This is a genomic window from Cyclobacterium lianum, assembly GCF_900143075.1.
Taxonomy (GTDB): domain Bacteria; phylum Bacteroidota; class Bacteroidia; order Cytophagales; family Cyclobacteriaceae; genus Cyclobacterium; species Cyclobacterium lianum.
The window spans coordinates 469,514-527,184 of the sequence record NZ_FRCY01000001.1 but is presented as its reverse complement, the minus strand read 5'-3'; the positions used below and the strand labels follow the sequence as shown (position 1 = coordinate 527,184).

The 57,671-nt window shown below is 44.5% G+C and carries 36 protein-coding genes and 2 tRNA genes (1 of these 38 cut by a window edge); 20 read left to right on the top strand and 18 right to left on the bottom strand.

Annotation, left to right across the window (positions count from 1 at the left end):
* The 4 genes from uvrA to BUB19_RS02070 all read right to left on the bottom strand — a co-directional run.
* Positions 1-962: the 5' end (the start) of an excinuclease ABC subunit UvrA gene (uvrA, locus tag BUB19_RS02085; protein ID WP_073090997.1), read on the bottom strand. 1,888 nt of this gene lie to the left of the window's left edge; 962 of the gene's 2,850 nt are visible here — the first part of the coding sequence; it begins with the start codon at positions 960-962; its stop codon lies beyond the left edge, outside the window.
* Positions 963-1,082: 120 nt separating this feature from the next.
* Positions 1,083-2,732, bottom strand: coding sequence for a DUF748 domain-containing protein (locus BUB19_RS02080; protein WP_073090989.1), 1,650 nt, complete (start codon positions 2,730-2,732; stop codon positions 1,083-1,085).
* 68 nt (positions 2,733-2,800) lie between these two features.
* Entirely contained in the window at positions 2,801-3,742 is a 942-nt protein-coding gene (locus BUB19_RS02075) for a lytic transglycosylase domain-containing protein (RefSeq protein ID WP_073090984.1), read from the bottom strand.
* 4 nt (positions 3,743-3,746) lie between these two features.
* Complete coding sequence (locus BUB19_RS02070; protein ID WP_073090981.1) at positions 3,747-4,463, bottom strand: LOG family protein; 717 nt, start codon at positions 4,461-4,463, stop codon at positions 3,747-3,749.
* A gap of 190 nt (positions 4,464-4,653) precedes the next feature.
* On the opposite strand from BUB19_RS02070, the gene BUB19_RS02065 reads away from it, so the two are divergent.
* The 6 genes from BUB19_RS02065 to BUB19_RS02035 all read left to right on the top strand — a co-directional run bounded on the left by BUB19_RS02065 (position 4,654) and on the right by BUB19_RS02035 (position 12,008).
* The gene (locus tag BUB19_RS02065; RefSeq protein WP_073090978.1) at positions 4,654-6,015 is read left to right on the top strand and encodes a GntP family permease; all 1,362 of its coding nucleotides are present in this window, start codon (positions 4,654-4,656) and stop codon (positions 6,013-6,015) included.
* Positions 6,016-6,032: 17 nt separating this feature from the next.
* On the top strand, positions 6,033-6,998 hold the full coding sequence (gene denD / locus BUB19_RS02060; RefSeq protein ID WP_073090973.1) for a D-erythronate dehydrogenase: 966 nt from the start codon (positions 6,033-6,035) through the stop codon (positions 6,996-6,998).
* The gene (locus tag BUB19_RS02055) at positions 6,988-7,740 is read left to right on the top strand and encodes an SDR family oxidoreductase (RefSeq protein WP_073090970.1); all 753 of its coding nucleotides are present in this window, start codon (positions 6,988-6,990) and stop codon (positions 7,738-7,740) included. The genes denD and BUB19_RS02055 overlap by 11 nt, the downstream gene beginning before the upstream one ends.
* An 85-nt stretch (positions 7,741-7,825) precedes the next feature.
* On the top strand, positions 7,826-9,796 hold the full coding sequence (locus BUB19_RS02050; RefSeq protein WP_073090966.1) for an FG-GAP repeat domain-containing protein: 1,971 nt from the start codon (positions 7,826-7,828) through the stop codon (positions 9,794-9,796).
* A gap of 659 nt (positions 9,797-10,455) precedes the next feature.
* Positions 10,456-11,043: a hypothetical protein gene (locus BUB19_RS02040; protein ID WP_143155884.1), complete on the top strand. Its 588-nt coding sequence runs from the start codon at positions 10,456-10,458 to the stop codon at positions 11,041-11,043.
* A 254-nt stretch (positions 11,044-11,297) separates the two neighbouring features.
* Entirely contained in the window at positions 11,298-12,008 is a 711-nt protein-coding gene (locus BUB19_RS02035) for a LytR/AlgR family response regulator transcription factor (RefSeq protein WP_073090957.1), read from the top strand.
* 21 nt (positions 12,009-12,029) lie between these two features.
* Here BUB19_RS02035 and BUB19_RS02030 read toward each other — a convergent pair whose 3' ends face one another.
* From BUB19_RS02030 to BUB19_RS02025, 3 genes are all read right to left on the bottom strand, one after another.
* The gene (locus tag BUB19_RS02030) at positions 12,030-13,175 is read right to left on the bottom strand and encodes a DUF4221 family protein (protein ID WP_073090952.1); all 1,146 of its coding nucleotides are present in this window, start codon (positions 13,173-13,175) and stop codon (positions 12,030-12,032) included.
* Between the two features lie 91 nt (positions 13,176-13,266).
* Entirely contained in the window at positions 13,267-13,422 is a 156-nt protein-coding gene (locus BUB19_RS24075) for a hypothetical protein (RefSeq protein WP_178371421.1), read from the bottom strand.
* A gap of 246 nt (positions 13,423-13,668) precedes the next feature.
* Positions 13,669-14,304, bottom strand: coding sequence for a transposase (locus BUB19_RS02025; protein ID WP_245802756.1), 636 nt, complete (start codon positions 14,302-14,304; stop codon positions 13,669-13,671).
* A gap of 22 nt (positions 14,305-14,326) precedes the next feature.
* Between BUB19_RS02025 and BUB19_RS24710 the strand changes: the two genes are divergently transcribed.
* A complete protein-coding gene (locus tag BUB19_RS24710; protein ID WP_394333868.1) occupies positions 14,327-14,449 on the top strand; it encodes a hypothetical protein in 123 nt (40 codons plus the stop codon).
* Positions 14,450-14,606: 157 nt separating this feature from the next.
* Here BUB19_RS24710 and BUB19_RS02015 read toward each other — a convergent pair.
* A tRNA-Asn gene (locus BUB19_RS02015) sits at positions 14,607-14,680 on the bottom strand.
* 393 nt (positions 14,681-15,073) lie between these two features.
* Here BUB19_RS02015 and BUB19_RS02005 point away from each other — a divergent pair.
* The 8 genes from BUB19_RS02005 to BUB19_RS01965 all read left to right on the top strand — a co-directional run bounded on the left by BUB19_RS02005 (position 15,074) and on the right by BUB19_RS01965 (position 30,952).
* Positions 15,074-15,147: transfer RNA gene (locus tag BUB19_RS02005), tRNA-Pro, on the top strand.
* Positions 15,148-16,797: 1,650 nt separating this feature from the next.
* Positions 16,798-20,187, top strand: coding sequence for a SusC/RagA family TonB-linked outer membrane protein (locus tag BUB19_RS01995; protein ID WP_073090941.1), 3,390 nt, complete (start codon positions 16,798-16,800; stop codon positions 20,185-20,187).
* Positions 20,188-20,205: 18 nt separating this feature from the next.
* Positions 20,206-21,885 (top strand): SusD/RagB family nutrient-binding outer membrane lipoprotein, encoded by a 1,680-nt coding sequence (locus tag BUB19_RS01990; RefSeq protein ID WP_073090937.1) that lies wholly within the window; start codon positions 20,206-20,208, stop codon positions 21,883-21,885.
* 788 nt (positions 21,886-22,673) lie between these two features.
* Entirely contained in the window at positions 22,674-23,915 is a 1,242-nt protein-coding gene (locus BUB19_RS01985) for an APC family permease (RefSeq protein WP_073090934.1), read from the top strand.
* 4 nt (positions 23,916-23,919) lie between these two features.
* On the top strand, positions 23,920-24,948 hold the full coding sequence (locus tag BUB19_RS01980) for a sodium:calcium antiporter (RefSeq protein WP_073090931.1): 1,029 nt from the start codon (positions 23,920-23,922) through the stop codon (positions 24,946-24,948).
* Between the two features lie 159 nt (positions 24,949-25,107).
* A complete protein-coding gene (locus BUB19_RS01975; protein WP_073090928.1) occupies positions 25,108-25,314 on the top strand; it encodes a hypothetical protein in 207 nt (68 codons plus the stop codon).
* Between the two features lie 149 nt (positions 25,315-25,463).
* Positions 25,464-26,282 carry a hypothetical protein gene (locus BUB19_RS01970; RefSeq protein WP_245802755.1) on the top strand — a complete coding sequence of 273 codons (819 nt, stop codon included), beginning with the start codon at positions 25,464-25,466 and terminating at the stop codon, positions 26,280-26,282.
* Positions 26,283-26,716: 434 nt separating this feature from the next.
* A complete protein-coding gene (locus BUB19_RS01965; RefSeq protein ID WP_073090922.1) occupies positions 26,717-30,952 on the top strand; it encodes a malectin domain-containing carbohydrate-binding protein in 4,236 nt (1,411 codons plus the stop codon).
* Between the two features lie 579 nt (positions 30,953-31,531).
* Here BUB19_RS01965 and BUB19_RS01960 read toward each other — a convergent pair.
* Entirely contained in the window at positions 31,532-33,442 is a 1,911-nt protein-coding gene (locus BUB19_RS01960; protein WP_143155883.1) for an Ig-like domain-containing protein, read from the bottom strand.
* Positions 33,443-34,528: 1,086 nt separating this feature from the next.
* Here BUB19_RS01960 and BUB19_RS01955 point away from each other — a divergent pair.
* Together BUB19_RS01955 and BUB19_RS01950 are read left to right on the top strand one after the other, a co-directional pair.
* Positions 34,529-35,653, top strand: a complete 1,125-nt coding sequence (locus BUB19_RS01955; protein ID WP_073090917.1) for a glycosyltransferase — start codon at positions 34,529-34,531, stop codon at positions 35,651-35,653.
* Positions 35,654-35,696: 43 nt separating this feature from the next.
* Positions 35,697-36,542, top strand: a complete 846-nt coding sequence (locus BUB19_RS01950; protein ID WP_143155882.1) for a polysaccharide deacetylase family protein — start codon at positions 35,697-35,699, stop codon at positions 36,540-36,542.
* Between the two features lie 60 nt (positions 36,543-36,602).
* Here BUB19_RS01950 and BUB19_RS01945 read toward each other — a convergent pair whose 3' ends face one another.
* From BUB19_RS01945 to BUB19_RS01900, 9 genes are all read right to left on the bottom strand, one after another.
* Positions 36,603-37,784, bottom strand: a complete 1,182-nt coding sequence (locus BUB19_RS01945; RefSeq protein ID WP_073090911.1) for a glycosyltransferase family 4 protein — start codon at positions 37,782-37,784, stop codon at positions 36,603-36,605.
* 68 nt (positions 37,785-37,852) lie between these two features.
* Positions 37,853-39,274 (bottom strand): oligosaccharide flippase family protein, encoded by a 1,422-nt coding sequence (locus BUB19_RS01940; protein ID WP_073090908.1) that lies wholly within the window; start codon positions 39,272-39,274, stop codon positions 37,853-37,855.
* Positions 39,275-39,574: 300 nt separating this feature from the next.
* Complete coding sequence (locus BUB19_RS01935) at positions 39,575-40,414, bottom strand: glycosyltransferase family 2 protein (protein WP_073090905.1); 840 nt, start codon at positions 40,412-40,414, stop codon at positions 39,575-39,577.
* 993 nt (positions 40,415-41,407) lie between these two features.
* Positions 41,408-42,625 carry a glycoside hydrolase family 18 protein gene (locus BUB19_RS01925; RefSeq protein ID WP_084096893.1) on the bottom strand — a complete coding sequence of 406 codons (1,218 nt, stop codon included), beginning with the start codon at positions 42,623-42,625 and terminating at the stop codon, positions 41,408-41,410.
* A 260-nt stretch (positions 42,626-42,885) separates the two neighbouring features.
* Positions 42,886-43,383, bottom strand: coding sequence for a hypothetical protein (locus tag BUB19_RS01920; RefSeq protein WP_073090900.1), 498 nt, complete (start codon positions 43,381-43,383; stop codon positions 42,886-42,888).
* A 477-nt stretch (positions 43,384-43,860) separates the two neighbouring features.
* Positions 43,861-45,327, bottom strand: a complete 1,467-nt coding sequence (locus BUB19_RS01915) for a glycine--tRNA ligase (RefSeq protein WP_073090897.1) — start codon at positions 45,325-45,327, stop codon at positions 43,861-43,863.
* A gap of 40 nt (positions 45,328-45,367) precedes the next feature.
* Positions 45,368-48,202, bottom strand: a complete 2,835-nt coding sequence (locus BUB19_RS01910; protein ID WP_073090895.1) for a PVC-type heme-binding CxxCH protein — start codon at positions 48,200-48,202, stop codon at positions 45,368-45,370.
* A 1-nt stretch (position 48,203) separates the two neighbouring features.
* Positions 48,204-49,073, bottom strand: coding sequence for a sugar phosphate isomerase/epimerase family protein (locus BUB19_RS01905; protein ID WP_073090892.1), 870 nt, complete (start codon positions 49,071-49,073; stop codon positions 48,204-48,206).
* Complete coding sequence (locus BUB19_RS01900) at positions 49,070-50,785, bottom strand: PQQ-dependent sugar dehydrogenase (RefSeq protein WP_073090888.1); 1,716 nt, start codon at positions 50,783-50,785, stop codon at positions 49,070-49,072. The genes BUB19_RS01905 and BUB19_RS01900 overlap by 4 nt, the downstream gene beginning before the upstream one ends.
* Positions 50,786-51,084: 299 nt before the next feature.
* On the opposite strand from BUB19_RS01900, the gene BUB19_RS01895 reads away from it, so the two are divergent.
* The 3 genes from BUB19_RS01895 to BUB19_RS01875 all read left to right on the top strand — a co-directional run bounded on the left by BUB19_RS01895 (position 51,085) and on the right by BUB19_RS01875 (position 57,504).
* Positions 51,085-53,508 carry a TonB-dependent receptor gene (locus BUB19_RS01895; RefSeq protein ID WP_073090885.1) on the top strand — a complete coding sequence of 808 codons (2,424 nt, stop codon included), beginning with the start codon at positions 51,085-51,087 and terminating at the stop codon, positions 53,506-53,508.
* 1,659 nt (positions 53,509-55,167) lie between these two features.
* Positions 55,168-56,133 (top strand): BF3164 family lipoprotein, encoded by a 966-nt coding sequence (locus tag BUB19_RS01880; protein ID WP_178371420.1) that lies wholly within the window; start codon positions 55,168-55,170, stop codon positions 56,131-56,133.
* A 159-nt stretch (positions 56,134-56,292) separates the two neighbouring features.
* Positions 56,293-57,504 (top strand): 6-bladed beta-propeller, encoded by a 1,212-nt coding sequence (locus tag BUB19_RS01875; protein ID WP_073090869.1) that lies wholly within the window; start codon positions 56,293-56,295, stop codon positions 57,502-57,504.
* Positions 57,505-57,671: the final 167 nt, after the last annotated feature.

Below are 57,671 nucleotides of genomic sequence, written 5' to 3'. Positions count from 1 at the left end.
ATGTCCCGGTATTCGCCTAGTGGGGCTATGCCTCCCCGGCTGATACTCAGGGAGGGGTCGGGGATCACATTTTCCTTTGTGATTTCCTCAATCACGCCCAGTCCGTTGCAAGTAGAACAAGCCCCATAGGGACTGTTAAAGGAAAAAGCATTCGGTGCCGGCTCATCGTAGCTTAGCCCGGTCCTGGGATCCATAAGATACTTCGAGAAATAATCAATTTTACCATTTTCATCCAACAGCATCATGATCCCTCTGCCATGTTGCAGGGCAGTTTTGAGCGATTGGCTGATCCGGTAGCGGTCTTCCTCTTCAGCGACCACTCTGTCGATTACAATTTCAATGTCATGGATCTTATAGCGGTCTACCTGCATTTTGGGTTGGAGCTCCTGAAGTTCGCCATCTATGCGGACTTTGGAATAACCCATTTTCCGGACTTGCTCAAAAAGCTCCCGGTAATGACCTTTTCTTCCCTTTACGATGGGGGCAAGGATTGACAATTTTTTGCCGGAAAAGTGTTGAAAAATCTGCGCTATGATCTGATCCTCTGTCTGCCTCACCATCTTTTCGCCCGAGAGGTAGGAATACGCCTCGCCGGATCGGGCATATAGCAAGCGCATGAAGTCATAGATCTCCGTGACCGTACCTACTGTGGACCTGGGGTTTCTGGATGTGGTTTTTTGTTCAATGGAAATGACTGGTGACAAGCCATTGATCTTGTCTACCTCCGGCCGCTCCATTCCTCCCAGGAAAGATCGGGCGTAAGCCGAGAAGCTCTCCATGTAGCGGCGCTGGCCCTCCGCATAGATGGTATCGAATGCCAGAGAACTTTTTCCACTTCCGCTTAGTCCTGTGATGACCACCAGTTTGTTTCTGGGAATGGTCAGGTCCAGATTTTTAAGGTTATGCTCGCGGGCACCAAATATTTCTATATGGTCCTGAGAGGAATGGTTTTCTTCAGACATAGGTAACGTTTTGCGCAATAGTTGAATCGGTCGGACAAAATTAAGCATTCGATAGGTAAAGGCCCTAATACAAAACAAATAAACTAAAATCCGGCTGGAAGGTTCAGTTATTGATCTACCTTATTGATCACGCATTTCCTCCTCCGTTTGGCCTGTAATGGTCGATTTCAATCCGCTCAGGACCAGGTTCCACCAATAATGGAAAATAAACTTGTGCTTTGCCCGCTTGAAATAAACGTCTCCCTCACTTAGCGTTCCGGATTTGCTGGGGTTCTGGGAAGGGATCACCACTTTGTTGGCCAGAAAGGCCCCCAATTTGCGAAAAATATTCTGATCACGCTGGTAGTTTTTATCGAGTATTTCAATCTCCAGATCTTCGTACCTGACAATCACATCTCCTGTGCCTTCCAGGTCATTTGCAGAGATATTGAAAAACAACTCGTTGAGGCGCCCGCTTTTCAGTGCCACCCTGGTGGCCGGCATGATCAAATCGTTGAGCGGCGCCAGCACCATTCCTCCGATACTGCCTCTGATAAAAAACTGCCCACTTTCATCATTGGTGAGGTAGTCTGCCTGCATGTCTATCAATCCTTTGCCCATCAATCGGCCTTTGGCCGACACTTTGAGGGTGTCATTTCCCGATTTCATATTGGAAAAACCTGAAATATTTCCATTTACCTGATCAAAAAATATCTTCCCTGAGGTAGGAGCCTGGGTGTCGGGCCGCTCTTCATATGCTATGTAGGCATCCTCAATGGCTATGTGCCTGAGCTGCACTTGCCTGGGCAATTCGTTCAGGATCTCATGAATCATCTTGGGCCGGCGGGAAGTATCTTCCTGCTTTCGCTTGTCTCTGAAAACATGCAATTGTATCTGAGCTAACTGCATGCTGTCTACCATGATTTTGCCATTTCGGAAATATTCCTGAAAATCCATGCCATCCACCTGAAGCCTGCCATCGGACAATTCCATCCAATTGGTTTCTTTGTCAAATTGGTTAACATAGGCATATTTCTCCAACTTGTTGTTGAACGCCACTTGCTGGATCATCAGTTTCCGGTCTGTGGTGTTGAACGAAAAATCCTTGGCCCGGATGATGTTCCGGTAGTCGTTGATATGCAGCCTCGCTTCATCCATGTACCCTTCAATATTGTCTACTGAGAAGAGTGCATCCCTACTTTGGCGGTCTTCCTTACTGAGGTTGAAGCCATCGGCAAATACAAACAAATCCTTGATGGACAATCTCACCGAATCCGTAGCCGAATCTCTGTTTTCAAAGGATACCTGATTTACCCTCAGGTGATTTAGTCCGATATTCTGGTAATCTTTCCCTGAATCGCTACCGCCGCCGAGCTCCTCCGTATTTATTTCCTCCAGATCCGGAGTGACGGTTTCCAGCAACACTTGTTCGATGTAGGCTGAATCCAGCTTGATACTATTGAAAAACAAGAAGTCTACCCATTGAAATCCGGTAAGGCTGGCCTCATCAAAACTCAGATGAAACTTAATTTTTTCTTCATCGCTCAGTTGCTCTCCGGGCCTGATTTCTACAGATTCCATTTTCAGAAAAGTGCCCCGATAATCGTAATCGAGTTGAATATTTCCAAAATGCACTTCATGACCGGCGAAGTCATTGGTCCTGGTAATCATATTGCTGACAATCCTTTCGGCGTTGTTATTCAGGTAAAAATTGACCAGCAAGGGCAGGAATTGAAAAATGGCGAAAATTAATCCGAGGACAATGAGTATGATGATGGTGTACTTTTTCATGTAGGTAGGAATTGCTGTTTAAGATACTCATAATAATTCGATCCGGAGGTACACCAGCAATTATTTTATTAAACCGGTAGTTTGATAATATAGGTCTGCCCTTTCTTCACGTTCAGCTGTTTATTGATCAGCCAGGGATTGTAGATTTTCACTTCTTTGTAATTGCTATCTCGTTCTCTGGCCCATTCGGCAAGGTTGTCTATGCTCTCCTCTATTTCGATCTCTCTCAGCGAGGGCAGTTCATACAGATCATCCTGCTGCAATTCAAAGCCATACTTACCGGGATGCTCAAAAATCTCCTTCAAGGCCAGCGCCCGGAACAAATACCTGCTGGTTTCTTCATTCAAGTAGAGGTCATAATAATTCGGACTAAGCTGCTCATTTTTTCGCCGTGTGATACCTGCTATTCCCATATTGTAGCTGGCCGCCACACTGGTCCAATTTCCGAATTTACCGAATGCAGACCGAAGATATTTACAGGCCGCCAGGGTTGATTTTTCGAAGTGGTACCTTTCGTCAACATCCATGCTTACCTCCAGACCAAAATCCCCTGCTGTGCCTTTCATAAACTGCCAAAAACCTTTTGCACCGACGGGTGAAGTGACGTTCATCAAACCGGATTCGATCAGCGCCACATATTTAAAATCTTCGGGTATTCCATTCTCTTTCAGGGTCTGCTCGATAAATGGGAAAAATTTACCTGCCCGCTTCATCATCAGAAGCGTATTGGACTCCCAGTAGGCATTCACATACACTTCTCTTTCAAAGCGCTCATACACGTCCGGGTCGTCCATGGGGACTTTCTCACCTGCAAACTCCGGTTGTTCAGGCAGATCAAAAATCCATACCTTGGGTAGATCAGCCGGTTTGGCTGCTCTGATTTCGGCATTTGTGTTGGCAGGAGGCTGATGGTCCCGACTATTACCGGTAGGGTTGAACCAGAGGTATCCAATAAACAGGAACTGCAACAGTACCAGTACATACAGGTATGCGATATGTTTGGATGCCAAGAGCTTAATAGTTTGGAGATAAAAGATACTTGCTGTAAAAATTGTCAATCACCGCTACAGCCTCTTCAGCAGTGTCCACCAGGGCAAAAAGGTTGAGGTCCTCCTCATTGATATTGGCATTCTGCTGAAGCACCACATCTTTGATCCAGTCAATAAGTCCGGACCAATATTCCTTGCCCACCAAAACAATGGGAAAGCGGCCGATTTTTTTTGTCTGAATCAGGGTGAGGGCCTCAAACAATTCGTCCAGTGTTCCGAAACCGCCAGGCAACACGATAAAACCCTGTGAATATTTCGTAAACATCACCTTCCGGACAAAGAAATAATCGAAAGTGATCAATTTGTCGGGATCAATATACACGTTGTTAAATTGCTCGAAGGGTAAAAGTATATTCAGACCTACGGATTTGCCCTTTTCGGTGTGGGCTCCTTTATTGCCGGCCTCCATGATGCCAGGGCCTCCACCGGTAATTACTCCATATCCATGTCGAACCAGTTTGCCGGAAATGGCCTCTGCTACCTGATAATAATGATTGTCTGATTTGGTTCTGGCTGACCCAAAAATGGTAACACAAGGACCAATTTTTGCCAACTTTTCAAATCCCTCAACAAATTCGCTGATTACCTTAAACACTACCCAGGAGTCGGCACTTTTTATTTCCGCCCAGTCTCTTTCTTTAAAAGCTTTTTTGATTTTGTCTTCTTCTTTCAACTGCTCCATGTTTACTTTTTTTCAAAAAATATGCACTTCTCTATTAAACTAATAATCATTTATATCTACAAGATATCCGTTTAAAACACAGGAAACAAGCAAAGAATTCATTTCCTGTGAATTTCCTGAAATGCAGAAAAATTATGCGTGTAGAAAGGAAAAATGGTTACAATTCAGAATTTTTTTCCTTAATTAAACCATGTTTTCAATATTCAGTAACGATTATTGGCCTTTCGCCATTCTTTTATTTAGTATTGGACTTGTCACCCTGTTGATTTACAAATGGCGATTCCATCCTTTTATCGCCCTGATCCTGGCAGCAGTTTTTGTCGGACTACTCAGCCCGGAATTGATGGAGAATGAGGGAATGCTGGCAGCCCTCGAGTCGCCAATGGAAGCTTTTGGCAGGATGGCGGGCAATATTGCCTGGGTGATTGCCCTGGCAGCTATTATCGGTACGGCCATGATGGAAAGTGGGGCCGCTGAAAATATCGTAAATCGCCTGCTGACGACCATGGGCGAAAAACAGGCTCCCCTGGCCCTGATGCTCGCCGGCTTTATTCTCTCAGTACCCGTATTCCTAGACACGGTTTTTTTTCTCCTGATTCCCCTGGGCATCACCCTCGCGATCAAGACAGGGAAAAACTATGTGCTTTATGTCTGTGCCATCGGAGGTGGTGCAGCCATCACCCACAGTATCGTGCCGCCTACCCCGGGACCGCTGATCATGGCAGAAACAATGGGACTGGACTTGGGCATGGTAATCCTTATGGGGCTATTTCTGGGGGTACTTCCGGCTATATTGGTCATTCAGGCAGGCAAAAGAATGAATCGCCGGCTGCATATTCCCGTCCGGGTAAGTGTAAACACATCACCGGTAATAGCCAAAAAATTATCCCTGCCGCTGTCACTTGCACCTATCGTATTGCCCATTATTCTTATCGGTACTGCCTCTTTGTATCAGGCCCTTACCGGCCAACTGCCCGAGGTGCTGGCGGTGATGGGCAACAAAAACACCGCCATGGCCGCAGGCACCGGCCTCGCGCTGTATCTATGGGCCAGATCACAACAACTGAAAGCCGCAGAGCTATGGACGAAAGTAGGAAAGCCACTTGAGATCGGTGGCCTGATCATCCTGATCACCAGTGCAGGTGGGGCCTACGGTGCCATGATCGGAGAGAGCGGTATAGGGGAAGCCATCAGAAAGGCTACCGATGGTATGAATATTCACCTGGTTCCCCTGGCCTGGCTTATCGCTGCAGTATTGAAAACCGCGCAGGGTTCCGGTACGGTGGCGATGATCTCCAGTGCTGCCATCATTACTGCCCTCCTGGGAAACAACATTGAGCTGTCCTACCATCCGGTATACCTGCTGATGGCTATGGGCTTTGGTTCACTTTTTGTCTCCTGGATGAATGACAGTGCCTTTTGGGTAGTAGCCAGGATGAGCGGGCTTACGGAAAAAGAAGCATTGAGCACCTGGACACTTTTGCTGGCGCTCATTTCTCTGGCAGGAATGTTGCAGGTTTGGCTATTGTCCTGGATAGTACCTTTAGTATAACTTAAACCCATTAACCTATGCATGTATTGATCATTGGTGCAGGAGGATTTATCGGTAGCCGTCTCGCTACCGAATACCGGCAGGAAAACCCCTCTGCCTCCATCACGCTTTTTGACCTTCATTTTCCCGAAAAGCTTCGAGAGGATCCCGGGTTTACCGTCATCACAGGAAATTTCGGTGAACCAAAATGGATAGATCAGCTATTGGAAAGCAAACCAGACCTGATCTTTCACCTGGCGGCGGTAGTAAGCGGAGAAGCAGAGAAAAATTTTGAGCTCGGCATGGACGTAAACCTGAGGGCTTCCTTGCGACTGTTGGAAAAATGCCGCGAACTGGGACACCAGCCACGCATCGTTTTTGCGAGTTCATGTGGGATTTTTGGGGGTGACGTACGGCAAATCATTACCGAGGATACCGCACCAAAACCCAGAAGCTCCTATGGAACCCAAAAAGCAATCGTCGACCTGTTGATGAACGACTACAGTCGTAGAGGCTTTGTAGACGCCCGCTGCCTGAGGTTGCCTACCATTACGGTACGGCCCGGGAAACCCAACGCCGCCACCTCATCCTTTTTGAGCAGCATCATCCGTGAGCCGCTGAATGGGCAAGAGGCCAGCTATCCGGTAAATCCTGATGCTGAATTCTGGATCCTTTCTCCCCGACAGGTAGTGCGAAACTTTATTCATGCAGCAAGCCTTGACGCCAAACTGATAGGTGCCGATCGATGCATCAACCTGCCTGGACTTACCGTTTCGGTGCAGCACATGATCGATTGTCTGCAAAAAGTGGCCGGTGTGAAAACTGCCCGGCGCATTCGCCATGAGCCGGATGCATTTTTACAAAGTATCGTACTTACCTGGCCTCCGCACTTCAATACACGCAAGGCAGATCAGCTTGGCTTTACTGCCGACAGGGATGTAGAAGAAATTATTCAAAATTATATCCGAGAAGAAAACATACAAATCGACCTTCATGAATCCTAACATAAAAACTGCAATCATTACCGGAGCAGGGTCAGGAATAGGAAGAGCCGTAGCGCAAGCACTGGCAGACGATGACTGGACCCTTATCCTGGCCGGTAGAAAAAAAGAATCGCTTGAAGCAACCGCCCGGTTATGTACCGGAGAAAATCACCTCCTGTGCCCTGCAGATATTACGGACCCTGCCGACGTGAGACAGCTCTTTCTAAAGACCAGAGCGCATTTTGGCCGTCTCGATCTGTTATTCAACAATGCAGGCGTAAATGCCCCCTCGGTGTCACTGGACGAGCTTTCCTTTGCAGACTGGAAAATGGTCATCGACACCAACCTTACAGGTGCTTTTCTGTGCACGCAGGAGGCTTTCAAACTGATGCGCGAGCAAGATCCGAAAGGGGGACGTATCATCAACAATGGATCCCTCTCTGCGCATTCGCCCAGACCGCAGTCGGTGGCCTATACCGCCAGCAAACATGCCATTACGGGGCTCACCCGCTCCACCAATCTCGACGGCAGGGCGCATGACATCGTGTGCGGGCAAATCGATATCGGCAATGCCAGAAGTGAGATGACCAAAAGAATAGAAAAAGGTATCCTGCAGGCAGACGGTACACACAAGATAGAGCCCACTATGGACGTAGCAGAGGTAGGCAGGGCGGTAGTGCACATGGCCAGCCTGCCGCTGGGCACCAATATTCCCTGGATAACCCTAATGGCCAATGGAATGCCGTATATGGGCAGGGGCTGATGGCCTATTTGAAGTCTGAAATGGTAAGACATAATGAGCACATGTATTTTCAATACCTGACAGACCCGAATCAAACAAACGTCATATGTTATTTCCCTTGCGTACTTGTCTCCCCCTGATCGTCTTTGCACTGACCCTATGCGCCGGATGCGGGGAAGAAACCGACAAATCTGAGCCCTCTACCGCACTATTTAAACGCATCAACTATAACCAACCGGAGGGCTCTGCCTTTCTGGGAGTAGGTCTGTGGGCCTGGCCCCTGCCGATGGATTACGATGGTGATGGAGATATGGACATGCTGGTATCTTGTCCCGACAAGCCTTTCAATGGGCTCTACTTTTTTGAAAACACCAGCGGTGAGGCTTTTCCCGTCTTTGCTCCCCCGGTACGCCTGGGAGATGCCATTTCCAAAGTGCAGGTCTCTCATACCAGACTGGGTGAACCGAAGGTGACTACCCCGGGCGCATTGCTGCAAAATTTCCACACCGCGCTGGACTCGATGCCCGAAGATTTGTTTCCTGTCGAAGAGCTTACAAAAGATTTAGGTAAAAATCCCCGCTTTAACCAATGGAAAATGGCCGATTACGACGGAGACGGAGACCTGGATATATTGGTGGGAATGGACGACTGGTCGGACTATGGCTGGGACAATGCCTACGACAGCAGCGGAAATTGGGTCAACGGACCGCTTCATGGCTATGTGTATCTACTGGAAAACAAGGACGGTGAATATGTAAATAGAGGGCGTCTTCAGGCCGGCGGCGAGGAAATCGATGTGTACGGCGCTCCTTCTCCCAACCTGGCAGACTTTGACGGGGACGGGGACCTGGATTTGATATGCGGAGAATTTCTGGACCGCTTGACCTATTTCGAAAATGTGGGCAGTCGGGAGCAACCCGTGTATAGCAAAGGCGTATTTTTGGAAAACCAGGAAGGAATCCTCAAAATGGACCTGGAAATGATCATTCCGGTGGCCATTGACTGGGACCAGGATGGCCATGTGGATTTGATTGTAGGAGATGAAGATGGCAGGGTGGCCTGGGTACGAAATACCGGGGAAATCCGCAATGGGATCCCGGAATTTACCGCTCCCAGGTATTTCCGGCAGCAAGCCGATCATTTGAAATTTGGTGCCCTGGTAACTCCCGTAAGTGTAGATTGGGACCAGGATGGAGATGAAGATATCATCGCCGGCAATTCTGCCGGTCACATCGCCTTTATCGAAAATCTAAGTGGTGGTTCGGACCCCAGGTGGGCTGAACCGGAATTATTGAAAGTAAAAGGGGAGCCCATACGCATACAGGCCGGAGAAAATGGCTCTATTCAGGGGCCTGCCGAAGCCAAATGGGGCTACACCACCCTCTCTGTGGCAGATTGGGATGGTGACGGCCATCAGGATATTATTTTTAATTCCATCTGGGGAAAAGTGGAATGGATCCAAAATGCCGGTACAGAACTCCGGGCTCCCCAGCCCGTCAGGGTAGACTGGGGAGATCAGGATCCACCCTACCCCGCCTGGAACTGGTGGAAGCCAGAGCCCGACGAACTGGTGACTCAATGGAGAACTACTCCTTTTGCCGTTGACTGGGACGAAGATGGCCATATGGATCTGGTCATGCTCGATCATGAGGGCTACCTGGCCTGGTACCAGGGAACCCAAAAAAATGGACAACAGGTGCTGCTACCCGGCAAACGAATTTTTTACGGGGAAAACGGGTCTGCATTTAACAATAAAAATAAGGTGCAGGATGAAGGTACAGGACTCCTTCGCCTCAACACAGCGGAGGCGGGCAGTAGCGGCAGGCGGAAGATCAGCCTGGCAGACTGGGACAATGATGGAGACCTGGACCTGTTAGTGAATAGTCTGAATGTGTCCCTTTTCGAAAATATCAGCCAAAGCCCCGATAAGGTAGTTTTCCAATACAACGAGCCATTCACCGATCAAATGCTGGCCGGACACACTACCAGTCCTACATTTGTGGATTGGGATAAAGATGGGGTTTGGGAATTGCTGGTAGGGGCCGAAGATGGACATTTTTACTACCTGCCCAGGTAAGAATTTATGGAATCTTTATTATTTTCCGGATTCATCTCTTTTAAAGAACGAAAGGGGTATATTATATACCTACATCAAATCGATTTTGGAAAAATATTCTTCACTTGTCTTTTAATAATTAGTTTGCTTAATCAGATTATCCTGGTTTTATGAATTGGACCGTATTCTTGTGATTTGATTCTTCTTTCCTCTTTCTCTTTGTCTTAAAACAAAAAGAAACAAAAAATTCAAGACAAAAATCCTTCCGCCCGCAAGCCCACTGCACCCCCGGTTTTTTGTCGGCCCAACGCTCTTTTCGTATATCAATAAAATTTTCGTTTTGTTTATTAGTCTCTTAATTTATTTGGATAAATGTTCTATCGACTAAAATAAGAAAGAAACTTTTTTTTGAAAATTCAATTTTTCCTTCATCACTCCAGGTGTTTCACCTTTTATCCGGATAAATTCGCTTAAAATATTGGGATTTTCTCAAGGGGAGAAAGGGCTTTTTCATACCGGCTGTAGATTTGTAAAACCTTTCACCGCAAGAATTTCCGGATTCATCGCAAACTTTTTCAGGTTGATCTCCTTTGCGGATTCAGACCTTTATTCCTCCTTATGTTTGTCCTGTAAATCATTCAACAACCGTCTGCCAGCTGGCAGGCATAAAAAGAAAAACCATGAAAAACATAATGAAAATTTCCGCAATAGTCGCATTAGTACTGGTATCCTTAACCAGCATGACGCCTGTCCCAACCAGCAGCTTGATTAGTAGCTCCGACGGTAAAAATCTGTTTTTTACCCTGGATTCCCATGCCAGGTCATCGATCATAAAAATTACAGATCAAACCGCCAATACCTTGTTTTATACAACCGTATATGACGACGAGTACGCTAAAAAGTTCAACCTGGATCAATTGGCAGCAGGCACCTATTATTTTACGGTAGACAACCCTCAGGCCAGTGTGACCTATACGTTTGATGTCAAGGGTGATAAAATAGCCATCACCCAAAAAGAGGAAAAAATTACACCTTCTGTTTTCAAAGTTATGGGCGACAAAGTGGTTTTAACGCTTTCTGACGAAGAGCTGAAAAAAGTGGACATAAAAATCACCAATAGCAACAAACAAGAAATATTCAGTGCTTCTGAAAAGGTAGATGGAAGTTTTGACAAAGTCTTTAACTTTGAAAAAGCCGTAAAGGACGAATATACCATCACCGTAAAAGATGGGAAAAAGACTTACTTCCAACATTTCACAGTTGGTTAATTTAGCGAAACTCAATTAAGGGAAATGGATTAACCTAAAGAAACCGGTCTTGCAGGCCGGTTTCTTTTTACGCCCTTTCAGGCAATGTGAAGTCGGAATACCAATAATTTTCTTGTTCAAAATGCTTACCTTAGGCCAGTTATGCCACGAATTCAACGTTAAATTTAAATGCTATTGGCTAAATATACCGAAGCCTATCCTTCTGAGGATCCCGGTAGCTGGATTCCTCAACATTCGGAACAAAGCGTGAGCAGATGATAAACTGTATTGCCATAGATGACGAGCCCCTGGCCCTGGAGTTGCTAAAAGATTACATCAGCAAGGTGCCCTTTTTAAAGTTGGTAGCAGTCTGCGGGGATGCTTTTGAGGCTATGGAAGCGCTCCGGGTGCATTCCGTTGACCTGATCTTTGTGGACATACAAATGCCAGATCTGACGGGATTTCAGTTTATTTCCAGTCTGAAGAAGAAGCCCCTGGTTATCTTCGTTACGGCCTACAGCCAATATGCCGTAGACAGTTTTGACCTGGATGTGGTGGATTATCTGGTCAAACCCGTACCTCTGGAGCGGTTTATCAAAGCCTGCAACCGGGCCAGGGAACTTCATGAGTTGAAAACCGGCAATGCCCCCTCCACAGTAAATACACCCGACCATTTTTTTGCCAACGTGGATTACAGCCAGGTAAAGATCCGGTTTGATGATATTGTATGGATAAAAGGGTATGGTGACTATATCAAATTTTATCTGCGAAACCAGGAGCAACCGCTGCTGGTTCGCATGAGTTTCAAGGAATTGGAGTCAATTTTACCGCCTAAAAAGCTGATCCGCATCCACAAATCCTACGCTGTAGCGCTGGACGAAATTACGGCCATCCGCAAAAACAGCCTTTTTTTGGGGGATCAGGAATTTTCTATTGGGGAATCCTACCGGGAGGAGGTGGAAAAATGGGTGCGTAGCGGGAAATGAACCTGTGGCACCATGGGTTAATTACCAGGTAATGTCCATCCGGACAAATCCCATTTCGTCCTCAAGGTTTTCAAAAAACCAAAGTTTACCGTCTTTGGCAAAATGAAATGGAGGGCGCTCGTCCATAGATTGTAAATGACTTTCTGCGATTAATTTGAAATCTTTGTCTAAAACACTAAGGTAAACATCTGCACCTGTGGTAGGCGTATATAACTGTCCATCTTTCGGCTTCGCATTATCATCATATTTCATTTGATAGGAAAAGCGGTAATAAACCTGTTTTTTTTCATCCCAAACTGGGTTCATGAAACTTATGTCCTCCATAATCTTACGATGAAAATTACTATATTGAACCCTATCTCCAAATTCAGTGGGGTAGTTGCCGCTTTTTTCGTTAGGTGTAAGCTGGTTGTTGTAAGCAATATGGTTTAACTCACCGGAAGTATTGTCAAGCACATAGAGTTCATTACTTACTTCTGTACCTACTATTACATTTCCACCTTCTTTTGAAAGGTACCGCCCTAAGCCCATGGTTAAAATTCCTTGTCCCTCTTTGAGAGTTAACTCGTAATCTTTTGTTTTTTCCATACCGGGAAGAGCTATCTTATGAAAGGTCTTAGCTATATGATCTATTAGGGCAAATGAAGCGTTTTTATTCTCCGAATTGACGATTAAAGAAGCATATTGGCTGCCATCTTGTGATAGACTAATGGTTTTGTAAGTCTTGTCGCCTTCCGCCAACTGGCCTTGTTCCTTACCCATTTCGATGATATCAAAGCTTTTTAGCTTTTCCCCTTGCCAATTGAATAGGTGCTCATTTTGATGAAAACTTATGAATAGTGAATCATTGTTAATTAGCGCAAATGTTCTTAAAAAATTCCCAACCCCATTTGGACCTTCTCTTTCAAAGGGGTATCTTTTTTCGAATGTCAATGTATTGAGGTTGATTTTTTCAATGGCGTATTCCTGAGAATTGACATTGTAAAGGTACTTTTTATCATCACTCAAGTCACTTGCCCATAAACCGAAATTGAGGAATAAAATTTCCTCACCAGGATCAACCATGACCGTGTCCGTCGCAATTTCCAAGGGAGTTAGACCTACTTCATCTGGGCTGGAGCAAGCAATAATAAAGACAAAAATACTACGATAAAAACAGTGTCTCATATTTTCAAATCATTCAGATTGATTTTTCTAGTGTTCATTCCTAACGATTGATTTTATACAGGTTCTTTTTATCCGGCCTCAATTTGGCAAGTTACAAACTTGTGGTTAAATAATGGATTTCATTTTCCGGATGGATCATTACCGTATCTATATTGACGGTGAATTGGTCCCCGGTTTCGGATTGTTTTACTGAGGGCTGGCAGGCAGCGAAGGCCATCAGCAGGCGCGATAGGCAAAGGTATTTCATGGGCGGCTTGGTTTTAGACTAAAAATTTAGGCTACTTAAATTGGATTTCCTAAAAAAAGGGGATTTATTTTTTGGGATAAGTGGATAACCAACAGAAGGGCTGGTTTCATTTCTTTTCTATCATTCTTCATCCAGATCAATGCGAAATAAATATTCCCTTCAGCCTGACAGTAGGCAACTTGAAACTAAAAAAATAAATATGTTGGGGATAGCCAACTAATTCCAGGGTTCCTTTGGTGGTGACGCTCATTCGTTAATAAATTTATCATCCTTCCAGTTTTCAGGATTTGATATGATATAATCAGAAATCCGTTGATATGCTGCGTCATTTCTAATAATGTGATCGTGAAAACGGGATTGCCATCCATTTTCTAATCCCAAACGGTTGGCATGTTTGGTAACAGCGGATTTGTAGGATCCAATTATGGATGAAACCGAATTTTTTCCGATATTTTGAAACCGGGTTTGTCCAAATGTTGGGGAATTTGGTGTTTTGTTGGTCGTTTGTTTCCATGGTAATTGCGACGAACGTAGGGTCAGGCCATGGCCTGACCCTACGTTCGGTCCATCGTCACGGCCATCGTTTTCATCCCCCGGTTTATCTAAAATCAAAATACCATGAATATGATCCGGCATGACCACAAAATCACCCAGTTCAACAAATGGTGCATGGTTTGGGATTTCGTGCCACAAAATATCGGCAATCACACCCATGGGGGATAATTTCATTATCCCCTTATCGATTTCACCAAAAAAATGTTCCCGCCGACGGATACATATGGTGATAAAATACGCCGCATTCCAACCGTAATCCCACCATTGGGCACGGGCTGATGCATTGCGGTATTTGTTTTTATACCTGCAAACTGATAAAATATCCAAATCTGGGTTAAAAGCCCGTCGGGTGAGTGTTGATTTTCCTGAATGGATGGTTCAGGAACTGGATCGTGCTGCCCAAAAATTAGGTATTACCCGACAAAGCCTGATTAAAGTTTTCATTTCAGACAAATTAAAAGAATCCCATTGAATTACTTTATTCGAAACAGCTGAGTATTTGTTATTACTATCCCCAGGCCTGGGTTTTTGATTTTCATCTAAAAAACTATGGCATCCCCACGGTTTTTGCTCGATTCTGGGTAATGCTGATCCATGCATAAAAAAAACCTGCCATTGACAGGTTTTTGCTCCTCCTCTTGGGCTCGAACCAAGGACCCTCTGATTAACAGTCAGATGCTCTAACCAACTGAGCTAAGGAGGAAAAATTGCGATTCAAGGACATTTCCTTAAATGAGATGCAAACATAACAGGTTACTTAATTTTTTCCAAATATGGCTGTCGGGATTTTTCATAATTTTTACCGATTATTAAACTTCAGGTTCAATACCAGTGACTTAAAATTTATTCCGGTAAAAGATGCATATTTTCCAGATGGCTACCAGTTCTTTTCAGGAGAATTTTTAATTGCCAGCCCTTTTTTTTACCTGAAAAAAGTATAAATTTGCCAATCCAAAACGGAAAACATGCATGTATGGTGCGTTTCCGCAGGTCGGACTGTAGCGTAGTCCGGTAGCGTATCCCGACTTAGGTCGGGAGGGTCCTGGGTTCAAATCCCAGATGAAAATTGAAATAATGAATAATAATAAATAAATCTCGGGGTGTAGCGCAGTCCGGTAGCGTACTTGCATGGGGTGCAAGGGGTCGTGGGTTCAAATCCCGCCACCCCGACGAGAGTTAGGCCAGTTGACTATTGCAGCTGGCTTTTTTTATTTTCTGCCTTTCGGTCCGGTAGCGTATCCCGACTGAGGTCGGGAGGGTCGTGGGTTCAAATCCCGCCACCCCGACGAGAATTAAGCCAGTTGACTATTTCAGCTGGCTTTTTTTATGATTTTTTTTTGTGTACCTGACTACCTTAGGCGTTTAACCAAACCCATCAGCCAAAAACGGGGTATTTACTGTTTGGAAATCTAACTGCATCCAGGCAGGTTCTAATGTCTCCCTACCTGAATAAGTGGAGTGTCAGGTTCACAACAACCCGGTCGGTAATGGAGTCGAGGCCAAAAGTTCCCTTGGTGTTATTGGCGAAGCAAAGAAGCCCACCAAAGGATCTGAGTGACTACCGAGCAGTTAAACGCCAAAGCTTTTGAGGAATTGGTGCTGTATTGTTAGGGGGAACGGATTACCCACTGGATAAGCGATTTTACAGTTGGATATACCGGACTAAGCTGACCCCCCGATCCGGAGACTTAAAAATAGCGAAAAAGTAACTGTCAATCCGGCAGATGCTGACCCCTTGTTTTGAATAATCCGGATTATACTGACCCCTCAAGGTCGACAATCCGGAGTATGCTGACCCCCTAAATGGATTTTGGTTAATAAGTGGTTTTACCAAACCATTAACCAGAACTTCAGATGGCCGGAAAACCAAAACCCATGAGTCAGATCAAACAATTAACTCGAGTAACTTAAAGCAAAATAAATCAATCCTTTCATTAAAAGAGGCTATTACTGTCAGCGTAAAAAAAGATGCAGCAAATCTAAACAAACAATAAGGTGTCGTTGAAATTCAATGATACCCATTTCATAACCAAACTATGAATTTTTACTACTTAGTTAGCTTTTTACTATCAACCACCTTTAATTACAGACGTACAAATTTTAAGACTTATTTTTTGATATTATATTACAATATTTTAATACTATCTTACTTTAATTTATATTATAAAAGGAAAACATTCTTTAATATTTGTATTCCTGAAAAAAATACTTTTTAAATACATAAAAAAAATCTATATTAATCATTTAAGAAATAAATTCTTAAAGAGACGTCTAACTGTTTGTCATACTTGGGTTTCAGGATTGTTTTCCCGAAAGGACTGGATTGGTTCGTTAGCACCCTGCAGGTGGGAAATTGCAAGTCGATATAGAGATTCAAAAAATGCTGTCAGCCTGATAATTTTCCGGGTTTCCGGTGACAGAATAGACAATGTTGAACAGGGAAGTGGCAATAAAGATCTATTAAGTGAATTTGCTATACTGGTTCTGGAAGACCAGTATAAAAGTGAAAATTTTTACCAACTACTTATTACGACCCTTTTATACAAGCCTTGGTGGAGAGGTATGTAGTATTCTGCCTACTCCCACAAACCTATAGTACCGATTTTATTAACATTTCTAGCAGAACATGAAAAAGTAGAATAGGAAAAGCACCCTAGCCATAAATTCTTCCTGTCACTATAACTCAATTATATTTTAGTAAACCCAAAACCAAGAGCACTATGTCCACAGGATAAAACGAAAAAAGTATCGAAAAGTATTAAAAGCCGAGACAAAAAAACACACAGAACTCGGTTCCAATTTTATCTAAAATGAAAAAAAATGAAAAAAAAAGGACTTTATGAAGATTTTGTAAATCTTCCCCGCAATACCATGTGGGTTACGCAATTATGTTTGTTAATGCTAATAACAACTTCTGCGATGTTCCTCAGTACCATTTCCTATGCGCAGGGTACAAACATCGCGCAATCTCAGCAGAAAACAGTTACCGGAGAAGTAACCGATACCGAAGGTCTCCCATTGATTGGTGTTGCGGTTTTGGCCAAAGGTACTTCCAAAGGTACCGTTACGAATCTAGACGGCGAGTTTTCACTAACCATTCCGATAGCTACGCAAATGTTGACTTTTTCTTACATAGGGTATCAACCACAGGAAGTTGTAATAGGATCCCAGTCAACATTCAACATTACAATGACTGAATCTGCAGTGGGGCTGAAGGAGGTGGTTATTACGGCACTGGGTATTTCCCGTGAGAAAGAATCATTGGGATATTCGGTAGGAACAGTTGACGGGGAGGAATTGAATAAAACGCCACAGGCTAGCGTACTCAGCTCAATGCAGGGGAAGATTGCCGGTGTACAGATTTCTCAAACCTACGGAGTTAAAGGTTCTTCTATGAACATGGTTATTAGAGGAGCCTCATCTTTAAACTCAGACAATCAACCTTTATTCGTTATTGATGGTGTGCCCGTTTACAATTCTACTGACAACCTATTTAATCAGGCTGACCTTGGTAATGCTATTTCAGACATTAACCCGGAAGATATCGCATCAATGTCAGTATTAAAAGGACCTAGTGCTGCCGCTCTCTATGGATCACGTGCGGCGAATGGGGTAGTCCTCATTACGACAAAATCAGGTTCCGGTAAGGAAAAAGGGTTAGGGGTGGATTTCAATTCTTCTTTTATTGTTGACAATCCTTATCAATACCTTCCTGTTCAAAATGAATTTGCTTCGGGGCAAGAAGGTGCATTTGTATTTGAAAACGATGCCTATGAATTTTGGGGACCAAAGCTAGACAATGGTTTTATTGCACAACAAAGAAACCAGGATAGTCCCGCTGAATTGGTTTCACACAAAAACAATATAAACCGTCAGCAAGATTTTTATCAAAACGGATGGACACAGGTAAACAATGTGGGGGTTAACGGTAACTATGACAAAGCCAATTTCCGCGTTTCTTTGGGTAACTACCTTAACAAAGGTATTATGCCGAACGTGGATTTAAAAAAGAATAATATCAGCATCAATGGAACCATGAACCTGACTGACAATCTGGAGGTGACGGTGATGACGTCTTTGAATGAGTCCAGCTCGGGTAATAGGCCTAATACCTATAGAAGCTTTCTTACCCCGACAAGAGCCATTTTAACTGTTGGACCACAAGTTGACATGTCCCTTTATAGCAATCCGGAAACCTGGTGGATGCCTAACCAGGAGGGTATTGTCCAAACTCGCTGGAAAGAAAGGTGGAACAATCCTTACCTAATGCAAGAGTTGGCCACAACCAGTTTTGATCGTATACAGGCAATGACTAAAATACAGGTAGGCTGGGAGTTTGCTAAAGACCTGCGCTTTACAGCACGATACTTGCGGAGTCAATTAAACCAAAGAGCAGTCAATCAAAGGCCATGGGATACCGTAGATTCAAAGAAAGGAAATTACGATATTCAAAATTCCGGTTTTAGAGAACAAAACTGGGAGGGTATTTTCTCTTATAACAAAACTTTTGGGGCTTTTGACCTACAGGCCAATGCTGGTGGAACGCTTAGATACAACTACCAGGAAAATATGCATAATTCGACAACTAACCTGGTTATTCCTGGCTTGTATACCATTAGCAATGGAGGCCCAGGCTCGGTCATTTATACCAACTTTTTGAGTAAAAAGAAAGTGAACAGCCTTTTCGGCCAAACTTCTATAGGATATAAAAATACGGTATATTTGGACCTGACGGCCAGGAATGATTGGTCTAGTACATTGCCAAAAGAAAACCGCTCATATTTTTACCCTTCAGCCTCTTTAAGTGTGCTGGTAAATGAAATGTTTGCGATGCCAGCTTGGGTTAGCCTCGCCAAGGTTCGTGCAGGTTATGCTCAGGTGGGGAATGATGTAGACCCTTATCAGCTTCAAAGATATTATAATTTTGGTGCAGATTGGGGAGATACCAAACGAGCCAGTATCGACAAGGTTGCTAAAAATGCGCAATTAAAACCTGAAATAGCTACGTCGAAGGAAATTGGAGTTGACTTGTCTTTGTTTAATAACAGATTAACACTGGATGCCACCTATTATACGATGGATAATAAAAATCAGGTACTTGGCATTAGTACTCCAATTACTTCAGGGGCAAACAGCAAACTGATCAATGCCGGACTGGTAAGAAGTAATGGCTGGGACATCACGCTTGGCACCTCTGTCATTAGGAAACAGGATTTATCATTTGATTTAGGGTTAAATTTCACAAGAAATAGAACTACCATTGTAGAGCTAGCTGACGGAGTCGAATACTTTGGGTATAGCCAAGGGTACGCCTATTTCTATACCTATCCAGGAGATCAGGTAGGAGATATTTATCAAGCTCCTTATTTTAAAGTGGAAGATCCAAATTCTGAGTACTATGGTCATGCCATCATATATAGTAATGGCAAGCCTGAGAGAGATCAAAATCCCGAGAATTTTGAAAAAATTGGAAACTACAACCCTGATTTTATATTGGGTATAAACCCTAATGTGCAATATAAAAACTTTAGCTTTACCGCAGTTATAGATTGGAGGTCCGGAGGAGAATTCTACTCGGAGACGTTGAGGCAAGGAAAGAACGATGGCAGATTTCCGGAATATATTAATGGAAGTGTGGATTATGACCCCAATGTAGACATCGTACAGCAAATTAAAGATAATCCTGAGAAATTTTCACATAAATGGGTTGGAGGACGAGATGCTGAATATGGAGGTTTTCCTTGGCAAGATGAGCAACAACGAGAAGCCAGAAGCTATATCAATGCTGATGGGGAAAAAGTATATGTAAATGACGCCAGCTTTGCTGTAGGAGTTAGGGAAGATGGCGAAGGAGGTTATATCGAGAATTTTGGAGGCCCGGGAACCATATGGCTAAGTCCCTATAACGCCCAAAAGGGAGCTGATAGATACCTCGCATCAGCTAATCTGTACAGTGCAACTTATGTAAAGTTAAGAGAGATATCAATTACCTATAGGTTTCCTAAGGCTATTGTAAATAAAATAAACCTGCAAAATATGTCTTTATCGCTGCTCGGTCAAAATTTATTTATGTGGACAAAACACAATGTATTCATCGATCCTGAAACGGCTTACACCGCCAGAGGAAACAGGAATGAACCGGGGTATGAGTTTTACTCTGTGATTCCACGTACCCGTAGTATCGGTATGAAACTAGCTGTCGGATTTTAATTATAATGACTATTGATCATGAAGAAGAAAACTATAATAATAATAGTATCCATTGCAATCATTCCACTTCTAAACTCATGTAATGATTTTGATAAATTGAATGTAAGTCCCAATGATGTAAACGAAGTTGATCCAAACTTCCTATTAACTACAAGTACCTATAATTTTGCCAATACGTATAGTGAATTTGGTTATTGGGGTTCCAGGATTCCTTCCCTGTTGCAGTATTACCAGGTGGGTGATGGTTATAAATCAGAGGAATTAAATGCGCTGTATTGGACGCCGGGACAGAGTAGTCCTTGGGTAACTATTTACGCTAATTTGGTAGATATCCAAGCCATGTCTGACCTCAGTGTTGAGCAAGGAAACGTTTTTACTGAGGCTGTAGCTCTGGTATACCAGGCTGGCCTTATAGATTTAGCCACTAAAATTTATGGCGATGTTCCCTTTTCAGAAACGAATCGCCTAGACGAAGAAATTGTTTTTCCAAAATACGATGAGCAAAAAGAGATTTATGAAACCCTGCTGGTCAATTTGAAAACAGCAAAAAATATGATTGAAGGGATTCCCGGGTCTCAAGTTCCTGTATTAGATGGGTATGACTTGTTGTACGATGGTGATAAAGACAATTGGGTTAAGTTTGTTAATTCACTCAGAATCCGGATGTGCTTGTTGCTAAATAACAAAAAAAATGAACTAAGCATCGATTTAGATGCTGAGTTCCAAGATGCTGCTCAAAATATTTTCACAAGTAGTGACGACAATGCTGTGCTGGACTATCTGGGAAATTCCGCAGCAACTTCTTTTCGAGGGGGACCATTTAGGGCTTCTGAACTGACATACGCCAGGAGAATGGGCTTAGGGTTTCTTAATTCATTAAGAGATCAAAATGATCCGAGATTGTATAGGTGGTTACGACCTGTTGAAAAGAAATGGGATAGGGACATTGCAGCCGCAACGACGATCCAATATACGGATCCGCTAGGACAAACTTTCCCTATTGAAGTATTGCCGTACCCAAATGGCTATGATGACCTGGATACAAGTCTGTACGTTGGATTGCCGGTTGGTAGTCAGGCTTCCTGGACAGCCTATAATGCCGGTCCTCAAGCCACATCAGTTGAGCCTAAAACTACTCCGTTTAATAGTCGTCTCAGTGAGATCTATTTTCAAAATGCAAATCAATATGTGGGTATGAATATTATCACCTATTCTGAAGTTGAATTTATATTGGCAGAAGCCGCAGCTATTGGGGCATTTGGTGTCAGTGATGCGGAAGGTCATTATAAAAAAGCTATTGAAGCTTCTATGGATGAATGGGGAATATTTGGTGATTATGTAGGAGGATTTGATTTTAATGAATTTTACAGTCAGGAAGCTATTGACTTGAGTCAAGCAACCAATGAGCATGAGCGCATCATGACTCAAAAATACATATCCATGTTTTTCCGACCCGAGCCATGGTTTGACTGGCGTAGAACAGGGTATCCGGATTTTGTACCTCCTCATGATGGTGCTCAGCCTGCAATTCCTATTAGGTATCATTATGATTCACCTACTCCTCCCGATCCTCAGTATGTAGCTAAATACAAAGAAGCTGTTGAGCGATTGGAAAAATCAGAATATGTACAGGTGCCAACAAATGATGATACCCGCTCACGAATGTGGTTACTGCAAGGGACAAATAAGCCGTATTAACTATTTATTGACCTCCAAATGGTCGACGAGGGTTTACTGATACCTGTTTCAGTAAACCCTCTATTCTATATGAAAAGGAATTAACGGGCTGAGGTTATTTCAGCGAGGCACCAATATGCAACTGTTACCTGTAGGGTAGAAGCAAGATATAATAACTTAAACCCTCTCACATTTCTAAATTTTAATAAGTTTTCTCTATGAAGTCTGTCAACCAACAAAAATTGACCGATACCTAACCTAGTTAAACCAAAAAAGATTATAGTGTGGTTAGAGATCTTCCGCTGTTAACGGCCGAAAAATGGAGCCATTCTCTGCTAACCAATTTCAAGCTGCCAGAAGATACATATTTTTATATTTACTCGCTCCCGCCCATCGGGACTACAACAGATGGAGTCCGACTGTTTAACCAATTATCACAGTAAATCTCTCATTATAAATGCTAGAAGTGGGTAAATCCAGAGGTAGCCGAGCCGAGGAAATCCATAGTATAGCGGGAATAGTGCCTCATAGTGCCCACAAAAATGGGACATCGCAAACACTGTATTACCAGGTTTTAAATAATCGGTAAGTTGGAACAGGGAAAATGTGGAAAAGTGATAGGTAATTACCGGGAAACATAGGTTTAGAACAAGCTCTAATTAGGCCATTTGGGCATACTCTCTCGAATAAATCATTTGTATTATCCGGAAGTCTCAGGCTTGATGCCAACATCCGCAAGAACATGCCCCGGTTTTTTAAGCTTCTGACTTTGGTATTTTATTTGCAGCTTTTTGGGCAAACCACGAAGAATGTCAGCTCCGAAGGCTCAAACAAACGAAAAACTCAAGAAACCGCTCAATTTGCCCCTGCTTATTTTTTATGGGGTTGGGACGATTCTGGGCCTGGGGATCTATGTGCTTTTGGGAAAGGTCGGTGGGGAAGCCGGCATGCTGGCCCCATTCGCCTTTTTAGTTGCAGCCATACTGGCCGGCTTTACCGGCCTGTCTTACGGGGAATTGTCTGCCCGTATTCCCAAAAGTGCAGGTGAGGTAAATTACGTAGACGAAGCCTTTGGAAAAAAACACCTCTCCATGGCCATGGGTTGGCTGATCGTTTTGTCGGCCATGGTTTCTACCGCTACTGTAGTAAATGGCTATGTGGGGTATGTGCATGTATTTGCAGTGATCCCTGACTGGCTGATTATTATCAGCATTACCCTCCTCCTGGGCGCTGTAGGTGCAAAGGGCATTTCAGAGTCGGCTATTTTAATTACCGTGATCACCATCATCGAAATATCCGGACTTTTTCTGGTAATTTTTATCGCCGGTGATAACCTGGCCTCCTTTTCAGCCCGCTGGAATGAATTTATTCCGGGAGCAAACAGGACAGATTGGGAAAAGATTTTATTGGGAGCCTTTCTGGCTTTTTTTACCTTTATTGGTTTCCAGGATATGGTAAATGTAGCTGAAGAAACCAAAAACCCGGAGAAACACATGCCCATCGCAATCATGGTCTCACTGGTCATTCTAACTGTGCTCTATATGCTGGTTGCTGTAATTGCAGGTCTGGGATTATCCCCGGAAGAATTGAATCAAAGTGAGGCTCCCCTGGCTGATATCCTTGCCAGAGAAGGCGAAAATTATCCCAAAATTATCAGCGCTATCGGCTTAATTGCGATCGTCAATGGCGTGCTGGTGCAGATTGTGATGAGCGCCAGGGTACTTTATGGCATGGCCCGGAAAAAAATGGCTCCGGCAATATTCGGTAAAATCGAGCCCAGGACGAGCACCCCCATTTGGTCAACAGTTGCCGCGACAGTCTTTATTCTGATCCTCGCCCTTTCATTCGACTTGAAAAATCTGGCTATCGCCACCAATTATATTCTGATCCTGGTATTTATTCTGATCAACCTGGCATTGATAGCCATCAAAAAACGCGTTCCCCATCCGAAAGGTGTCAATACCTTCCCTATGGCCGTACCCGTTTTGGGTGCGATTTTCAGTTTTGGCATATTGGTATTTCAGGCCTGGTCATCCATTTCAAATCTCTAAATTTTTGGGTACTCTGTTGTTTTATATAGGAATTGTCATCGCCGCTTCCATCCTGGTCTGGAAGGCAAGTGGCATGCTGGAAAAATCTGCTCAGACACTATCCGAATACTACCATTTGCCTCCGCTGGTTCAGGGCACCATCATCACAGCCGTGGGATCCAGTTTTCCTGAATTATCCACCACCGTAGTCTCCTCGCTGATCCATGGCGAATTTGACCTGGGTATGGCCGCTATTGTGGGGTCTGCCATTTTCAATATCCTTTTTATTCCCGGCCTTTCCGGGCTCATGGCAGGTAAAATTTCAGTTGACAGCATTCTGGTATACAAAGACGCCCAGTTTTATATCACCTCAGTCGCTGTTCTCTTGCTGACATTTTCTCTGGCAGTAATTTATTTCCCGGTTGAATCCAATCAAATCAAGGGGGAACTCACACGGGTCGTTGCGCTCATACCGATAGCCCTTTACCTATTGTATCTTTTTTTACAGCAGCAAGACACCAGAGAATACCGAAAACACGCCAAAAACGATCGGGACGGTAGGGATAACAGAAAAAACCTGGGAAAGGAATGGATGAAATTACTGCTCAGCCTGGTACTGATCGTTGCGGGGGTGGAAGGATTGCTGCGCTCGGCGATCTTTTTCGGGGACCACTTTCAGACACCCACCTTTTTCTGGGGCGTCACCGTGGTTGCGGCCGCTACCAGTATTCCGGATGCCTTTGTGAGCGTACGGGTGGCAAAGGCAGGTAAGGGCGACGTGAGTATTGGAAATGTATTGGGTAGCAATATCTTTGACTTGCTGGTTGCCATCCCCGCAGGCGTCCTCATTGTAGGTTCTTCGGTGGTAAATTTTTCTGTAGCCGTACCGATGATGATGTTTCTAACGCTGGCAACCATCGTGCTTTTTGCCTTTTTGAGAACGGGCCTGTATCTCAAAGTATGGGAAAGCTGGCTATTGCTATTGCTCTACGCCATTTTCATCATTTGGATGGGCCTGGAAAACTTCAACCTGGTCGATTGGGTCCCTGACTAAAACAGATTGAACTCTTGGTAACAACCTGATTCATTGCATTTAGCGCAGCGATCCCAAAAACAATTAACTTTGAATTTTGAGTTAAATTTTTTAATTTTTGAGCATATATAAATTACATTTCTCTCCCGGGTTGGGGGCCATGATGATGGGTTACCATATATGAAAATCATTTCAAAGTTATTATTCAGCCTTTTCTTTGACCTGATTTGGATGTCGCTGGCGTTCATGTGGCTAATGCCATTCGGTACCTTCGATTACCTGCATATTGATTTTTATTTGTGCATTGTACTGGCCGTATTCATGGCGGTATCCATCAGGAAATATTTAAAAAAATACCAAAAAGGATACATGGAAAAGATAAAGTAAAGCTAAGCAACTGAAAACCCTACAGTTTTTGACATCCCGGAGGATTTTTACATAATTTAGCCGATAATTCTCCTGATCATATGCTCCGCTATCTCGTTTTTTCTGCATTAGTGCTTTGCCTGTCCTGTAAAAGCAGCAATCCGACCGGGATGAATCAACAGAATCCCTCGCCAATGGTTGAACACATCCGACCACACAGACGGGTAGACGGGTCTGGGTTTGAAGGAAGAAAAATTCCGATATCCGGAATTTTTGAGAAAGAGCCTTTGCTTTTAATACCCGACGATATTCCCCAGGAACCGGTAAACCTGCTGGTCCATTTCCATGGAGACGAAAGTGTGGTAGCGCATGCCATGGCAGAAAACAAGGGCTGGGCAGCCGTGGTAGTAAATCTTGGAAATGGGTCCTCTGCCTATGGCGTGCCACTAGTTAATCCCGAAAACTTTGATTCCCTACTGCTGGCCGTTAATAAGCAAATAACAAAACCCATCGGTAAGATATACCTATCCGGCTTCAGTGCCGGATATGGAGCCGTTCGTGCCATATTGAAAACCAGGAATTATGAGCTCATTGAGGGTGTCTTGTTGCTGGATGGACTCCATGCCGGTTATGTTCCCGCCCAAACTCCCATGGCCAGGGGAGGGCAAATAGACAATAAGGACCTTGCTGCCTTTAAAAAGCTGGCAGCCGATGCGGTTAAGGGATCCAAAACATTTGTGTTTACGCACAGCAGCATCTTTCCCGGAACTTTTGTGAGCACTACGGAGTGTGCCGATTTTCTGTTGGAAGCCACTGGCATCCTCAGGGAACCGGTACTCAGGGAGGGGCCGCTGGGAATGCAACAGCTTGGGGTATCCGTTGAGGGAAACTTTAAAATCCTGGCTTTTGCCGGCAACACGGCTCCTGATCACATCGACCACCTGCACGGATTGTTTCATTTTTTGCGATTGCTTGAAGACGAAAATTAAACTGCCTTTCCTATAAATATGGAATAAAAAAAGATTCACGGGTAGATCTCTACCCATGCGTAATGGTTACGTAATTCATTTTGGCTTTTTAGAATTTAACCGATGGTTTTAAAGTATTTTATGACTATATCGCATCGTAATTTTTTTATGACTAGAATCATCTTTTTTATTTGAATTTTATTTCCGATTTTTAATTGGTACAAGTAGTAGTTTAGGCCTTTAAAATCGAGTTTGATCCAAATTTTGTCAGGAAAAACCCGGCACTTCCATTGAGTATTGATTTGCCTCTCAAATCTAATGGAATTGGCAGTTGGTAAGGAACAAAATCCAGAAGTGTGAGGATTGGTAGGAAATCCTGAAAAAAAATTTAATCTTCCCCCTTTTTGCAGGAATAAACCGCTTTTTTTATTCCACTCACATTAAGCCTACTCGTTATGAAGCCCGCCTTACTCTCGCTTACTTATCTTTTTTTCGCCTGCGCTCCGCTCCTTGCCCAGGTAATACCTCTTGATCCAACCTTCCATCAGTTAGACAGGGGTGCAGGAATTGGATTTAATGGCACCCTAGGCGATTTGCTAATCCTGGAAAACGGTAAGCACCTGGTAGGAGGGCGATTTACAAGCTACAACGGCCAATCTGCCAATGGGCTGGTCCGTTTACTTCCGGATGGCCAATCAGACCCTTCCTTTTCTATCGGTTCGGGTTTTCAGACTCAGAGTAGTGGTGATTATGCAGTAAATTCCATTCAAGTCCAGCCAGATGGAAAATTGTTGGTGGGTGGAGGATTTATTGCCTATAAAGACAGTGAGGCCAAAAGGTTGATACGCTTAAACCCAGATGGCAGCAGAGATCCCTCCTTCCAGACCGGGACGGGGTTTGACCAAGAGGTACTGACAATACGGCTACAGTCAGATGGAAAAATTCTGGTAGGAGGAAGAATGTTTACGACCTACAATGACGAACCCGTAGCCTCCCTGGTTCGGATTAATCCCGATGGATCCCGAGATCCTTCTTTTAACGCCGAGGAAACAGCTCTAAGTATTGTAAGAGAGGTTGCACTTCAGCCAGACGGAAAAATATTGGTGAATACCGGTGATAATTTCATCCGGTTGCACCCAGATGGCAGCAGAGACAACACCTTTAAACTGGCAGATCCCTTTGGGAATACATTTAATGATCCCGATTACGGGACATATACCAATACTTTCCATGTTTTTTCCGTTTTTATGGAACAAGATGGCAGTATTCTGCTACGTGGAGATATGCGCCGGAGCCTGAAGAGTTCCGTTGCTTTTTTGCGTCTGAATCCTGATGGATCCCTCGACAAGTCATTCCAATCTTATGAAGAGGAAATAGGCTTCGAACAAGTAGGCAATCTGGCCAAAAGCCTAGATGGGGAATTGTTTACCGTTGGTTTAGGCCAGATCGGTTTTGATCGCTCCATTCAGCGCCTTCTGCCTGACGGAACACTGGACGAAACATTTATTCCAGCGGAAGATTTTAGCGATGAGGCGTTGCTTTTATCCGGTACTATCCTGAAAGTACAGCAAGATGGGAAGTTTCTGGTAAACGGAAGTATCGGAAAAAGGAGTGGACTCTTCCGGATAAATCCGGACGGGTCCCTGGACCGGAGCTACAATCCCATACCTGAATTTAACCGGGAAGTTCACACCCTGACCCTACAGCCTGATGGAAAAATATTGGCCGCTGGAAATTTCAATCGCTATAACGGTCAGGTTGCTAACGGGCTGGCCCGAGTTCATCCCGATGGCACCCTGGATGAGACCTTTGATTCGGGAACAGGCCTGGATTATTCCTTTTACAACCCGCAGCTATCTATATTCATACAGCACGATAACCGAATTCTGCTTATAGGAAACTTTATTGCTTATAATGACATCCCTGCCGGAGGAATTGTCCGACTGCTCCCTGATGGCCGCCAAGACAGGAGTTTTCAACCGGGCACTGGGTTCGAAGCTGGTTCCGAACTACCCGCGATACTACAAAAGGATGGAAAAATTGTTGTAGCCGGAACGCTTTTTAATGGAGATGCATTTCCTGGTTTGTTCCGTCTGAACCCCGATGGCTCCAAAGATATTACTTTCGACATCGGATCAGGATTCGATCGGTCAGTTTCCTGCCTCGCCGCCGCCCCCGGAAACAAAATACTGGCAGCCGGAATTTTTACTTCCTTCAACGGAGATCCGGTAAACCTTTTGGTTAGGCTCAATCCCGACGGCAGCCGGGACCACTCTTTTAATGTCGACATGGAACTGGAAATCCGGCCTGAAAATCTCCTCGTACAAGGGGACGGCAAAATCCTGGTGGCCGGTTCAGATGGTCCGACAGGTCACGAATCTCGTCTGATCCGCCTCAACCCTGATGGTTCACTCGACACGGGGTTTAAGACCGGAATAGCTGCAAGTGAACGCATGGGGCCCCTTACGCTTCAACCGGACAGAAAGATTCTACTCAGCCTGGGCAAATATGGTCCACCAAACATATTGGCCCGATTGATGCCGGATGGGAGCGTTGATCCTACCCTCAAATTGGATTATAATTTTAATGATGGAATTCAGACGATGAAGGTTGATTCTAAGGGGAATCTTCTGGCAGGCGGTTCGTTCACTTCATTCAATGGTGTAAACGCTTACCGAATGGCAAAAATCCCGGATATCGTGGATCAACCCGCTGCACTCGAAAATATCTTCCGGATCAATGCCGGAGGACGGGAGATTTGGCACGATTCGGAAAGATGGCTACCTGACACTCGTTTTTCCGGAGGGGGGTCGTATTCCAATTTGGTCCCCATTTCAAATACCGAAAACGATGCCTTATACCAGACGGAACGCAACGGTGATTTCAGCTATGAAATTCCAGTGTATCGAAAAGGGCTTTATACGTTGGAATTACATTTTGCTGAAATTCATTGGGCCCGGTCCGGAGCACGCCTGTTTGACATCTTTGTGGAAAACAATCTTTTCAAAAGCAACATCGATCTGGTCAGGGAGAATGGGGTAAAAAAAGCCACCATAATCCGGATAGAAGACCTGGAAGTGAATGACGGAAACCTCAGTCTGGAACTGATAAGCCAAAAAGACCGGGCCAAGATTTCAGGCATTGCTCTGTACAAACAAACCCAAAATGAAACTCCGGAAGATATCCGGATCAACGCCGGAGGCGATGCGCTTTACTACCTGGGAGAGGAGTGGTTGTCTGATCGGTATTACCTGGGCGGGAAAACCCATTTTGACGATACCAATCCCATCAGCGCTACTGACAGGGATGAATTGCACCATTCCGAACGGTATGGAGAATTCAGCTACCGCATTCCTGTTCCAAAAGCTGGAAAATATTTTCTAGTTCTACACCTATCCGAAATTTTTTGGGAAAAAGAAGGAGAGCGGGTATTTGATGTTTTCTTGGAAAATGAGCAGGCAAAAATTGAAAAACTGGACCTGATCAAGCTTATCGGCGAACCAAACCATGCATACATGTTGAATGCCGGTACAGTGGAGGTAATGGACGGGATCTTTGATTTGGAGTTTATACCCCGGGTAAACGAAGCGAAAGTCTCAGGTATACGCCTGGCGCTGGTGAAGCCGGATGCCAAAGCTCCGGTCATTACCCAGCCGTTAGACTTTACCTTTAATGAAGGACAGCAGTGGACTTATCCGGTGAAAGCGTATTCACCAGTGGAAGGACAAAACCTTAATTATTTTGCAGTTGGGCTTCCTGAATCAGTAAACATTGACCCTGATACCGGACATATCAGTGGTATTTTTCGTTCACCGGGGAGATACGAGGTCACACTCAAAGTAACCGACCAGCAAGGATTGGCCGCCTACGCAGATTTTTCCATCACCGTAAATCCATTGACAGTAGTATCCCGGATCAATGCTGGTGGGCACTCTTTGGAATTAGGGGACAAGGGACAGTGGCATGGCAATCTGCGCCATCCTAGCGGACGCATCTATTCCACCACATCATCCATTTCAAATACCGGACTGGATACAATATATCAGTCCGAACGAAACGGCGACTTCTCTTATGAAATAAAGGTGCCTGCAAGAGGATATTATACGGTGGAACTTCATTTTGCGGAGATCCATTGGAACAGGGAGAATGCACGGCTTTTCCGCTACCAATTGGAAAATGAACCCCTGAGTGAAATCATCGATCTGTATAAAGATCATGGGGGAGCGAACCATGCCTACATTCGTACGATTCACGATGTACAGGTAAAGGACGGATACCTAAGTCTTGAAATGATTACGGTCAAAGACCGGGCGAAATTATCGGGCATCGTGGTGTACCGGCAGGGCACGTTGGCTTCAGCGGCCAGGTTGGCTTCAGAAATCGGAATGGAGGAAGCGTACGCATCTTCAGAGCCAGCTAACAAAGAGGAGCCCGATGCCACTATACTGTATCCAAACCCGGCCAGGAACGAGCTTAATCTGGAATTCGAAACAAATGAACCGGGGGTTTGGAACTTTGTGCTGATCAATTCATTGGGTGTATCCACTTTTCTGGACAGGGTAAGCCTGGAAACCGGCCGACACCGGCTTCAGTTTGACCTCTCCGTTTTGCATCTAAGTGCCGGGACCTATTACCTGCGCCTGGAAAGCGAAAAGGAAAAACCCAGGGTAAAGCGGGTAATTATATATTAAGCTTAATCCGAACCGATTTGTATATAAAAACGCTGAATATAAATGTATTAAAAACCTACACCGTCATCCCTATTTTTACGATCTTTTAAAACGTTAGGTCCCGGACTGACGATAAAACCCGTCATTGCGAGCGTAGCGACGCAATCTGAATCGGAGCGTAAGTGTTAATTCATCGAGAAAAGGGAATATGATAATGAATTCGTTTACGTACGGCTTTAGACTGCCGCGGGTGCCAAAGCGATTGATGAAACTCGAATAGGCCCAGGTTGGCACCCTCGCAGTGACGCCAAACCTCGTCATTGCGAGCGCAGTTGGCCCCTGAGCCTGTCGGACTTCGGCAAGCTCAGTCTAAAAAGGGAGCAATCTAAATCGGAGCCCAGGCTTATATCCTTGGAGAATAGGGAATAAGATCGCAAGTTTGAGAGGGTATTTTTATTTGTTGATTTAAAATTGTTCTAAAAAATCATCGTAGATAGGTAACCAAAAAAGTTGACATCAAGGGAATTTCAATCTGACTATCGGCTACCCAGGCCTGTGCACTTTGCGGTTAAAGTATTATTCTAACCGCGCCGTGTTTTACTACTGCGGACTGAGTAACAACCTGAACCTATCGGCTCCATTGTATTTATCAATCAGACTAATCTGATACATGCCCTGTCGTACCCCTGAAATTGGAACGATGAAATGTCCATTTTCCCGGCTGAGTTGGGTTGGAAAATATTGATGTACCAGACGTCCCTGCATGTCATGGATTAAAAAATAATGGTAGTGATCTCCCTCGTTGCCAACATCAACGATAAAATATTCCCAGGCAGGATTTGGATATAATCTGGGAGGACCCTGGCCCTCCAAAGCGCCAGCGGCTGAGGTATGGAGCTTTCCCCCGCCCGGGCCTACCCTTGCGCTTGTTTTCGAATTCTCTTTGACAAGCTCCCTATCTTTTTCAACTCCAATAATTTTCCGCCCTTTTATCATTAACGGTGCGAAATTCCCGAAATCCGGTTGGGAATTGAAGGTAAATACCTTGTACAGAGCCGTCTCAACAGGAAGTTCAAGGAGTAGAGCCGGGACGATGCTTTCCGTTGAAAAGCGCAAATCCTGGTTCACCCGGTGTTGTTTTCCAGCATCCTGAGGAAGAAGGCTTGCTATATGAACATCTGCAAACGCATTTGAAGCTGGGGAAAAGCCAATATGCATATCCCGATTGGCAAATAGGGAAGGGGTATAATCCCGGTAGTCTTTACCGGGGGTTGATACTTCAGTGTCTTCATTTCCTGTTCCTTCTTCTTCAGGCACATCGGACAACACCGCTGCCACATGCAGGGTGATCCCCTCCGAGTTACCCACCCTGTTTCTTTCGTCAGTTGCGACAGCTTTGATGGTATAGCTTCCCGACACCGGCTGAATCCATTTAATCGCATAAGGAGGGGTAGTAGAAGTACCAATAAGTTCTGTATCGTTATAATATTCTACCTTTACTATTTGACTATCCGCACTGCTTACCTCTGCCTGAATTTCAACTTCCGAATCGCTCCTGACAATACTATTGTTGTCGGGTGCAATAATGGATACCGAAGGGAGAAGGTCTTCTACAGGTATTGGCTGTGTTCCGGGCAAGTGAATGGACACATCATCCACATAGAAGTTCGTCAGCGCAGGAAAGGTTTTGTCCGCATAGGCATTGATACTGAACATATTCTGGTCTACCTCCGGCCGGAGCGTATTTCTTGGCCCGGTATCGATGATCAGATGGTCATCCTGCCAAACCAAAATCCGGCCCCTATCTCCATGATCCTGAATGATGCGCATTTGGATTTTTACCCACTTATTTACCGGAAGATCCATCCCGGCAGGAGCCTGCCAGAACGCGCCCGACTGGTTAACATGAAACTCTTGTAGATCAGACATTACCAGGAAATTGGCTCCACCGCTGCCTGCACCACCCCTTACCTTCAAACCCAATACGAAATGGGGATCGTTTATCTGATCCTCACCTGTACCCGCCCCACCAGGAGCAAATTTTACACTTTTCGTTTGAATAAGATTAAACCATGCATTTTTTTCATCCAGATCTATCCTGGCAGGAAAGTAAAAATATTGCGTGAAGATCAAATCCTCATGATTTCCCAACTCTGCCCAGCGGTAATTTCTTGTCCCGTGCCCCTCACCTCTGCTGGTATTGATGGACATCTTCAGCGAGTAATTTCCGGTGTGACTCAGCTCGCTGCTTACCGTACTATTCCCTGAACCGGTGTTGAATTCGCCACCTCCCCCGTCCTGGGACCATTCCCTCTGATCACCTGATTCATGCCCCGCTGTCCAAAGCTCATCGCCCAAAAGGTTGCCCGGTACTCCTTCCTGCTGGTGATGTGCAAATGTTTGGTGGCTGTGTACAGCGCAAAAATATCCCTCTGATAAAAGCATAAGTGCAATTACCAGGTTCCGGGTTATAAAAAGCCGGGAAAACAAATACATGTTCGTTGTTTTCATATGTTAGCTGGCTCAGGAGGGGTTTATTATTTACTGGTTATCAGTTGCTTTAACCCAACTAATGTAAAAAAAAATCACATAATTTCCTCCAATTTTTTTCGGGAAGTTTACCAAAATGGGGCTTGCTTCGGGAGTCGGTTATTTTTGAGATCAGGCCTGGGCGCAAAAGAAACCGGGATGTAAAACTAAATATTTATTCGGTAGACCTGGCATTTAAAAAAATGTAGAAATCGGAATGACGAATGGTTTTTTGCAATAAATGGGGATATAAGGTTGTTCTTGTTTTTTGTCAGGATTAGACCGTAACATCAGCTAGAAAACGTATTGTTCTCTGTACTTATTCCCCCGATTCGCTTCGCTGCTCGGGGCAGGCTTTGATAAAAAAGATACCAAAAAATCAAGACAAAAAAATCCTTCCTCCCACAGGCCTCCTGCGCACCTCGGTTTTTTGTCGGGCCTGCGCTCTATCCGTATTTAAAATTACCTCTTCGTTATTTAACAGACTTTTTAGGGATTCATCTTTATAAAAAATACTTCATTCAATTTCGTCACCGGTAGGCTAAGCATTTAGAAAATACACAAATAAGGATAATAGTGTTTGTTTTTCAATATATTGATTTACAGGTATTTAAATAATACACTATCGGTAGGGTATAGTGGGGACTTGAGCGATGGAAGCCGTGGGAATCTCCGGTAATATGGAACTGCCAAAACACCGCTCCAATATAAAAGAGTTAGCAGTAAGGAAACACCCGGTTTTTAATAACATTGGTTTTTCGATTTCAGAATATTAATTTTATTCGATATCATTGATAAATCTTTTAAATTATTTTACATTTGTAAAAATGTATTTCACAATATAAAAAATGCGGAACGATAACTCAAGTGGGATTGATCTGATCTTCGAGTACAAATTGCTTTTTTCAACCCATTCCTGAGCAATGGGTATGGTATCGCGATAATGTGATATCGTAAAAAACTTTATTGGAAAAGTTGGTAAAACGGCATTAACATCAATAGAATCACTTTTATAGGTAAAGCATCAGACAAGGCATATAAACGGGCAGCATTAATTTTTAACAGACGATGGATTATCAGGCAAGAAGAAAGCTTTTAATTGTAAATCGGGAACAATACGGGTACCACGTAGATCCGTACAAATATACGGTTTACCTGAAAAAACAATTTGAAATCACCCATTTGTCCTGGGATTATGGGCTCCCTAAAATAAGCCAGGAGGGAATAGAAATAAAGTACATTTCCCGATCGGGAAATAAACTGTCAAGGTACTTGCGATTTTTAGGTGCTGTTCACAAGGAAATCCGAAACCATTCCTATGACCTGATATTCCTGGTTTATTTTATGGGCTGCTCCATCATTAGGCTGCTGAACGCTTCGGGGGTCTTTAATGTGGATATCCGAACGGCTACAGATTCAACAAATCCCCTGAAAAATCGATTTCAGGATTTAGTACTCCTCGCAGAATGCAAAACTTTTAAAAATGTCAGTATTATCAACGAAAACCTGTCCGAGAATATGGGCTTCAAGCGTACCCACCTTTTGCCCCTGGGAGGAGAATGCTTTTCTACAGAAAACAAACAGAAAGATGGACTGTACATGCTGTATGTTGGCACATTGGAAAATCGCAACATGATCACTTTTGTCAAGGGCTTTCATCAGTTTTACCTGGAACTGCTGAAGAAACCAACACCCAAACCCATCCACTTTACCATCGTGGGAGATGGCCCCGGGAGTGAACTGGAGGAGATTAAGGAGTACGTCCGAAAAAACCAACTTCAGGAGGTCATTTCCACAGAGGGGTATGTTCACAACGACCAGTTGCACCACTATTTTAGAAAGAGCAACATAGGTGTTTCATTTATTCCCATCACAGATTATTACCAGGACCAGCCGCCCACAAAAACCTACGAATACCTGCTTTCCGGGCTGGCGGTGATTGCTACTGCTACCAATGAAAACGTCAAGATCGTCAATGACAAAAACGGGGTATTGATACAAGATACTGTAGAAGCAGTGAAATCCGGGCTCCAGCTTCTGGATCAGCGCCTGGAACGCTATCATCCCGAGGAAATCAGACAACAGATGAGGGACCATCACTGGGAAAAAATCGTAGCGGAAAACCTTAGGCCATATCTGATCTCCCTGATAAGGGCCGGTAAAAGTTTTGTTACTTCAGTAGCGAAAACATGATTTGCAAAAAATAAATGTCTCTTTTAGGCTAAATGAACACAAAGTGAAAAATCTGGTAAAAAAACTGATTTTTTTGGTTTTGCGGTATACCGGCATTCCGTTTTTGATCAGGGAGATCTGGCAGAAAAATAAAGTGACCATTTTGGTTTTCCACGACCCTTCGCTTGCTGCGGCAACGAAAGCTTTTGATTTTTTGAGCCGGCACTACAATATCATTCCGCTGAGTCTTTACCTGGAAGCTTGTTTAAGCCAGGATCCCCAAATCCTTCCTCCCAAAGCCATGGTGATCACATTTGACGATGGACACCGAAACAATTACAACTTGCTGGAGATCTTTAAAAAGCACGCGATTTTTCCCACTATATTTTTATGCTCGGGCATCATCAATACCAACCGGCATTATTGGTTCCTCCATCAACAAAGAAAACTATCTGATAGCGAGCTGAAAAAAATGCGGTCAGCAGTAAAATGGAAGTATCTGGAGAGGACCGGATTTCTGAAAGACAAAGAATTTGAAGCTCCCCAATCATTGAGCAAGGCCCAGGTCATCGAAATGAGTAGATTTGTAGACATGCAGGCCCATACCGTGTTTCATCCATGTCTGCCGCAAGCAGACGATCAGGAATCCCGTAGGGAAATCACCGAATCAAAAGCAATACTTGAACAGGATTACGGTTTCAAAATTTGTTCCCTGGCTTACCCCAATGGCGATTACACAGAACGTGAAATCAAATTTGCCAAGGAGGCAGGTTTTCAGTGCGGATTAACGGTTAAGCCAGGCTACAATACCATCCATTCTGATATGTTTCAATTGAAACGCTTAGACCTAAATGATTCGGAAAATATCAATGAGATCGTGGTGAAAGCTTCGGGGTTGTGGAGCGTTTAGCGCTTCCAGCCTTTCAATCCTGATAATTTAGGTAAAATTCTGACAGAAAAATGGCAATTATCATTGTTTGGATAAGAGTATGCGTTGGTATAGTCTGTACGTTTTCCTGCTTATGCTGGACCAACTATTGTCGGAATCCTCATTTCTTTTGAGGACATTGTCCCGCAGATATTGAAGCTTAGTTTGATTCTGAAACAAATCGACTATGGCATGGGATAAATCTGCGGCATTGCCAGGCGCAATTATCATCCCCGTCACATTATTCTCAACCATTTCCGGCAATGCCCCTACATTAGTAGCTAATATCGGATTACCAAAAGCAAAAGAAGTCATTACGACACCACTTTGAGAGGCGCTTAAATACGGGCATACTACCAGGCTGGCAGACTCGTTCAATTCCGCAATTTCCCTATTGGATAAGTGTCTATTCAATACACGCAAATTTTTACCGATCCCGGAGGTATCATAGTGAAATTCACCGGCACCAGCGATAATAAACTGAATATCCGACCTGATGCTACCCACAGTTTTAATCGCAGAAATCAAAACATCAACCCCCTTATAGTTCGATATATTTCCGTAAAACAGCACCAATTTGGGATTTTTACTCTGCTCCTTTTCCAAAAACTCCCGGAAAACTTCCAAGGCCCCAAAGGGGATAATACTGACTTTATCCTCCGACACCTTATAATTTTCTCTAAGCCTGTTATAGGATACTTTAGATGGAACAGTTACATGATTACTTGAATAAAGCGCTAGTCGAATAAAAGATTTAAATTTAAAGAGATGATACTGCGGATATTTTTCAAAAGGATAGGGTTCGTGAATGGTATGAACTTTTGGTACATCATTAAGCAAAAAATTCAACATTATTATCCAGGGATTATTTCCAACAAAATGCAACAAATCGTATTTTTCCGAAACAATATGTCTTTTCAAACTCAGCAATAACCTAATATTACGAACATCGATTATTTTTATACTGTTAAACAGAAATACCTTCAATTGGATGGGGTGTATGTAGGATAGTACCTCCTTAGAAATCATATCAGACACCTGTGATTCCGGAATGAAACCATAGCCTAATTTAAACCCTTCAAGATCTATAATTTCAACATTCAATCTATCATGGGATAAAATAAAAATAAATTCTATCACGGTATCTGGGTAGATTTTCGCTAAATATTTGCCAAGAGAGATTGTGGCATCGAAATGATTATAGCAAATGATTGAAACTTTCATAAATGTTTACATTTAAAATAGGTATCAGCACAGGTAATTGAACGGACAGAATGGATCACTTTAGGATTCTAAGATTTTAACATGGTTTCGACCTTCTTTTTAATGTAGGAACCCGCTATAATCGCTATACTTACAAAAGCCAGAAATTTGACACCAATACCAAATTCAAAGGGAACAAACAAAGAAAAAACGGCTGTAATCGCCAATAATGAAAACAACTTAACCGAGTAACCCATGTTCAAATAGGGAGAAAGTAACCTACTAAAAATCACCCAATGATAGGTCATATTTATACAACCTGAAATTACAAAGGCCCAGGCTAAACCAATTGCTCCATATTTGGTGCCAATATAGAGAACTGGTATTGCCAAAACACCGTGGACGATAGACAAAACCGCAAGCTGTCGTTGTCTGTCAAATGAACTAAGAACGGTACCAATTGTACTGAAAATACCGAATAACAAGGTAAACCAACATTGTATTAAAATAACCTTTACGGAACCCAGGTAGGCCTTACCGAACATGAGCAAAACTACCTCTTCGCTGAAAAGCGTAAAGCAAAGGCAGGCTGCGATGCCAATTACTGCTAAAAGATTGATCAAGATCTTTATATTCTTGGTAAACAGCTCCTTGTTTTCAAAAGCCAGCCGGGCAAGTGAAGGATAGAGCGACACCAGCGCAGTGTTTAGAACCATTGAAAGCGGTGATAAAATACGGTATCCGAGATTAAATACGCCGACTTGCTCTAAAGTTGAATTTTGATTCAGCAATAGAACTGGAATCTGAGATTGGATGGTCGAAAAAATTGCCAATATAAAATAGTAATTACTCTGACGAATAAAGAAGGAATAATTGATGCCCGGGTCTACATCTATCGGTTCCTTTAATCGAGGGATTTCCCAATTGAACCAAAGATAGAATGTAATCGTTTTCAACAGCTGAATGACCGCAAATACCGTAAACAATACCTCAATATTGAAATTTGCTTTGGGTATAATGAATATTGAAGCAACCCATAATGTGGTAAACAAAAGGTTGATATACCCGGAAGCAGCCATTTTCTCGTTTCCAAATGCTATACTTTCAATCGAATCCCATGACGATTGAAAAAAAACACACATGGATAAGATGAAAACCATGTAGGAAGTGAATTGAACTTCATTTATTAACAAATTGTAGGTGACAAGGCATAATATGGCAATTAGAGTGGTGACCAACCGGATCCGGTTTGACACGTCAAAAACATATCTGGAATGAGATTTATTCCTGGCTACATACCTCACAATTACCAATCTCAATCCATAAACAGCGACAATAGAAAATATCCCGATTTCAACCATCATTAAGTTGTACAATCCATATCCTTCAGGCTGCAAAAGCCTGGTAAGCCGGATACTAGTCAATATAGATATCAGCTGGATAAAAATATTTGTGCCTGTTAAAATCGAAAAGTTTTTAAAAATTCTATTCGATAGGATGGCCTTAATCATGTTATTACTTTTATAGTGGACCAATTTACCTTTTAATCAATACCAATTTCCAATTTTCAAAAGCAGCAACTTTACTATCAAAAATCTTGATCAAGCGACAAAATCGCAATTTTTCCTGACATTTATCTCTTAAATATACGTCACAATAGAAATAAATAGATTCTATAAAATATTCACTATTTTAAAATAATTATTTGGCAGATATCCTTTTTTTGAACTTTTGGATCGATCAAATCGGATACTATTACCAGAGAAAATACTACACCGACATCTTTCAATAAATAAATTTTGTATAAAATACTATTTTTTGTTTTTCGGCTTAAACAGCTTGTATATACTAATAGCAAAACCAACTATACTTGCCGATAGATTATGAAGTCGATTTCTACCGTTGAGAAACGTCATATGCTTTAATAAAGGTGAACCCGATATTAGAAGAAAATCTTGATAGTCTCTGGCAATTCTTTCTGGCAATAGTTGATTTAACGCTTTTTCTCGTTCGTCATTCTGGGAATTAAATTGACTGACTTGGTTACTAATCCCCGACATTTCAAAGTCTATTGTCGCAAAACCTAGCTTTTTTATGGAGCAGTTTTCAAAAACGATTTTTTCAATGAAAAATTTCCAATCTGATACAATCTTTAATTTTTCATCATATAGACCTGAAGAAAAGAGATCCCTGCGAAAAAAAGAGGCCTGATGAGACAAACCAAATTTAATGAGATAGGCAAGTGTGATCTCTTCCTCGTTACCTGCAACACGTACCTCGAAAGTCCCATCCTCAAATACATTATTGGCATCTCCATACAAAATATCTTCAATATAATTATTTGAAAATACCTTTTCAAGAATTTGCCCATTTACCAAACAATCTCCTGAATTAAGAAATTGCAGGTATTCTCCTTCGGCTTTTACAACACCTTTATTCATTGCATTGTAAATACCCCTATCTGGTTCCGAAACCCAATATGTTATTTTATCGGCATACTCCCTGATGACTTCGACACTCCCATCAGTTGAACCACCATCGATAACTATATATTCAAATCCAGTAAAGGTTTGGTTTACTATACTCTCTATCGTTTCTCGCAAACCCAGCGCATTATTGAAGTTGATAGTGATGATTGACAGGCGTACCATAATTTGTCAAGTGATGTTTTTTAACTATTCCTTAGTTTAGACCATACGTTTGCAAAAGAAACGACTAGCATTGATCCTCCTTTTTACACACCTTCATTTTTGCAAAATTGACAGGCAGCCTAAAAATAAATATCAGGACACACTCCTTCTTAATTTTGACTGAACAAGCACCTATAGTGTACGAAATCAAGGTATCTGAATTTAATTTTTGACATCATGCCGTCTATTTCTAATAACGATAGATTTGTACGCAAATCTAGGAGATGGTTTACCTTCGCTCACCTGGCCTGTGAGCTGAAGGAGTAAATAAAATCCATGAAACATTATAAGGGGCTGACTTGTATTTCGAAAAAAAGGTAGGCAACTGTTGTATTTTTTCTCTTCCAGATGCGGCCCATTTTACAATTTTCCAGAGGCAACAAGAAACCACCTTTTCTCCGAATGAATCCATCTCATCCATTCAAATCTTTCAAATGACTTCACGACTATCTAATAACATGGAAACGGTCTTGGAAATAATCAAGTGATAAAATCCAATACTCCTCCCCATAAATTCTGAACCGAAAATGATCAATCTTAAAATAGCCTTTTCGGGCATCAGAATCCGAAAACCAAATATACAAATGATTTCATTAATAACCATTATTAAAATACTATTTTTTGTATTTCAAATCTTAATATTTGCTGTTTGAATCTAATTTTCCAACTAAGTACCGGAAAATTAGGAGTAGGAAGGCCTAATACCCTATGCCTCAGGTACGGATTTCTGGCGGTATACCCACAGTGAAGGTCTTCGCAGGACCTAATGGGTTACTACTGGGCCTAATTGGATATCAAAACAAGAAGAAATACACTACATAAACCCAAACCACCACAACCTATACCGGAATCACGCCAAAAGTTCACCCCGGCCATGGACAAAAAACCGCTATTCCTAAATTCCTTTACCCACGATAAACACTACCAAAACCCCGGCATTAAAAAGCATCCAGCCTATTTCAGGGCCGCCTTATCAATGGCATCCAGTAAGCTCCCTTCTTCTTTGGTGTCATTGCCCAATTCCCAGAACATGATACCACCCAGTCCTTTCTCCCGCACGTATTCGGTTTTTAGGCGCACAGAAACCGTATCGTCATAGGATACCATCAGACTGTCTGTAGCATTGTACATGTACGGCGCTTTGGCCAGCTCATCCCAGTAGCGCTGAAAGTTGCTGTCCGGTTCATACCTGTCCCGAATCTGATGGTAGGCCATCCAGCCGATATGAATTCCCTTGGCCAACTGGTACAGACCGTTATTCTCCGGCGGAACGCCTTTCCAAACCCGACCATAAAATGCACTCCCAATGACAATCTGTTTGGGATCAGCCCCTTCATCGATAAGGAAATTCACTATTTTTTCGGCTGAACGTGGGTCCGGATCCTTATTGGCTCCGGTCTGGTACAAGCTATCCAGGTAATCATGGAAAGGCGTGCCCGCAATATCTTCACTCCTTACCTCTCCCAGTGGAGTGTGGTGACCCGTATACTTGGAAACTCCCGATACCTGGTCATAGGTCATCACATTGGTGTAATCGGCATATTTCATCACTTCATTTAGCTCGATGTGGTCATAATACCGTTTCCAGCCGGCCGAGGCAAAGGTCAGCAGTTTGGGTGAATCAAACCCGTCCAGCATCTCGCGCAGTCCTTTCATCAAAGCGGTAAAATTCTCTTTGTCTTCCTCCCTGGCCATGGTTCCGGCACCCGATATGCCCGGATACTCCCAGTCCATGTCCATTCCGTCCAACTGATACGCTTCTATAAAGTCCGCAGCACTTGCTATGAATTTTGCCCTGCTTTCTTCGGTCAGGGCCATATCCGAAAATCCGTCTGCTCCCCAGCCCCCGCAGGCAATCATTACTTTCAAATCCGTATTGCGCTCCTTTTGTTTCACCAGCGCCTCCAGTTTTGGCCCCGACTCCTCCGGCTTCCGGAATCTCATCTCTCCGTCAATTACATGGGTGAAGGAATAAATAATATGCGTAAGCTTTTCTACAGGTATTTCCTCAGGCTTGTAGTCACGCTCGGGCACGTAGTAGGCCATTACCAGCGGGCGGCTTGCCGCAGAAACAAGCTGTTGAGACTGCTTGTTCAACGGATTCGAACAGCTTAGGGCCACTACAAGCGGCACAAGGGAGAGCAGATTTTTGCTAAGAAGAGAAATGCGCATTTTTACCGTATTTTAAGAGACAGGTTGCAAACCATATGATTTAGCTAAAAAACAAGTTTTTCATTTAATACTGAAGAACTACTTTAAAAATTTAATAAAGAGACTTGTTATCCGGAAAAATGAAAGGGAGAAAGGGGCAAATCTTAAACCCATCATACCATGTAAATGGCCGGCAGCATTGAGCTAAAAATATTTCTGATAAGCAGCTGATTGAAAATGGATTTCCACGAACCCGCCTACAATCTGGACGCAACACTTTTTCATTTCAATGCTTCCCATTCATCTTTTGTCGCCGGGCTCTTTTGGTATTCCATCATCATTTTCCAGGTACCCTCCTTTACCAACAAGCCATCAAAATGGATGTAATAGCCCTGCTTCTCCCCGTTCACCTCAAAGGAATAGTGGAAAATACCACTTTCATAGGCGGTGGTAGAATCTCCTAATCTTCTGTTAAATCTAAATGCTACGGATGATTTCCTTTCTCCGGATTTGGTGGTATCAAAGTCTCTTTTCCATCCGGACAGGGCTTTGGCAATCGGATAAGCTACCCCGCTGATACCGGAAACCAGGGTTGCCTCCTTATGAAAAGTATGGGCATAGCCTTCAAAATCGCCTTCTGCGACTGTTCTCGAAACTTCGTTCCAGAAAGCATCCAATTCCGCCATTCGACCCGCATCAGCTTTATTGCCAGCTTGTGAAAATGCATACAGTGTTTGGAGCAGGAAAAATGCCAGCAGGCAGGACTTTACAGTCGTCATGGGTGTAGAATTAGGTGTTTTACAATACCAATTGACTTACCTTCAGCGGATCTGGAGCCAACTTCCAGAATTGGTCAAACTGATCTATCAGCATAAGTGACGGTATTGCGGTTGCTCAATCTAATACTTTTTTTTTATTTCAGAAACTCATTTTTTTGGTAGCCACCGGACGGAAGCTGCTATTGATCCCGAATGTGATAGGCATCACGGAGCCGATTTACCTTTTCCGCATCAGGTTTTTAAAAAACAAATGGCACACCCGCGGCAGTCTAAAATTGTACTAAACCGTATTCCTGATCCTTACCCCCCTTCTCCGGGAATAAACGTCTAGGCTCCGATTCGGATTGCTCCCTTTTTAGACTGAGCTTGCCGAAGTCCGACAGGCTCAGGGACCAACTGCGCTCGCAATGACGGGGTTTAGGGTCAATGGTCGCATTGCTTGCACTGGCAAAAGATCAAAACCTAAAAATTGTCTGATCAGATCTTTTCAAAAACGGTCTTAAAACTACAGGCTGCTGCCAACCGGCCATGCAGTTGGGCAATCGCTACCCGCTCCTGTACCATGCTGTCCCGGTGCCGGATGGTGACGGTGTCGTCTTCCAGGGTCTGATGATCTACGGCTATGCAAAAAGGCGTTCCGATCAAGTCCTGACGGGCATACCGCTTGCCTATGGAGGCAGCTTCCTCATATATAATATTAAAATCGTACTTCAGTTGCTCAAAAATCTCCTTGCCCTTTTCCGGTAAGCCGTCCTTTTTGGTCAGGGGCAGGATGGCCGCCTTAACAGGAGCGAGTGCCGGATGGAACTTCAGGTAGGTCCGTATCTTGTCCTCTGATTTTTCCTCCACATAGGCATTGCAGAGAGCCATCAAAAACAACCGGTCGGCCCCGATGGAAGTTTCGATCACGTAGGGTACATAGTTCTGATTGACTTCCGGGTCAAAATACTGTTGCTTCTTCTTGCTATAATCCTGATGTGCCTTCAGGTCAAAATCGGTACGTGAATGAATACCTTCCACTTCCTTGAATCCAAAGGGAAACTGGTACTCGATATCCAGGGCTGCATTGGCATAATGGGCCAGTTTGTCGTGGTCGTGCCTCCGGATCTTCTCCTCAGGAATGCCTAATGCCAGGTGCCACTTCACACGGGTATCTGCCCAGCGCTGGTACCATTCCAGCTCCGTACCAGGCCGCACAAAATACTGCATTTCCATTTGCTCAAACTCCCGCATCCGGAAAATAAACTGCCGGGCAACAATCTCATTTCGAAAAGCTTTGCCGATCTGGGCTATACCAAAGGGCACCTTCATGCGTGCCGTCTTCTGCACGTTTAAAAAATTAACAAATATACCCTGTGCCGTCTCAGGTCGCAGGTAGATCGTAGAGGAATCCTCCGATACCGATCCCACCTGGGTGGAAAACATCAGGTTAAACTGGCGGATCTCCGTCCAGTTGACCGTTCCGCTTAGCGGGCAGGTTATGCCCTCATTGATCATCAGGTCCCTCAGGGCAGCAAAGTCCTCGGCATCCAGCAACTTGCCCATGGCCGCCAGAAGCTCCTTACCTTTCTCTACCTCTCCTGATTGTTCGTACTGCGCCGCCTTTTCTTCAATCAGTACATCGGCACGGTAGCGCTTCTTGCTGTCTTTGTTGTCCACCATGGGATCGTTGAAGCTATCCACATGGCCGGAAGCCTTCCAGGTAGTAGGATGCATGAAAATGGCTGCATCCAGCCCCACAATATTATCATTAAGACGGGTCATGGACTCCCACCACAAACGCTTGAGGTTGTTCTTCAATTCTACCCCATAAGGCCCATAATCATAGACTGCCTGCAGGCCGTCATAAATCTCCGAAGAGGGATACACAAATCCATACTCCTTGGCATGGGCAATGATATCTTTAAGCAGATTGCTTTCCTGAGGTTGTGCTGATTTTGCCATGGGCGCAAAATTAACCAAAAACCGATAGTGTACAAGGTTTTTAGCTATCTCCCTGCATCAGGTAGCTGCGGATGTCGGCAATATCCTGAGGAGAAAGATCCATTTCGGCCGGTCTGGGCATCAGACTGACCGGTACCTGGCGCTTTTCGGCTACCTCGGAGGCCGGAACCACAAAGCGCTGTCCCTGACTGGTCAAAACGGTCACCACCGGACCGTTCGACTGCAGCAATCCATACAGCATTGCTCCGTTTTTCAAGCGGACCAACCAGGATTCATATCCAAACCCTATGGCTGCATCCGGCTGAACGATGGCATTTACCAAAGTAGGTCCATCCATCTTCTGGCGAATGCCTACCAAATGAGGGCCGATTTCATTGCCGGATTCACCGATACGGTGACAGGCAAGGCAGTTTTGGGCAGCCAGCACTTTACCAGCCGCTGCGTCTCCCTCCAGCCCGTTTACGACTCCCTCCTGCATCTCTCCTGTATTTCCAAAAAACCGGGCCAGCAGGCTCCTCACAGCCGGACGGCGTTCATCAGACCATTCCAGTACAAGCTGCGCTTTCAGGGAGTCCGGGATATTGCCCTTCGCTGCCAGCAAGGCCAGATGCAGCCTGCCGTCAGAATTTTCGGCAAGATCGGATTTCGCTTGCTGACGCTGATTGTCGCTGGCAAGACTGTCGTTGAAAATGGCCAGGGAAGCCAAAAGACCGGGTTGACCGGCGGGCAGCTTATCCAGAGGAGGCTCCCAATCTTCCAGAAAGGCCTGCCATTCGTTGTATTTTCTGAACTGCAGCCACCAGGCTGCTCTTTCAGTGAGTGCTCCTTCTCCATCTGCCAAATCCAAAAATACTGCGACAGACTTCCTATCAGGGATAAAGGCGAGCGTTTCCAGGGCCTGCATTCTTTCTTCTATGCCCAGCGTTTTACTCCCCACCCGCACGGCGAGCGCCGGGATCGCTGCCTCCGGATGCATTTCCCATACCAGCGAGGCCTGAGCAGAACTCCATTCCAGCGGATCCACATCTGCCCATTCCCTGGCGAACACCTCTTTCTCCCGCCCTCGCAGGCCAATACCCAGGGCATTCCGGTACCAGGGATCCTCTCCGTCATACGCTTCGATCAGCCTGGCATAAATGCTTTTCGTTTCCTTATCATCCAAATGGCGAAGTAAAATCGCCAGCTCCCTGAGGACCATGGGACTTGCATCAGGCAGGAGGGATTCGGCTAGGGAAGGCAAGGATTGGGGAGCAAAAGCCGCCAGGGCACGGACCGTAGTGAGTGCCAGCTCGGCATTCTGATGGGAAAGAAAGGGCTGTATTTTTTGAATGCCTGCTCTTCCCATCCCGGCAAGTACCCATATTGCCCTGGCCTGGTAAAAAGGATTGGGATCTTCCAGCAGGCTTTCCAATGCTGGAATTGCCGATGCGCCTTGCTCCCGTAATAACTTCGCCGCCTGAGCCCGTACATGCACGGCTGGATTGCGCAATGCCTCCACCTGGCCTGAAACAGTGGCATAATCAATTTTCGGATTGGTATAGTCCCTGCCCTTTTTGGTGATCCGGTAGATTTTTCCCTGGCCCACCTTGTCCCTCATCTGGTGTCCGCCCACGATGGGATCATACCAGTCGGCCACAAATAGGGAACCATCTGTTCCGAGGGTTACGTCACTGGGGCGAAACCATTTGCTGGTATCTGCTTCCACCTGATGCCAGATATAGCCTGCATTATCTACGTCTACCGAAGCGATAAAATTCTGCCTGTCTGCCAGGGAGTATCCGGACCCATCTGGCCTGGGATGGTAGCCGAAAATGATATTTCTACCGGCATCGGCAGCGAGCAGCAGGCCACGGTGCGCTTCGCCCAGCTCGTCTCCTTCTATGCGCAGCATTCCTGTGGGGGATCCGGCACCATAGATATCTCCTGCAGGCAAAACTCCCGGGTCATGTTGGTGCCAGTGTGCCTCGGCAATGGTCTGACCGGGTCTGCGGTCTGCCTGCCAGGTACGGTCCCCCTGCTCGCTGAAAAAGCCCGCATTGCTCCCTTCCATCAGCCAGGTGGTTCGGCAGGAGGCTGTTTGATCGTCATTATCACTTTGCCACATGTTGCCAAAAGAATCCACAAAAACCTCGTAGGCGTTGCGGAAATTATGGGACATCACCTCCATACCGGTTCCATCGGGGTTGAGCCGAATGATCAGGCCCCCGGTGTAAACATTACCATCATCGCTTACCTGAGCCGGCAAGTTCTCGGTACTGTAAGGAGTATATTCGTTGTACACACTTCCCGAGCGAAGGGTCCAGCCATCTTTGTCCCGTACATGATGCGGACCGGCATTTCCGGTAATGAAATACCATTTGCCATCAGGCCCAAGCTGGCCGGCATGCAGGCCATGGTCATGGTCCTTTCCGCCAAATCCGGTCAGAAAGATTTCTTTGCTATCCGGAACATCATCCCCGTCGGCATCCGTGTACACGATCACATTGGGAGAGCAGGAAACAATAACCTGATTGCCTACCACCGCTATGCCCAGTGGACTGCGCAAATCTTCATCCTGGACAAATACCCTGGAACTGTCTGCCTGACCATCTCCGTTGCTGTCCTCCAAGATCACTACCCGGTCACCGGATTCCCGCACCAGGTGCCCGTCAGCATTGCGAAAATCCCGGTAATTGACCGCCTCGGTAACCCATAGTCTGCCCCTGGCATCGACATCCATGTTGGTGGGATTCTGAAAAAGGGGACTGCTGGCCCATAAGGTGACTTCCAGACCATCCGGTACAAATAGCAAGGCTGCGTCCTCACCGGCGCCCGGCCCACAGGACTGCATGCAAAACAAAAAAAGGAGGACTGGGGTCGCAGCAATTTTCATCATTCTAGCTTTTTATAAGTTCTCTGACAAACCTCAGATTCTGTTGGTAAGCCGGCAAAATTTCGGCCCCTTTGGGAAGCGCTCCTTCCATGATGATCCAGTTTTCGTAACCAATCTTTTCCAGTGTGCGCTTTACCCGTTCAAAATCTACCTTACCCTGCCCCAGGAGGTTGCCATTTTCCTTAAAATGGATTTCGCAAATGTGTTTGGTTCCCAGCAGTTCGATTTCCCTGAAGATATCATACCCCATCTCCGTAGCATTGGCCACATCATAATAAACCTTCACATTGGGAGAGCCAATGGCTTCGATCAGCCTCAGGTGATCTCCGGCACTCAGCCAGGACTCAATAGCCAGGTTCACACCAGACCTTTCTGCTTTGGGGGCTACTTCCCGGAGTCTCCGCACTACTTCCTTCTGCCCTTCCGGATCCTCCCGCAAATCTCCCTCACCAAAAAAAGCCAGCAGGATATTGGTACAACCCAGATTTCTGGCCACATCAATACTATCGTTTACCCAGGCCACGGTCTCCGGAGCCGATTTATAGGGTATCCGGTTCAGTTCACCGATAGCCAGACTGGCAATGGCCACCTTGTTTTCCCGCGAAGCTTCCAAAAAGGCCTGCTGAACAGGCTTCTGCCTCAAGTGCATGTCATTCTGTGCCGTACCCAGGCTCACCTGCAGACCGTCAAGCCCGATTTCACGGGCCAGGGAAAAGGCTGCCGTGTCGGAGGTTTTGCCTATGGACCAGTCGCAGGCTCCGATGGGCAATATGGGAAGTTTTTTTCCATCAAACCCGTAACCTGGCAAAACTGCCGCCATGGCTCCCAGGCAGGCCATGCTTTTGAGCACTTCTCTCCGCTGGTAATTCATCATAGACCCTCTGATAATGTTCCTGTCATCCGGTATACCTTACCATCGGCTTTGGTAAAAAGGTACATCTCTCCGGACCTGTCCCTCGCCAACCGCAAATCCACCCGGTTACTACCTGACAACTCAGAAAGGGGTTTGGAAACACCCTCATAGCTCACCTGCCATTCGTATATCGGAGCCTGACTGCCCCGCTCCAGATCGGCTGTCTCCACGTAAAACAGTCGGCCATGGACAATGTCGCCAAAAAAATATTTACCCTGCAATTCGGGAATTTCTGACCCCTGATATTCGTACCCTCCGGAGATGGCATTGCCCTCGTCATGGTCATACATGGCCACCGGGTAGATATAACCCATTTCGGCATCATTTTCTGGCAAGGGAAAAACCTGGTTCAGGTCCATTTCCGGTTCGATCACAAAAGGCCCCTCCCGGACAGGCCAGCCATAGTCATCCCCTGGTTGTACGATGTACAGCGATTCGATCTGACCCTGTCCGATATTTGTGGCGAGCATTTTTCCATCGGATGTCCAGGTGATTCGATGCGCATTGCGAAAGCCATGGGCATAAATTTCATCCAGCGCTTCCTCCTGACCGACAAAGGGGTTGTCTGTGGGAATTCCGTAATTTCCGTTACTACTGTTATTTCCTGATGGATCAATACGGAAGATCGCTCCCCATGCCTGATTTGCCCCATGCGGAACCCAGGCATGGCCCGCCCCCACGCTTCCGCCATCACCGACGCCAATGTACAGCAGGCCGTAATCCGGGTCTCCTTTTGCTGCAAGTGGATTGAAGGTCAGCTCCTGCATACCGTGAATGCCTGTCACCATGTCTATCCGGAAAAGCTCCCTGGTTTCTGCCTCCAAGGGTACCTGTAGGGGTTGTCCGGTTTTCCATTCTGTCACTACCCATTGCAGTGTAGATTTGATGCTGTCTCCGTAGGCAAAATCTGCCGGAGCGGTTCCCGGTTTTTCGGTATGGCTGGTGTAAAATAGTCCGTTATTGCCAAAATCCGGGTGAAAGGCAAAGCTGCCAAAGCCGGTTGCCAGGCCGGGTTCATTGATAAATTCAGGCATTTCCTGCTGCATGTCCAGGTACACTTCGGTTTCTTCCCCCTCCATGCGGTACATTTTGCCCCGTAGGTCCATGATGTACAAGTCGCCTGTTACCGGGTGGTAGTCCATTTTGGCAATTCGGGTTCGGGGTTTGTTTTCCGAAGAGGCCGGGATGGTGCTGATCCATTCCAGTTCTACCACGAGGTCAGAAAGGGGAATGGCTTCAGGAATGGGGTTTAAAATGGAGTCAGCCCGTGCACCTTCTACCTCCTCCGGGGCCGGAAACTGGTGCATGTAGGCGATGATCGCATCGATTTCCTGCTCCTCCAGGTAGCCAAAAGCCGGCATGTAGGTATTGTATTGCTCAAAGACAGCTTTGGCCCGCTCATCCCCGCTTTCGATGACCTCAGTGGGGTTTTTGATAAAGCGGCGGAGCCAATCTAAGGACTGTTCCCGGGTGATACCACCCAGGTGGGGACCAATACCGTCCTGTTCAAACCCATGGCAGCTGCTGCAGTGGGTATCAAATAGGTTTTCGCCGCTTTCCAGTGCGGCTTCGTCCATGGGAATCTGTTCTTCCAATTTCGGATTTCCGGATGAACAAGACCAGAAAATAAGGATCGCTGGGAGAAAAAGATAATGGTAAAATCGAAGGTTCATAAAAGGCGTAATATCAGGAAATATCAAAACAATTGAGCCAACTAATCTAGTCTATTCTATCAAAATAAAAAAATATAATTTTCCGCTTTTGAAGCCAGTTCTTCCGATGCTGGCTTGAAATTCCTACCGATAAGAAAAATGCCTTCAGCTGCTTAACTTTCCCAAAGTTTAAAGCCGTGAGAAGTTACAAAAATTGAACTCCTTTGATGTACTTCTATTGGCTTTCCTGTAAAAATTCAACTTTTCTACCTATTGTATTTTTATCTTTGTGTTTTCCCAGACATTGAAGAACATAACCCATGAAAAAAATTTACCTATCTGCCCTGTTTTTTTTAGCTGCCTGCCCGCTTTTTGCCCAGTCTGATAATTTCGGCGGGGTTCGGGGAAAAGTCATCGACAGTGAAGGAAATGTTCCACTCGGCTTCGCCACAGTCAGCGTATTTGCGGGCGAAAGCGCGGAAAGAAAACTGGTGAATGGTGGCATTACCACCGAGGAAGGGAGCTTTGACCTGGATCTTCCGGAAGGAGAATTTGATGTGCTTATAGAGTTTATGGGCTACCTACCTCTGGAAATCAATGACCTTACTATCAACAGGGGTAACCGCAACGTCAATCTGGGGACCCTCGAAATGGAAGCCGATACCGAAAATCTGGAGGAAGTGGTGGTACAGGGTGAAAAGACACTTATGGAGCTGTCGCTGGACAAACGCATCTTTAATGTGGGCAAGGACCTGGCCAACGCAGGAGGAACAGCCTCCGATATCCTGATGAACCTGCCCTCCATAAATGTGGATCCGGAAGGGGGAGTAAGCCTGAGGGGATCCAGCAATGTACGGATCCTGGTAGATGGAAAGCCTTCCGGCCTGGTCAGCTTTAAGGGCAGCAGTGGCCTGCAACAGCTACCTGCCAGTATGATCGAGACAGTGGAAGTCATCACCAACCCTTCAGCCCGCTATGAGGCGGAAGGCATGGCCGGTGTGATCAACATCATTCTTAAAAAAGAAAACAATCAGGGGTTCAACGCCTCCTTTGAAGGAATCACCGGAAATCCCCACAATTTCGGCCTTGCTGCTAACCTGAACTACCGCCACAAAAAAATCAACTGGTTTGTCAACTATGGCGTAGCATACCGCCGGGTGCCCAGGGAAGGCACCATCCGGCAGCAAGTCAGCAATGCAGATACCAGCTTTTATTCTCACCAGACCACTACAGGTACTGTGAATGGTTTGAACAATAATATTCGGGCAGGCCTGGACTATTTTTTCAATGAAAACAGCATCCTTACCGGTTCCTATCTTTGGAGAAGGAGTGATGCCAGGCGCCTGACCAATATCCGTTATAATGATTACCCCTCCGCAGCAGCTCCCACTCTGGACAGTTACACCCTCCGGACACAGGATGAAGATGAAAAGGAACCCAATTCGGAGTTCAACCTGACCTATAAGCGAAGCTTTGACCAGAAAGGCCATGTGCTGAGTACGGCCATTACCTACCTGGACTATTGGGAAAACTCCGATCAGGTGTATACCCAGGATGCCTACTTCCCTGATGGAACGCCCATTCCAGGCGGCTCCCTGTATCAAACCTCTATCAACGATGAATTTGACAGGCAATGGCTGCTACAATTGGACTATACCAAACCTATCGGCAGTGAAGGAAATTTTGAAACCGGCATACGCAGCAGTATCCGGAATATGGAAAATGATTTTATTGTCAGCGAAAGAGCGGAGTCCGGGGACATGGTACCCCTGCCCGGTCTGGACGATATTTTTCTATATGACGAAAACATCCATGCCGCTTACGCCATTCTGGGCAATAAGAGCAATAAGTTTTCCTATCAGGGAGGTATTAGGGCGGAATACACCGATGTAAGCACCACCCTTGTAAAAACCAATGAGGTCAACCCCCGGGATTACGCTAACCTGTTTCCTTCAGCCCACCTGACCTACAACATCAGCGCGGATGATGCCCTGCAAGTCAGTTACAGCCGCAGGATCCGACGACCTGTTTACAACGATCTCAGTCCCTTTATGACCTTTTCCGATGCCAGGAATTTCTTTAGTGGCAACCCGGATCTGAATCCGGAATACACGGACGCTTTCGAACTCGGGCACATCAAATACATGGACAAAGGCTCTGTTTTCTCCACCCTGTATTACCGGGATACGGAGGACAAAATCGAGCGGATCCGGAGTGTGGATGAGGAAGGAAATGCCATCACCCTGCCCTATAATATAGTAGGCGAACAGTCCATGGGCTTTGAGTTCACTACAGATTATTACCCCGTGGACTGGTGGAAGCTGGATGCCAATTTTAACTTTTTCTATGCCAAAGTAGATGGCAGCAATATTCTGGACACCTACACGGCCGATACCTATAGCTGGTTTACCCGGCTAACCTCCCGCTTCACTTTGCAGAATGGGCTGGACCTGCAGCTCCGGGGAAATTATGAAGGTCGCAGAAGGGTAGCCCAGGGGGTACAGAAGGCCATCGCTTATCTGGATATTTCTGCGAGTAAGGACATCATGAAAGGACGTGGAACGCTCATTCTGAATGTAATGGATGTGTTCAATTCCCGCAGAAACCGGTATATTTTTGAGGGGCCTGGCTTCCTGACCGAAGGGGATATCCTGCCCAGAAGAAGGCAAATCAACCTGACCCTGAACTACCGGATCAAGCAATCCAAAGCCCAAAGCAAGCCGACGATATTGGGGGAAGATTAGGTTATAAATAGACAGCATGGCCGAAAACTCAATCGCTAGCATCCCAAAAACGGGACGGTGGCTTTAGGAAATACCCGTAAAAATTGTAATCAAGAGCTTCATGGATGAAATTTTGGCTAAAGCCAGAAAGTGTATTGCCTCTTTTTTACCCACAGCTAAAGCAGTGGGCAATTGAGTAATAATTGATTCCAATTCTCTTCTCAATAGGAATGCGGCTTTAGCCCATTCCCTTCAATAAGATTCCATAAATCCCGGCTTTAGCCGAAATTGGGATGGTTTTGGGGCACAAATGCTTCCCGGGGGAAATTTTGGCTAAAGCCAATGATGTTAACAATCCAAATAATTGCCCCCAGCTGAAGCAGGAGGCAATTGATCAGTACGGTCCTGTCTATTGTTTTTGATCAATAATCTTTGAACTGCCCCTTCAATAGGATGGCGGCTTTAACCCCATCTTATTGATTGAGACCCCAATCTCCCGGCTTCAGCCAAAACTGGGGAAAGTTTTGGGAAATTCGGAAACTAATTCCTTGCCGATATAGTGTTTGGCTAAAGCCAATAGGTGCAGTGCCCCTTTATTGCCCACAGCTGAAGCAGTGGGCAATTGAGTAATAATTGATTGGCATTCTTTCCTCAATAGGATGGCGGCTTTAGCCCCATCCTTAGAATGAGATTTCATAAACCCCGGCTTTAGCCAAAATTGGGATGGTTTTGGGGCACAAATGCTTCCCGGGGAAAATTTTGGCTAAAGCCAATGATGCTGATAAGCCCATCAATTGCCCCCAGCTAAAGCAGTGGGCAATTGATCAGTAGGGCACTCACTATTGCTTTTGATCAATAATCTTTGAACTGTCCCCTTCAATAGGATGGCAGCTTTAGCCCCATCTTTTTGATTGAGACCCCAAAGCCCGGCTTCAGCCAAAATTGGGGAAGGAATTGGGAATTTCGGAAACTAATTCCTTGCCGATATAGGGTTTGGCTAAAGCCAATAGGTGCCGTGCCCTTTTATTGCCCACAGCTGAAGCAGTGGGCAATTGAGTAATAATTGATTTGCATTCTTTCCTCAATAGGATGGCGGCTTTAGCCCCATCCTTAGAATGAGATTTCATAAACCCCGGCTTTAGCCGAAATTGGGGAGGATTTGGGCCACAGATGCTTCCCGGGAAAAATTTTGGCTAAAGCCAATGATGTTAACAATTCAATTAATTGCCACCAGCTAAAGCAGGAGGCAATTGATCAGTAGGGCACTCACTATTGCTTTTGATCAATAATCATGGACCAGTCCCCTTCAATAGGCTGGCGGCTTTAGCCAAAATCTTAAACAAACACACCTACTTGAATTTAATCACAATCATTGGTCACGTCCTCAAAGATCAATTAAAGCTGATAACTAATTTATACAGCATTTTAATATTTTATTTCATAAAATTACATATATTTATTGAATTAAAACTTTAATAGGAGGACCGCTATCTCTTAACCCCTCTACTAAATTAACTTAGTTTGGAGCAGGGGCAATTTGATTCCGTCTCCTTTTCAAATTGTGTCCTTTACCTCATTTGATTTATGCGACATACGTATACTTTTCTGGGAGTATCCGCCTGTATGATCATTTCTACTTTTATAATAGGCTGCAAAAAGGAAATTGAACAAGGTCCTCTTATGACTGATCTTTTTACAAATACTGCTTCTCTTTCTATCAAAGGAACTTCGATAGAAATAAATGAAAACGATGAGATTTATTTTACACAGATGTGGGAGATGACCTATGCGGAGGGAGTGCTAATCATCCGTGATAAAGATCTGACTCATTATTTCAAAGTTTTTAATCTTAATTCAGGTGAAATAACCAAACTGGGTCAGATTGGTGACGGACCTAAGGAGTTACAAACTGATTATACCCGAGCATCCTATGACGCTGCGAACCATCTCGTATATCTTTCTAACTTTCCATTTTATTATGCATATAGTGTGGACAGTATGAAAAACAACGGTAACCCAAATCCTTTGTACCGCCTAAAGATCGATCCCCAGGATGATATATTAATCGAAAGCACCATATCCAGTGGTTTTGTTATCGGAGCCATGTTCAAGAAACGCTTTGGCCTTTACCGGTTAGAAGATGATTATTTCTCCAGTTTTGGAGAATATGAACAGGGAACATATATGTCCAACCAATGCCTTATTTTTCCCAATCCTCTCAATAGGAAAGCTGTTAGGTTGGAGAGGGCATCAGAAGCTTTTACAATTTTAGATTACTCCGACGGCAATTTGTCCCTGGTAGAGGACTTTAAAGGTTGGAGCAGTGAACAAATTGAAACTGAAGAATCCGGAGGAATGGTAAGAGCTGTATCCGGCGAGGATGCTAAATATTGCTTTGTAAGCGGGGCTACATCCGAAAAGTACATCTATGCGCTGTACAGTGGCAACCTCAGATCCGCTACGGAATTCATAGATCCCGCACTTGCAAATATCGTCTATGTATTCGACTGGAAGGGTAATCCCGTCAAAAAACTCACTTTGGATCACCTGGTAAGGTCCATTGCCATAGATGAGGAAAACCAAATACTTTACGCAGCTGCGTTTATTGACAAAGACCTTGGTCTGATAAAGTATGATTTAAGATAAAAAAAGACTTAATTTGAGATCGATGGATGTTCCTTATCGTAGCCAAAAGCAGTCATTCATTCAATATATCTGCCAGGTGAATCATTAACTAAAATTGCTTCTCAATACTATAAAATTGAGGCTCCAAAGATGATCTGATTTTTCTCAAATATTTTTCCAATGAAAAGTTTCCTCAATTTAATACTCGTCGTTACGGCTCTTTTTTTTTTGAAAACATGCGGGGAAAAAGAGCCATTAGCAGATAATACTTTGACCATAAATCCACATGAGGCAGATCAGTCCGTTCTCTTGTCAGCATTGGTGGATTCGGTAACTTATATTCCTCTTGAGACCAATAAAAATAGCTTGATGGCGCGTACGCGGGAGATCATTATCAAGAACAAATACATCTATGCTGTGGACAGGGATTTAAAGGCCGTTTTTGTATTTGATAAGAAAGGCAAATTTGTTTCCAAACTCAGTAAGCACGGATCAGGTCCCGATGAATACGGCATATTGTATCAGGTTTTAGTAGATGAGGAGGAGGAATACATTGAAGTGTTTGATTACAGAGGGGAGAAATCACGCATTATTCAATACGAAAACATAACCTTTGAATATTTGAATGAACAGGAGATATCCCTTCCTTTTGCCAATACGATGAGAAAAGAAAAGGATAAGGATATTTACTATTTTTCTGCCCAACAGCAGGAAAATACCATAGGAAGCAAAATTACCAATGCAGATATCCTGGTTGTGAAGGGTGGAAAAATACAAAATTCGCTTTTTGATAAGCACATAATAACCGAAGGATCCACGTTTTCCCCAAATTCCGAAAGTTTTACCACTAACAAGCAGGGAGACATTTTTATTTCGCTAATGTATAACAACACATTTTTTCGGCTTTCGGACATGCAGGCTGAACCGGTATTGACTGTAGATTTCGGTAATTATGGAATAGACCATTCCATAGGACTAAATAGCACCAAAGAACAACAGGAATATTTGTATGCAGGTGATCAAACGAAGGGCCTGGCATCTTTCCCGGTGCTAAATATTTACGATTCGAATATTACTGCCCTTACTTACTATTTCAAAACGGCCGGAAGAAACCAACTGAACCTCTATATTCACTTCAAAAATACCAATCAGACCTTCCATACACGGGATATCATTAATGATTTAACCAATTATCCGGAAAAGGTTTACCTGAGTTCTTATTATTACGCTGTTAACCATGAAGTTTTGCATGAAAATTACCTGGTGGATATTGTCCTTCCCTGGCACAGCAATGAAGGCAAAACCATAGAGATCCCCGGTGTAGGAAAAATCGAACCCGAGGACAACCCTGTTATTGTAATGATGAAACTAAAGGATAAATACATACAATAAAAAAGCAATCTCCCATCATTGGGATATTGCCCCATACCATATAGATGGTTTTCCCCAACCTCCCGGCTTTTTCCAAAATCGGGGTGGGTTTGGGGCACAAATGCTTCCCGGGAAAAATTTTGGCTAAAGCCAATGATGCTGATATCCCAATTCATTGCCTCCAGCTG

Bases quoted from the DNA above. Each gene is read 5' to 3' on its own strand.
- BUB19_RS02080 (WP_073090989.1), bottom strand. From the start codon at position 2,732: ATGAAAAAGTACACCATCATCATACTCATTGTCCTCGGATTAATTTTC.
- BUB19_RS02070 (WP_073090981.1), bottom strand. From the start codon at position 4,463: ATGGAGCAGTTGAAAGAAGAAGACAAAATCAAAAAAGCTTTTAAAGAA.
- BUB19_RS02065 (WP_073090978.1), top strand. From the start codon at position 4,654: ATGTTTTCAATATTCAGTAACGATTATTGGCCTTTCGCCATTCTTTTA.
- denD (WP_073090973.1), top strand. From the start codon at position 6,033: ATGCATGTATTGATCATTGGTGCAGGAGGATTTATCGGTAGCCGTCTC.
- BUB19_RS02055 (WP_073090970.1), top strand. From the start codon at position 6,988: ATGAATCCTAACATAAAAACTGCAATCATTACCGGAGCAGGGTCAGGA.
- BUB19_RS02050 (WP_073090966.1), top strand. From the start codon at position 7,826: ATGTTATTTCCCTTGCGTACTTGTCTCCCCCTGATCGTCTTTGCACTG.
- BUB19_RS02040 (WP_143155884.1), top strand. From the start codon at position 10,456: ATGAAAAACATAATGAAAATTTCCGCAATAGTCGCATTAGTACTGGTA.
- BUB19_RS02035 (WP_073090957.1), top strand. From the start codon at position 11,298: ATGATAAACTGTATTGCCATAGATGACGAGCCCCTGGCCCTGGAGTTG.
- BUB19_RS02030 (WP_073090952.1), bottom strand. From the start codon at position 13,175: ATGAGACACTGTTTTTATCGTAGTATTTTTGTCTTTATTATTGCTTGC.
- BUB19_RS24075 (WP_178371421.1), bottom strand. From the start codon at position 13,422: ATGAAATACCTTTGCCTATCGCGCCTGCTGATGGCCTTCGCTGCCTGC.
- BUB19_RS01995 (WP_073090941.1), top strand. From the start codon at position 16,798: ATGAAAAAAAAAGGACTTTATGAAGATTTTGTAAATCTTCCCCGCAAT.
- BUB19_RS01990 (WP_073090937.1), top strand. From the start codon at position 20,206: ATGAAGAAGAAAACTATAATAATAATAGTATCCATTGCAATCATTCCA.
- BUB19_RS01985 (WP_073090934.1), top strand. From the start codon at position 22,674: ATGTCAGCTCCGAAGGCTCAAACAAACGAAAAACTCAAGAAACCGCTC.
- BUB19_RS01975 (WP_073090928.1), top strand. From the start codon at position 25,108: ATGAAAATCATTTCAAAGTTATTATTCAGCCTTTTCTTTGACCTGATT.
- BUB19_RS01970 (WP_245802755.1), top strand. From the start codon at position 25,464: ATGAATCAACAGAATCCCTCGCCAATGGTTGAACACATCCGACCACAC.
- BUB19_RS01965 (WP_073090922.1), top strand. From the start codon at position 26,717: ATGAAGCCCGCCTTACTCTCGCTTACTTATCTTTTTTTCGCCTGCGCT.
- BUB19_RS01960 (WP_143155883.1), bottom strand. From the start codon at position 33,442: ATGAAAACAACGAACATGTATTTGTTTTCCCGGCTTTTTATAACCCGG.
- BUB19_RS01955 (WP_073090917.1), top strand. From the start codon at position 34,529: ATGGATTATCAGGCAAGAAGAAAGCTTTTAATTGTAAATCGGGAACAA.
- BUB19_RS01945 (WP_073090911.1), bottom strand. From the start codon at position 37,784: ATGAAAGTTTCAATCATTTGCTATAATCATTTCGATGCCACAATCTCT.
- BUB19_RS01940 (WP_073090908.1), bottom strand. From the start codon at position 39,274: ATGATTAAGGCCATCCTATCGAATAGAATTTTTAAAAACTTTTCGATT.
- BUB19_RS01935 (WP_073090905.1), bottom strand. From the start codon at position 40,414: ATGGTACGCCTGTCAATCATCACTATCAACTTCAATAATGCGCTGGGT.
- BUB19_RS01925 (WP_084096893.1), bottom strand. From the start codon at position 42,625: ATGCGCATTTCTCTTCTTAGCAAAAATCTGCTCTCCCTTGTGCCGCTT.
- BUB19_RS01920 (WP_073090900.1), bottom strand. From the start codon at position 43,383: ATGACGACTGTAAAGTCCTGCCTGCTGGCATTTTTCCTGCTCCAAACA.
- BUB19_RS01915 (WP_073090897.1), bottom strand. From the start codon at position 45,327: ATGGCAAAATCAGCACAACCTCAGGAAAGCAATCTGCTTAAAGATATC.
- BUB19_RS01910 (WP_073090895.1), bottom strand. From the start codon at position 48,202: ATGATGAAAATTGCTGCGACCCCAGTCCTCCTTTTTTTGTTTTGCATG.
- BUB19_RS01905 (WP_073090892.1), bottom strand. From the start codon at position 49,073: ATGATGAATTACCAGCGGAGAGAAGTGCTCAAAAGCATGGCCTGCCTG.
- BUB19_RS01900 (WP_073090888.1), bottom strand. From the start codon at position 50,785: ATGAACCTTCGATTTTACCATTATCTTTTTCTCCCAGCGATCCTTATT.
- BUB19_RS01895 (WP_073090885.1), top strand. From the start codon at position 51,085: ATGAAAAAAATTTACCTATCTGCCCTGTTTTTTTTAGCTGCCTGCCCG.
- BUB19_RS01880 (WP_178371420.1), top strand. From the start codon at position 55,168: ATGACTGATCTTTTTACAAATACTGCTTCTCTTTCTATCAAAGGAACT.
- BUB19_RS01875 (WP_073090869.1), top strand. From the start codon at position 56,293: ATGAAAAGTTTCCTCAATTTAATACTCGTCGTTACGGCTCTTTTTTTT.